Origin of the sequence: Streptomyces sp. NPDC056296 (genome assembly GCF_042268605.1) — a bacterium.
Classification (GTDB): Bacteria; Actinomycetota; Actinomycetes; order Streptomycetales; family Streptomycetaceae; genus Streptomyces.
Window position 1 is genome coordinate 29,836 of the sequence record NZ_JBHJRX010000051.1, and the last position, 41,380, is coordinate 71,215.

Annotated in this window: 38 protein-coding genes and 2 pseudogenes; 19 read left to right on the forward strand and 21 right to left on the reverse strand. The window is 70.7% G+C overall.

From position 1 onward, the window contains the following. Positions 1–371: 371 nt before the first annotated feature. From fabG to ACFCZF_RS31045, 10 genes are all read right to left on the reverse strand, one after another. The gene (gene fabG / locus ACFCZF_RS31000) at positions 372–1,076 is read right to left on the reverse strand and encodes a 3-oxoacyl-ACP reductase FabG (protein WP_376674438.1); all 705 of its coding nucleotides are present in this window, start codon (positions 1,074–1,076) and stop codon (positions 372–374) included. A 100-nt stretch (positions 1,077–1,176) separates the two neighbouring features. Continuing rightward, positions 1,177–1,731 (reverse strand): flavin reductase family protein, encoded by a 555-nt coding sequence (locus ACFCZF_RS31005; RefSeq protein WP_376674439.1) that lies wholly within the window; start codon positions 1,729–1,731, stop codon positions 1,177–1,179. Next, positions 1,728–2,240 (reverse strand): PaaI family thioesterase, encoded by a 513-nt coding sequence (locus tag ACFCZF_RS31010; protein ID WP_376674440.1) that lies wholly within the window; start codon positions 2,238–2,240, stop codon positions 1,728–1,730. The genes ACFCZF_RS31005 and ACFCZF_RS31010 overlap by 4 nt, the downstream gene beginning before the upstream one ends. 49 nt (positions 2,241–2,289) lie before the next feature. Further along, a complete protein-coding gene (locus tag ACFCZF_RS31015; protein WP_376674441.1) occupies positions 2,290–3,027 on the reverse strand; it encodes a ketosynthase in 738 nt (245 codons plus the stop codon). Further along, positions 3,024–4,220 carry a beta-ketoacyl-[acyl-carrier-protein] synthase family protein gene (locus ACFCZF_RS31020; protein WP_376674442.1) on the reverse strand — a complete coding sequence of 399 codons (1,197 nt, stop codon included), beginning with the start codon at positions 4,218–4,220 and terminating at the stop codon, positions 3,024–3,026. The genes ACFCZF_RS31015 and ACFCZF_RS31020 overlap by 4 nt, the downstream gene beginning before the upstream one ends. Next, positions 4,217–4,822 (reverse strand): acyl carrier protein, encoded by a 606-nt coding sequence (locus ACFCZF_RS31025; RefSeq protein ID WP_376674443.1) that lies wholly within the window; start codon positions 4,820–4,822, stop codon positions 4,217–4,219. The genes ACFCZF_RS31020 and ACFCZF_RS31025 overlap by 4 nt, the downstream gene beginning before the upstream one ends. 1 nt (position 4,823) lies before the next feature. After that, positions 4,824–6,035 (reverse strand): enoyl-ACP reductase FabV, encoded by a 1,212-nt coding sequence (gene fabV / locus ACFCZF_RS31030; RefSeq protein WP_376674444.1) that lies wholly within the window; start codon positions 6,033–6,035, stop codon positions 4,824–4,826. Beyond that, positions 6,032–7,465 carry a class I adenylate-forming enzyme family protein gene (locus tag ACFCZF_RS31035; RefSeq protein WP_376674445.1) on the reverse strand — a complete coding sequence of 478 codons (1,434 nt, stop codon included), beginning with the start codon at positions 7,463–7,465 and terminating at the stop codon, positions 6,032–6,034. Before ACFCZF_RS31035 ends, fabV begins: the two co-directional genes overlap by 4 nt. A 168-nt stretch (positions 7,466–7,633) precedes the next feature. Beyond that, positions 7,634–8,770, reverse strand: coding sequence for a 3-dehydroquinate synthase II family protein (locus ACFCZF_RS31040; RefSeq protein WP_376674446.1), 1,137 nt, complete (start codon positions 8,768–8,770; stop codon positions 7,634–7,636). Beyond that, positions 8,767–9,609 (reverse strand): 2-amino-3,7-dideoxy-D-threo-hept-6-ulosonate synthase, encoded by an 843-nt coding sequence (locus tag ACFCZF_RS31045; RefSeq protein ID WP_376674447.1) that lies wholly within the window; start codon positions 9,607–9,609, stop codon positions 8,767–8,769. Before ACFCZF_RS31045 ends, ACFCZF_RS31040 begins: the two co-directional genes overlap by 4 nt. Before the next feature lie 264 nt (positions 9,610–9,873). Here ACFCZF_RS31045 and ACFCZF_RS31050 point away from each other — a divergent pair, with 264 nt between their 5' ends. The 6 genes and pseudogenes from ACFCZF_RS31050 to leuA form a co-directional block, all read left to right on the forward strand. Next, entirely contained in the window at positions 9,874–11,085 is a 1,212-nt protein-coding gene (locus ACFCZF_RS31050; protein WP_376674448.1) for an FAD-dependent monooxygenase, read from the forward strand. After that, positions 11,082–11,969: an arylamine N-acetyltransferase gene (locus tag ACFCZF_RS31055; RefSeq protein ID WP_376674449.1), complete on the forward strand. Its 888-nt coding sequence runs from the start codon at positions 11,082–11,084 to the stop codon at positions 11,967–11,969. Before ACFCZF_RS31050 ends, ACFCZF_RS31055 begins: the two co-directional genes overlap by 4 nt. Positions 11,970–12,070: 101 nt before the next feature. Continuing rightward, on the forward strand, positions 12,071–13,117 hold the full coding sequence (locus tag ACFCZF_RS31060) for a 3-oxoacyl-ACP synthase III family protein (RefSeq protein ID WP_376674450.1): 1,047 nt from the start codon (positions 12,071–12,073) through the stop codon (positions 13,115–13,117). Next, positions 13,114–14,151 (forward strand): annotated as a pseudogene (locus ACFCZF_RS31065) (beta-ketoacyl-ACP synthase III); the annotation flags it as partial. The gene ACFCZF_RS31060 and the pseudogene ACFCZF_RS31065, both read left to right, overlap by 4 nt. Before the next feature lie 95 nt (positions 14,152–14,246). Beyond that, positions 14,247–14,498 carry a phosphopantetheine-binding protein gene (locus ACFCZF_RS31070; RefSeq protein WP_361925905.1) on the forward strand — a complete coding sequence of 84 codons (252 nt, stop codon included), beginning with the start codon at positions 14,247–14,249 and terminating at the stop codon, positions 14,496–14,498. Between the two features lie 112 nt (positions 14,499–14,610). Next, positions 14,611–16,329, forward strand: a pseudogene (leuA, locus tag ACFCZF_RS31075) (2-isopropylmalate synthase); the annotation flags it as partial. A gap of 14 nt (positions 16,330–16,343) precedes the next feature. Here the strand turns inward: leuA and ACFCZF_RS31080 are convergent. The 4 genes from ACFCZF_RS31080 to pdhA form a co-directional block, all read right to left on the reverse strand. Beyond that, positions 16,344–16,937 (reverse strand): TetR/AcrR family transcriptional regulator, encoded by a 594-nt coding sequence (locus ACFCZF_RS31080; RefSeq protein ID WP_376674451.1) that lies wholly within the window; start codon positions 16,935–16,937, stop codon positions 16,344–16,346. 83 nt (positions 16,938–17,020) lie between these two features. Beyond that, positions 17,021–18,271, reverse strand: coding sequence for a dihydrolipoamide acetyltransferase family protein (locus ACFCZF_RS31085; RefSeq protein WP_376674474.1), 1,251 nt, complete (start codon positions 18,269–18,271; stop codon positions 17,021–17,023). 30 nt (positions 18,272–18,301) lie between these two features. Continuing rightward, positions 18,302–19,282, reverse strand: a complete 981-nt coding sequence (locus ACFCZF_RS31090; protein ID WP_376674452.1) for an alpha-ketoacid dehydrogenase subunit beta — start codon at positions 19,280–19,282, stop codon at positions 18,302–18,304. Position 19,283: 1 nt separating this feature from the next. Next, positions 19,284–20,390 carry a pyruvate dehydrogenase (acetyl-transferring) E1 component subunit alpha gene (pdhA, locus tag ACFCZF_RS31095; RefSeq protein WP_376674453.1) on the reverse strand — a complete coding sequence of 369 codons (1,107 nt, stop codon included), beginning with the start codon at positions 20,388–20,390 and terminating at the stop codon, positions 19,284–19,286. Positions 20,391–20,785: 395 nt separating this feature from the next. On the opposite strand from pdhA, the gene ACFCZF_RS31100 reads away from it, so the two are divergent. Genes ACFCZF_RS31100 through ACFCZF_RS31115 form a run of 4 tightly spaced genes read left to right on the forward strand, consistent with a single transcriptional unit; the run spans position 20,786 to position 23,343 of the window. Beyond that, positions 20,786–21,250: a MaoC family dehydratase N-terminal domain-containing protein gene (locus ACFCZF_RS31100; RefSeq protein WP_376674454.1), complete on the forward strand. Its 465-nt coding sequence runs from the start codon at positions 20,786–20,788 to the stop codon at positions 21,248–21,250. Next, positions 21,247–21,705, forward strand: coding sequence for a MaoC/PaaZ C-terminal domain-containing protein (locus ACFCZF_RS31105; protein ID WP_376674455.1), 459 nt, complete (start codon positions 21,247–21,249; stop codon positions 21,703–21,705). Before ACFCZF_RS31100 ends, ACFCZF_RS31105 begins: the two co-directional genes overlap by 4 nt. Further along, positions 21,692–22,570: an arylamine N-acetyltransferase gene (locus ACFCZF_RS31110; protein ID WP_376674456.1), complete on the forward strand. Its 879-nt coding sequence runs from the start codon at positions 21,692–21,694 to the stop codon at positions 22,568–22,570. Before ACFCZF_RS31105 ends, ACFCZF_RS31110 begins: the two co-directional genes overlap by 14 nt. Next, the gene (locus tag ACFCZF_RS31115) at positions 22,567–23,343 is read left to right on the forward strand and encodes a 4'-phosphopantetheinyl transferase family protein (protein ID WP_376674457.1); all 777 of its coding nucleotides are present in this window, start codon (positions 22,567–22,569) and stop codon (positions 23,341–23,343) included. Before ACFCZF_RS31110 ends, ACFCZF_RS31115 begins: the two co-directional genes overlap by 4 nt. Before the next feature lie 46 nt (positions 23,344–23,389). Here ACFCZF_RS31115 and ACFCZF_RS31120 read toward each other — a convergent pair whose 3' ends face one another. Continuing rightward, positions 23,390–24,058 (reverse strand): response regulator transcription factor, encoded by a 669-nt coding sequence (locus ACFCZF_RS31120; protein ID WP_376674458.1) that lies wholly within the window; start codon positions 24,056–24,058, stop codon positions 23,390–23,392. Between the two features lie 220 nt (positions 24,059–24,278). Then, complete coding sequence (locus ACFCZF_RS31125) at positions 24,279–25,493, reverse strand: MFS transporter (RefSeq protein ID WP_376674459.1); 1,215 nt, start codon at positions 25,491–25,493, stop codon at positions 24,279–24,281. 392 nt (positions 25,494–25,885) lie between these two features. On the opposite strand from ACFCZF_RS31125, the gene asnB reads away from it, so the two are divergent. After that, complete coding sequence (gene asnB / locus ACFCZF_RS31130) at positions 25,886–27,733, forward strand: asparagine synthase (glutamine-hydrolyzing) (protein WP_376674460.1); 1,848 nt, start codon at positions 25,886–25,888, stop codon at positions 27,731–27,733. 182 nt (positions 27,734–27,915) lie between these two features. Here asnB and ACFCZF_RS31135 read toward each other — a convergent pair whose 3' ends face one another. Together ACFCZF_RS31135 and ACFCZF_RS31140 are read right to left on the reverse strand one after the other, a co-directional pair. Continuing rightward, complete coding sequence (locus ACFCZF_RS31135) at positions 27,916–29,199, reverse strand: acyltransferase family protein (protein ID WP_376674461.1); 1,284 nt, start codon at positions 29,197–29,199, stop codon at positions 27,916–27,918. Between the two features lie 2 nt (positions 29,200–29,201). Continuing rightward, positions 29,202–30,359, reverse strand: coding sequence for an LLM class flavin-dependent oxidoreductase (locus tag ACFCZF_RS31140; RefSeq protein WP_376674462.1), 1,158 nt, complete (start codon positions 30,357–30,359; stop codon positions 29,202–29,204). A gap of 377 nt (positions 30,360–30,736) precedes the next feature. On the opposite strand from ACFCZF_RS31140, the gene ACFCZF_RS31145 reads away from it, so the two are divergent. Then, positions 30,737–31,693, forward strand: a complete 957-nt coding sequence (locus ACFCZF_RS31145) for a DsbA family protein (RefSeq protein ID WP_376674463.1) — start codon at positions 30,737–30,739, stop codon at positions 31,691–31,693. Between the two features lie 60 nt (positions 31,694–31,753). Continuing rightward, a complete protein-coding gene (locus ACFCZF_RS31150; protein WP_376674464.1) occupies positions 31,754–32,359 on the forward strand; it encodes a TetR family transcriptional regulator in 606 nt (201 codons plus the stop codon). 1,102 nt (positions 32,360–33,461) lie between these two features. Here ACFCZF_RS31150 and ACFCZF_RS31155 read toward each other — a convergent pair. Then, positions 33,462–34,055, reverse strand: a complete 594-nt coding sequence (locus tag ACFCZF_RS31155; protein WP_376674465.1) for a TetR/AcrR family transcriptional regulator — start codon at positions 34,053–34,055, stop codon at positions 33,462–33,464. Positions 34,056–34,260: 205 nt separating this feature from the next. Here ACFCZF_RS31155 and ACFCZF_RS31160 point away from each other — a divergent pair, with 205 nt between their 5' ends. After that, the gene (locus ACFCZF_RS31160) at positions 34,261–35,055 is read left to right on the forward strand and encodes an ABC transporter ATP-binding protein (protein WP_376674466.1); all 795 of its coding nucleotides are present in this window, start codon (positions 34,261–34,263) and stop codon (positions 35,053–35,055) included. 5 nt (positions 35,056–35,060) lie between these two features. Next, a complete protein-coding gene (locus ACFCZF_RS31165; protein ID WP_376674467.1) occupies positions 35,061–36,410 on the forward strand; it encodes an FtsX-like permease family protein in 1,350 nt (449 codons plus the stop codon). Positions 36,411–37,629: 1,219 nt separating this feature from the next. On the opposite strand, the gene ACFCZF_RS31170 is transcribed toward ACFCZF_RS31165, so the two are convergent. Then, the gene (locus tag ACFCZF_RS31170) at positions 37,630–37,995 is read right to left on the reverse strand and encodes a hypothetical protein (RefSeq protein ID WP_376674468.1); all 366 of its coding nucleotides are present in this window, start codon (positions 37,993–37,995) and stop codon (positions 37,630–37,632) included. A gap of 14 nt (positions 37,996–38,009) precedes the next feature. Continuing rightward, positions 38,010–39,266 carry a helix-turn-helix domain-containing protein gene (locus tag ACFCZF_RS31175; RefSeq protein ID WP_376674469.1) on the reverse strand — a complete coding sequence of 419 codons (1,257 nt, stop codon included), beginning with the start codon at positions 39,264–39,266 and terminating at the stop codon, positions 38,010–38,012. Between the two features lie 166 nt (positions 39,267–39,432). On the opposite strand from ACFCZF_RS31175, the gene ACFCZF_RS31180 reads away from it, so the two are divergent. The 4 genes from ACFCZF_RS31180 (at position 39,433) to ACFCZF_RS31195 (ending at position 41,238) form a co-directional block, all read left to right on the forward strand. Next, positions 39,433–39,804 (forward strand): hypothetical protein, encoded by a 372-nt coding sequence (locus ACFCZF_RS31180; protein WP_376674470.1) that lies wholly within the window; start codon positions 39,433–39,435, stop codon positions 39,802–39,804. Beyond that, the gene (locus ACFCZF_RS31185) at positions 39,797–39,946 is read left to right on the forward strand and encodes a hypothetical protein (RefSeq protein ID WP_376674471.1); all 150 of its coding nucleotides are present in this window, start codon (positions 39,797–39,799) and stop codon (positions 39,944–39,946) included. Before ACFCZF_RS31180 ends, ACFCZF_RS31185 begins: the two co-directional genes overlap by 8 nt. An 82-nt stretch (positions 39,947–40,028) precedes the next feature. Beyond that, positions 40,029–40,154, forward strand: a complete 126-nt coding sequence (locus ACFCZF_RS31190) for a hypothetical protein (RefSeq protein ID WP_376674472.1) — start codon at positions 40,029–40,031, stop codon at positions 40,152–40,154. 418 nt (positions 40,155–40,572) lie between these two features. Continuing rightward, entirely contained in the window at positions 40,573–41,238 is a 666-nt protein-coding gene (locus ACFCZF_RS31195) for a hypothetical protein (RefSeq protein WP_376674473.1), read from the forward strand. The last annotated feature ends 142 nt before the right edge of the window (positions 41,239–41,380 follow it).

The following is a 41,380-nucleotide window of genomic DNA, read 5'->3' on the forward strand; positions in this document are numbered from 1 at the left end:
CCCTACGGCCGTCCGCCCGGGCGGGGGGCCGGCCAATGGGGCCCCCCTTCGTGCCCACCCCGCTGCCCCCGCCCGTGGCAGCCCCACCACCAGCCCCACGCACCCCCCCTCCCCCCCCCCCCCCGGTACCGGCCGCGGCCGGCAGGGCGGTCGACCTGGGAGGTCGGTCGACGCTGCGGACGATGTGGCGCTCCGCCGGGTCGTCCTCACAGCCCGCGAGGCCCGGGAGGACATCGAGGGGGAGCGAGGTCAGCGCCGCCCACCAGCAGAGTCTCCCGTCCGAGACGGGTGAGTCGGGGCCGGGCCGGTGCCACGATGTCTGTTCTGCCATGTGCGCACGCTCCTTCGACGATGAGGTTTCCAGCAGAGGCCTAGTGGCCCATGCCGAGGCCCCCGTCGACCGGCAGCACCGCGCCGGTGACGTAACCCGCCTGCTCCGAGGCGAGCCACAGCACTGCGGAGGCCACCTCCGACGGTCGGGCACTGCGGCCCAGCGGGACGTCCTGCAGGATGCGGTCGCGTTGCCGCGCGGACAGCGCCTCCGTCATGTCGGTGTCGACGAGTCCGGGGGCCACCACGTTCGCGGTGATGCCGCGCGGCCCCAGTTCCCGGGCGAGCGACCGGGCGAGCCCCACCAGGCCCGACTTGCTGGCCGCGTAGTTCGCCTGCCCGGCCGAGCCGCGCAGACCGGCGACGGACGAGACGAACACCAGGCGGCCGCGCCGGCGCCCGACCATGGTTTCGGCGGCCCGCCGGGCGACGCGGAAAGCACCGCCGAGGTTGGTGTCCAGCACCCGGCCGAAGTCGTCGTCGGACATGCGCAGGATCAGCCGGTCGTCCGTGACGCCCGCGTTGGCGACCACGGCGTCCAGCGGGCCATGGGCTTCCTCCGCGGCGGTGACGGCCTTGTCGATCTGGTCCGGGTCCCGCACATCACAGGTGAGGCCGAGCAGGCCGTCGGGCACACCGCTGCCCCGGTGCGTGACGGCGACCCGGTCGCCCTGCTCGGCGAACGCCCGCGCGACGGCGAGTCCTATGCCACGGTTGCCGCCGGTGACGAGGATCGAACGGGTCATGTGGTACCACCGTCTTTCGCGCGGTTCGGTATGCCGCGGCGACAGGCCGGCCGCGGGAACAGGACAGGGACGGCTCCGGCGCCCGGGATCGCCTCGCGCATCAGACGGCCACCTCCTGGGCGAGGGTCGCGTAGCCGCCGCGGTGGTACACCAGCGGAGCCGCGGGATCGCCCCGGGTGTGCAGCGCCTCCACGCGGCCGAGGACGATGACGTGGTCGCCGCCCGGATACCGGTGCTCGACCCGGCAGTCGACCGAGAGCAGAGCTCCGGACACCAGGACGTTGCCCGTGCGGCCGACGCGGGTGCCGAGGATCTGCTGCGCGGCCGGACCACCGGGGCGGTCGTGTGCGGCGAAGACGGCCGAGAGGTCCTCCTGGCCGCTCGCCAGCACGTTGACGGTGAAGGCCCCGTGCTCGTCGATCCGCTGCCGCATCCGGCCGTGTGCGCCGATGCTGATGAGCAGCAGGAGTGGATCGAGGGACACCGATGTCACCGAGCTGGCGGTGAGCGCCTCGGTGCGGTCACCGCTGCCGCACGTGATGACCGTGACGCCGGTCGGCATCAGGCCCATCGCCCGGCGGTAGGTGGCGCCGTCGGGACGCAACTGCGCGGGGGGTGCGCCGCCACCGGCGGCCATGGCTGCGCTGATGGTCATGTACGGCTCCCTGCGCGGCCGGCGCCGCCCCGCTTGTGCACGAGGCAGCTGACCCGCGCGGTGCAGGTCAGGCGTCCTTTGTCGTCGGTGACGGACACGGCGTACGTCGCGACGCGGTCTCCTTGGTGCAGGGGCGTGCAGACTCCGGTGACCGGACCGCCCCGGGCGGGGCGGTGATGGGTGCAGGACACCTCAAGACCGACCACCGCACCGTGCGGCGCCACATGGAGGGCAGCCGCGATCGATCCGAGGGTCTCGGCCAGGACCGCGTTGGCTCCACCGTGGAGCCAGCCGAAGGGCTGCTGGTTGCCCTTGACCGGCATGGTCGCCACGAGGCGTTCCGGGTCCCAGGAGACGACCTCGATACCCATGCGGACGATCAGCTGGTCGTCGTGGAGGTCGGGCGGGATGGACAGGATGGTGCGGGGCGGCTCGGCGGCACTGTCCGGCGGTCCGGGCGGTGACATGACCGCCGATGTGCCGGCCGCCGGTGCGGAGTGGTTCTCCATACGTGTCTCCGTTGGGTGGAGGGGGAAGAGGTGCTGGTCCGGGCCCGTTTCAGGGCGCCTGTGTGAACGCGCCGCGTGCAGCCTGCGCGGTAGCCCACAGCGAACCGAGTCCGTGCAGCCGCCCGATGCCGGCCGATGCCGGTGCGCCCGCGTCCGCCGCCGCGCGCAGATCGACGGTCACCGCTGTGTCCGGTGCCGGACCCGGCTCGGCCCGGCGCAGCAGCAGGGCCACCGCCGCGTCGTGCTCGGGAGGGTTCCGGTCGGCCGACGGCAGGTGACGCCGGACGGCGGCTGTGCGCTGCGTGGCCACCAGCTCGACACCGACGAGCAGCAGTTGGTCCACCTCTTCGTCGGCGAGCATCAGTTCGGCCGTCTCGAAGGCCTCGGGCATCGAGGCGGCGTCGACCGACAGACAGGTGAGAGCGCCGCGCAGGCCGTGTTCACGGCTGACGTAGCCGAGGATGGACGTCGGCACCGACTGGTAGAAGAGCAGCGGGTTGTGTGCCCGGCCCTCCTGGAGCCGTTGACCCGCCAGATCAGTGGTGGTGGCGTCGCCGAACAGGGTCACGAGCAGGACGGCGGTACGGTCGGCGAACCGCGCCGGCCCGGCGGGTGCCGCATCGGCCAGGCAGCGATCCACCGCCGCACGGACCAGCGGGTTGAAACGGGACTCGATGAAGCCGGGAACGGCCGGTGGGCCGTCCTCACCCACGGGCCGCGGAACGGCCGCGGCCCCCACCACGAGGGCCGGTGCGCGCAGGTTCTCGGATGCGGTCGGGGTGGTCATGGGCGCTCCAGCACGATCGCGGTGTTGACGCCGCCGAAGGCCGCGTTGGCGGTGAGCACGCGGCGTACGTCGGCCGTCCGCGGTTCGTCGGGTATCCAGTCCAGGTCGCACGCGGGGTCCGCGGCGGTGTGTCCGGCCGTGGGCGGGAGGATCCCGTGACGCAGGGCGTACAGGCTGATCGCGGCCTCGACGGCGCCCGAACCCTCCAGCATGTGACCCGTGGTGCTCTTGGTGGAGCTGACCGGCACGGTGCGGGCCGCCGTCCCGAAGGTCCGGTGCAGGGCGGCCGTCTCGGCACTGTCGTTGATCTTGGTTCCGGTGCCGTGGGCGTTGACGTAGCCGATCTCCTCGGGTGCCGCGCCCGCGTGCCGGATCGCGGTCGTCATGGCCGTGGACAGGCCCCGCCCCTCCGGGTGCGGCTGGCAGACGTGGTGCGCGTCGGAGGCGATGCCCCATCCGCCGATCCGGGCGAGCGGTTCCCCACCACGGGTACGGACCCGGGATGCCGACTCCAGGACCAGTGCGGCGACACCGTCGCCCAGCAGCAGGCCTGTGCGGTCGGCGGAGAACGGACGGACCTGGCCGTCGGTGGCGAAGGCCCGGCCCGAGTCGAACTTGGCGAAGAACTCGCGCTCCACCAGATACGCCCCCGCGCACAGCACGGTGTCGGCACGGCCCGAGCGGATCAGCCGCGCGCCGTGGATCAGCGCGTTGGCCGAGGCGACGCAGGCGTTGACGAACGCCAGGCGTCGGCCGGTGACACCGAGGTCGGACGCGACGAGCCCGGGCAGCGCCGCGGGCAGGCTCTCCACCACACGCTGGTCGACGCCGTCGTCGGCGCCGTGCTGCCGCCCGGACCAGAACGTGGTCACCTCGCGATGGTCCCCCTGGGTGCCGACGAGCACGTCGACGTTCGGGTGCCCGGCCAGCCCGGCCATGTCGAGCGCGGCTCGCCCGCAGGCGACGAGGGCTTCGCGCTGACTCGGGGTCTGTTCGGGGCCGACGCCGGGCAGCGGGGCGGTTGCGGGGACGGCGGCATACCGTCCCCGGAACGGGCCGGTGTCGAAGCGCTCGACTCGGCGGAACGCCGGGCGGCCCGCGAAGACGCCTGTGCGCAGCGCCTCCTCGCCGAAACCGTGCGCGGTCAGGACGCCGTACCCGGTGACGAGGGCGTCGTCGGGTGCGGTGGTCACGATCCGACGACCTCCCCCCGCGGTTCTCCCGCTCCCGCGAGAAGGCCGACTTGGGCACGCAGGAAGTCGTGGAGCGCGCCGACCGAGGTGATGTCGGCGGCCTGGGCGTGGTCGATCTCCAGCTCGATGCCGTGCTGTTCTTTCAGCTGGTAGAGGAACCACACCACGGTGAGCGAGTCGAGGACGACGTCTGCGTCGTCGGCGATGTCGTCAGGGTCCGCGGCGGGGATGATCTGGCTGAGCGCCAGCAGCCGCTTCACATCGAGCAGGCCGGGCGACTCCGGCCCGAACGACTCCGGCTCGGGCGAGGCCGCGGACGGGCCGCCGGCCGGGGCCTCGTCCGCGATGCGGGCCCGGATGCCGGCGACCAGTTCCCCGAGGGTCGTGTGGGCGAACCCGTCGACCGTCTCGTCATCGACCTGAATGCCGTACTCGCGCTCGACGTGGACCGTGAGCTCGACGAACGACAGCGACTCCAGTTCGAGGCCGTCGGCGCCCAGGGGGGTGGCCGGTGAGATCGTCGGCGGCAGGGGCATGTTGAGCATGTCCCGGATCACGCCGAGCACGAAGTCGGTGATGCGGTGGGTGTCTACGGTCGTCACGTCAGTTCCTCGGGTCAGGGATCATCAGGGCATCGGGTAGGGCATGGACCGGGTCCGTCGCCGCCGCGTAGTCCACGCCGTCGACGCCGAAGCCGTGCAGCTGCCGGGTGGTGGTGAGGTACGCCTCCAGGTCGCCCAGCTCCGCCAGGGTCGCCGCGTCGTGGACCTTGTCCCAGCGGCGCCGGATCTCCTCCTGCACGTCGCCGCGCATCTCGATGTCGTCCAGCCGGATACGGCCCTCGGCATCGACGATGGCGCGCGCCCCCGGGTAAAGGTGCTCCAGCAATCTGCGTGCCTGGTCGTCGGTGGTCTCCAGCAGGCCGGCTTCGCGGGTGACGCGGTGCAGCAGCAGGGTGTAGAGCGCCTGCACCGGCATGGCCTGGCTGGCGGGGGTCACCAGGGCGCGCATGACGGCCGCGTGTGCGGCGCCGCCGTGGGCCGCCATGCGCTGGTGCAGGGCGCGGGCCGTGGACTCCAGGTGCTGTTTCGCCCGGCCCAGGGTGCCGTCACGGTAGGTGGGAGCGAGCCAGGAGTTACCGACGTAGCTGAAGGCCACGGTGCGGGCGCCGGCGCGGAGCGCGCCGTGCTGTTCGAGGACGTCGATCCAGCGTTCCCAGTCCGCGCCGCCCATGACACGGACCGTGTCGTCGATCTCCTGCGGGGTGGCCGCCGGCGTGGTGTGGTGGCGGACGGACCCGGACGAGGCGTCGAACGCCTTCTCCGTGAAGGGCTCGCCGGTGGTCTTGATGACCGAACGGTGCACCCGGCCGGTGACCGGGTCGGTCCTGCGCGGCGCCGCGACGCTGTGCACGACCAGGTCGACGCCACCGAGTTCCCCGGCGACGAGCCGGGCGGTGCGCTCCTTCACCTCGTCGGCGAACGCGTCGCCGACGACCAGCCGGCCGTACAGCCCGGCCGCGGCCAGTTCACGCTGCGTGGCCGCGGCGTTGTACCAGCCGGCGGTGCCGGGCCGATTGGGGGCGCCCGGCCGTTCCAGACAGACGCCGACGGTGGCGGCCCCATGTCCGAAGGCCGCGGCGAGACGGGTCGCCAGGCCGAGTCCGGACGAGGCGCCGATGACGAGGACGGCGCGGGGTCCGGGTCGGCTGCCGCGGGCGCGGACGGCGTCGATGGTGCGGCGGACGAGGAGGCTGCGGCCGTCGGGGTGCGCGGTGGCCCACGTGGCGCCGCGCCGCACCGGCTCGATGATCACGGGGAACCTCCCGTCGAACCTGCCGCGGCCGGGCTGCTCGCCGCCGTGCCCTGCGCGGAGCGCAGCAGTTTCGCGGAACGCAGCAGCTTGCCGTTGGCGGTGCGCGGGAGGGCCGGCACGACGTGGATGCGCCGCGGGATCTTGAAGTTGCTGAGCCGTTCGCGGGCGAAGGCCATCAGGTCGGAGACCGTGGGGCCCTCGGGGGCCCCGACGTGCGCCTCGATGCCGCCCTCCGCGTGAACGACCACGACCTCACGGACGCAGGGGTGCAGCGCCAGTTCGTGCTCGATCTCCATCAGGTCGACCTTGAGCCCGCCGACTGCCACGAGCGAGTCCGAGCGGCCCATGATCCGCAGGGTGCCGTCGGCCTCGCAGTAGTGGGCGAGGTCCTTGGAGTTGAGCCAGCCGTCCACGTAGCGTTCGGTGCCCTCGTCCTGGAGGTACGGCGACCGGTCGAGCCGCACCCACAGCTCACCGCGCCGGACCCGGGTGTGCACCCCGGGCGCCACCCTGCCGACGACGGGCGGTGCGAACTCCCCGGTGAGGTCGGTGGCGACGATGCCGGTCTCGGTCATCCCGTAGGCCTGGCCGATGCGCAGGCCGTAGCGCTCCTCGAACCTTCGGTGCACGTCCTCACGGAGCCGTTCGCCGCCGCTGACGGCGAGACGGAGCCGGGGCGCCGCCGGCGGGTCGGGCACCCGGCCGAGCAGGTCGTAGTGGAAGGGGACGCCGAAGACCGCGTCGATGTCCTCCTCCGCGAGCGTCGCCGCGAGGGACGGCGGCTGGAGATGGGAGGTGAAGACGAGGGTGGCGCCGACGCTCATGGCGTGGAGCACACCGCCGATGAGACCCAGCGAATGCACGGTGGAGCTGAGCAGCAGCACACGCTCGCCCCGGCGCGGCATCCCGGGGATGCGCGAGAACGCGTCGAGCTCGCCGCGCAGGGCCGCGGCGGAACGCCCGATGACCTTCGGCCGGCCCGTCGAGCCGGAGCTGAACTGCACCAGGCAGTGGTCAGTGCGGGCCGGGGTTCCGTCGCGCCGCCACTCGACGTACACCTCGCACTCGTCCTGGAACTGTGTGGCGGTCTCGTCGGTGGTGTGGGCGTAGTACCGCGGCCGGCACAGGTCGAGAACGCGCCGCACCTCGGCGGGCTTGAGCCGGTGGTCGAGGAGCTGGACCTGGGCGCCCAGCGACCACAGGGCCAGGAGCGACCAGATGCCGGTGAGGCTGGGCGGCAGACGCAGGGCCACGGAGCTGCCCGGGCCTATACCGTGCGCGGCGAAGATGTCGATGCTCCGCGTCACCTGGCTTCTCAGCTCGGCCCAGGTCACGTCACGGCAGGTGCGGGCCCAGATGTCGTGGTCCGGCCGACTGCCCAGCAACTCGGCTCCCCACCAGGGGATCGACACGGGCTGGGAAACAGTCACGGGGATACCTCCAACGGCGAGTCGGGGGGACGGACCGGCCGTGCCCACGCCTGGGCCTCTTGGGCCCGGGCGGCGCGGCGTTCCCCGGGTGGGGGAGCCGCTTCGGGGCACGGCCGGTCTCGGTGACCGGGCTCCGCGGGGGATCGGAACCCGGTGGTTGACGGTGCGTCACTTCTCGACGCAGTACTCCTTGACCGGCCATCCGACGTGCCGCTTCTCGGTGGACACGTAGCCGAGGAGTTTGTCGCCCTGCTTCAGCTCGGTGACGTTGAGCACCGCGGCGCCGGGGCCCAGCACCCGGACGTGCCAGTCGTCCTGGACGGTGAGGCTGACCTCGGTGCCGTCCTCGGCGACCGCCTTGATGGTCAGCAGGGGGCGGGACTCCAGCTTGATCCGGCCCACCACGACACGGCGAGTACGGCCGTCGGCGCCCACGGCCAGGATCGGCGAGCCGGCCTTCAGCTCGCTGAGGTAGTTGGTCCGGTTGTCCAGGCCCAGGGTGTACGAGTGCAGGGCACCGGCGTTGACGCGGAACGGGCGGGTCGGCATGTAGGGCAGCGGGTGCGTCTCGCTGACGCACAGGACGAAGCCGTGGGCGTACGAGCCGACCAGGATGCCCTCGTCCTCCGCGAAGTGGGTCGAGGTGTCGACGCAGACCCGGTCGCCGAGACCGTTGTGCTCGATGGACTCCACCGTGAGCGTGGTGAGGTCCAGGTCCGGGGTCTGCACGCGCAGCAGCTCGGCGAAGCCGAAGACCTCGTTGGCGTCCTGGGGCGCGAACATGACGCCCTCGGAGCCCTTCTCCAGCACATCGAGGATGATGCCGGCCTCTTCGAGGTCGTTCGCCTGGCAGATGAGCTGGCCGGGCGTCTTGTCCGCGGCGGCGATCACGATCTCCAGCGGGATCTTGGTCGGGTCCTGGAACTGCACCACCGTGTACGGCAGTTCCCGCGCCGCGGAGCAGGCGAGCTTGAGCGTGGGGTCGTCGACGACGTCCACGAACGCGGCCGGCTCATGGCCGGTACCGGCGACGTCGAGCCGCAGCCGGTCGAGGTCGTCCGAGTGCGTGAGCCGGGTGAGGAGTACGTCCGGCGTGGCCGGGGCGTCCTCGGCGGGAGCCGCCACGGCCGACGGGGAGAGCTGCTGCGACGGCAGCAGTACGCGCTTGACGGTGGGGGGCAGCGCGGCCAGGCGGCCGGGCTCGTCGGCGACGATGCCCTCGATCTTCGCGTGGATCGCGGCCTCGACGACCGCGTCGTAGTGCTCGGCGGGGACGCCGCGGAGGTCAATCCATCCAAACTTCACCGGGAACCTGCCAATGCGTGAGAGGGAGAGGAGGCGGGAAAAGAAGAGATTTCGGTCAGGACCCGGTTCGGGTCGCCGGGCGGGCAGTGCACGACGGCCGCCAGTTCCTGGACCGCCCTGCGGGGGTCGGTGTGCTGGAAGACGCGGCGTCCGACGGCGAGGCCGCTGCAACCGGCCTCCAGCGCGGCACGGGCGTAGTCCGTCAGTTCGCCGCTGCCCGGAGGGCCGCCGGCGACGAGGACCGGGATCGGGCTGCTGGCCACCACGTCGGCCATCGCGCCGAAGGGGGCCGACCAGGTCGTCTTCACCAGGTCCGCGCCCAGGTCGGCGGCGATGTTGACGACATGGGCCAGGGTCGTGGGGTCATGCGGATCCGAGATCCGCGGACCCCGCGGGTACACCATGGCCAACAGGGGCATGCCCCAGCGCTCGCAGGCGCTCGCCACGGTGCCGAGATCGGCCAGTTGCTCGGCCTCGGTGTCCGATCCCACGTTCACATGGACGCTGACGGCATCGGCACCGAGCCGGATCGCGTCCTCCACGGAGCCGACGAGCACCTTCGCATCGGCGTCCCGGGCGTGTGGCGTGCTGCCGCTGAGATGGACCACGAGAGCGCTGCCCCGCAGCGACCGCGGGTCGATACCCCGTGCCCGTCCCTTGTGTACGACGACGGCGTCCGCGCCGCCGGCCACCACTTCGTGGACCAGTTGCTGGAAGCGCTGTTCGTCGGCGATCGGACCGTCCGCCAGCGAATGGTCCAGCGGAACGAAGAGATAACGCCCGTCCTGCGGTCCGAGCCTGCTCAATCTCAGATGTTTTCCGGGGGGCCAGCGTGACATTCAGGACCTCATTTCCTCGACGACGCCCCAACGATCACCCGTCGCGTCGGCGGCGCCAAGGCCCGAATACCCTGCCCGACCCGGGCGCCGGAATTCCGTTGGGCGGGTGCACCGTTCGAGGGGGCCAGGGTGCGCCATTCGGTCAGGGCGGCCGGGTCTGTCGGCCCGTGCCGGTCGCCCGGAAGGATCCGATGCGCGATTCCATGCGCACCCTCCGCCGATTCAGCGGGAATTCTCGTTCCTGTCAGCCCAAGGAGAAGACGAATGTCGGACCATCCACCGAGCTCGACGGCATGTGTGGTGGGGGCGGGCCCCGCCGGACTGCTGCTCGCCCTGCTCCTCGGCCGTGCCGGCCATCGCGTCACCGTGCTGGAGCGCAGCCCTCGGATCGACCTGACCCGGCAGGCGGGCGCGCCGGTGCTGCAGCCCGTCACCCTGCGCGTCCTGGAGCGCGCCGGTCTCCTGGACGAGGTCCGGGCAGGCGCCGGCGAGATCAGCAGCGGCGAGGTCAGCGTGCGGGGGCGGCAGGTCGCCCGGTACGCCTACAGCGACCTGCCCGATGTGCCCCTGCCCTACGCGCTCACCGTGCCGGTCACCGCTCTGCGGGGTGCGCTGCTGGCGGCCATCGGCGAACTGCCCGGCGTGGAGCTACGGCTGGGCGCCGAAGTGACGGAGCTGATGGGCGGTGAAGGCGCGCGGCGCGAGCTGGTCTTCCGGGACGCCGACGGCACGCATCTGCTGCGGCCGGACTTCGTCGTCGGCTCCGACGGCAAGTTCTCCACCGTGCGCGGCCTCGCCGAGATCCCCACCCACGTCTTCCCGTACGACAAGGGATACCTGGACTTCCTGGTGCCCGCCCCGCCCGGCTGGGGCGCCCGCATCACCATGCACTTCACGGACGATGCCTACGTGCTGTCCATGCCGTACCCCGGGGACCGGCTCATCGTCGTGTGGATCACCCGGGAGCAGCAGGTCGACGCCGCCCTCGCGGCCCCGTTCGCCGAGCTGGCCGGGAGGCTCGTCGAGGCGGCTCCCGAGCTGGCGGCCGTCTTCGCGCCGCAGGTGGCCGCACGCGGCTGGGACGAGGTGCCGCACCGCCAGGTCCAGCACCACATGGTGCGCCCCGACCGCTGGCTGGACGGCAACGTCCTGCTCATCGGAGACAGCGCACACGCGATGCACGCGTTCGGCGGGCAGGGGCTCAACACCTCTCTGCAGGACGCGGCATGGGCGGCCGAAGGCATCCTTCGGGCCGCGGCCGACAGCGGTTCGACACGATTCCTTCAGGAGGTGCTGAGCCTGCGCGTGCCCTTCGTCGAGGACTTCCAGGAGATGCAGCGCACCACGCTCGCCCCGCTCCCCGGTGAACAGGCCACGGAGCACGGTGACGCGCTGCCGGACTTCCTGCCCATGGTGCTGGGACAGCCCGAGCTGCGTCCGCTGTGGGCCGGCGTCCTGGAAGGGGTGCTGGGGTGACCTCGCCGCTCACGGCTCCGTCGGGGACGTCCCGCCGCACGTTCGGCGCGGGGCTGCCGACTGACGCGTATCTGCGGCGGCTCGGCCACGACCAGCCGCTGGAACCGTCCGTCGACTGCCTGAGATCCCTGGTGCGGGCCCATCTGAGGGTCGTGCCGTACGAGATGCTCGACGCCCTGGACGGACGGCGGCCCGCGCTGGATCTTCCCGGTGTCTTCGACAAGGTGGTGCTCCGCCAGGAGGGCGGGACGTGCCTGGAGAGCACCCCGCTGCTGGGCCGCTTTCTGCGCGACGCCGGGTTCGGGGTGCGGCTGGTGGCGGCTCAGGCCTGGCGCGTCAACGGCCAGTGGGCTCCACGCTGGGACCACCTGCTGCTCCTGGTGGAGGCGGAGGGGGCCGAGTGGGTCGTCGACGTCAGCTTCCTGATGCTGACGATCCTGGAACCCCTGCGCGCCGACGGCGGCGAGCACACCCAGTCCGGCTGGACGTACCGGGTGGACACCGCCGACGGGCACCGCGTCGTGGTGCGCCGCACGCCGGACGGCGGCTGGGTGCCGGTCTACCGCTTCACCTCTCGGCCACTGGAGCTCGCCGACTACGAGTGGATCGTCGACTACCACATGGATGCCGCCGATTCCCCCCTCACGGGCAGCCTGCTGTGCTCCAGGGTGGTGCCGAACGGCAAGCTGATTTTGATGCGGGAGAACTTCGTCCGCGCCGAACACGGCCGGGAACACGTCGAATATCTCGCCACCGCAGCGGAGGCCGAAAAGGCCATTTCCGCGGTGTTCTACGGCCATGAAGAGCAGCTTGTGGAAAGAGCTGTGCGGTTGTGGGAAAGCACCCGCAAGAACCGCCGTGCGCCTCTTCCCGGAATCGGCTGATCAATTCCCGCTGTGGGGTTCCGCATGAACGGGCTCGCTGGAAAACAGACAGGAACTGCATGATGCGAACTGCCGACCAACGGCAAGAGAAATTCCACGGCGTGGGAATCCGCGCCGTGGGCGCCTACCTTCCCGAGAAAGTCCTCAGCAACGTCGACCTGGAAGAGATTCTCATCACCCGGGACGACTGGATACGGGAGAACATCGGCGTCGAGACCCGTCGCGTGGCGGCCGACGACGAGTGGACCTCCGATCTCGGCGCCCGGGCCCTGCGGGACGTCTGTGACCGTGCCGGGATCACGCCCGCCGACGTGGACCTGGTGATCTGCGGCACGTACACCCCCGACAACATGGCGCCGCCCACGGCGATGCTCGTCATCGACAAGGCCGGCGCGACCGGCGCGACCGGCTTCGACGTCAACAGCGGTGCCTGCCCCGGCAGTGTGTTCGCGCTGGACGTGGGCGCCAAATACGTCGCCTCGGGCGCCTACCGCCGGGTCGCGGTGGTGATGGCCGACGTCAGCACCAAGACACTGGACTGGAAGGACGTCGGCCCCGCCGTCATCTTCGGCGACGGCGCGGCGTGCTACCTGCTGGAGCCGTGCGCCCCGGGCACCGGGATCGGTCCCACGTTGCTGCGCAGCGACCCGACGCGGTACCGGGCGGTGTGGGTGGCGCGGGAGGAACGCCGCGCCCGGGACGGCCGGACCCGGCAGAGCGCGTTCGGTGACAACTTCGCCCAGCTGTCCGGCCCTGCGGTGCGGGAGTTCGCCGTGGGCGAGGTGCCCGGCTTCATCGAGGAGTTGCTGGCCGGCAACGGGCTCACTCCGTCCGACGTGGACCTCTTCGCCCTGCACCAGGCCAATCTGTACATCGTCCACGGCATCGTGGACGCGTTGGGCGTGCCCCAGGACCGGACGGTGACGAACGTCCAGAAGTACGGCAACACCTCGGGCGCCAGCGTCCCTCTGGTGCTGCGCGACGCGCTCGACAACGGCAGGATCTCCCCCGGGGATCTCGTCGTGCTGGCCGCCTTCGGGTCCGGGGTGAGCATGGGGGCCACCCTGGTGCGCTGGTGCGGCGAGGGGGACTTCGGCACACCGGACCCGTCCTCCGCGGAGTTCGCCGGGGCGGTGGGGGCGGCATGACGGGCCCCGGCACCCCCCTGGCGCCCGAGGGGAGCGGCGTCGGCATCGCCCGGCGGTCACACGGAACGCCCGCGGCCATCCTCGGAGTCGGCACCTATGTACCGTCGCGGCTGGTCAGCAACGCCATGCTGTGCGAGCGGATCGACAGCTCCGACGAGTGGATCCGCAGCCGCTCCGGCATCCGGACCCGCTACTGGGCCACGGAGGAGGAGACCGTCGAGGAGATGGCGGTCTCCGCGGCGGCCCAGGCCGTGGCGAACTCGGGGCTGACGCCCGAGCAGATCGACTGCGTGATCGTGTCCACCGTCTCCCACCTGCGGCAGTTTCCTTCGCTCGCCGTCGCCGTGGCGCACCGCCTCGGCACCCTGGCGCCCGGGGCGTTCGACATCACCGCGGGATGTGCCGGTTTCTGCTACGGGCTTTCGCTCGCCGCCGACCTCGTCGGCGCGGGCAGTGCCCGGCACGTTCTCGTGATCGGTGTCGAACGGCTCTCGGAGCAGCTCGATCCGGAGGACCGGACGACTGCCTTCCTCTTCAGCGACGGGGCGGGCGCGTTCGTGGTGGGCCCGTCCGACGAACCGGGCATCGGGCCCGTCGTATGGGGATCCGACGGTTTCCACAAGGACACGATCCGGCAGAGCACCTCATGGGCGTCACTGCGCGACGCGAGGGACGCACCCTGGCCGGTGATCGCCATGGAAGGACGCGAAGTCTTCAAGTGGGCCGCGTACGAGATGGGCTCGGTGGCCCAGCGGGCGCTGGAGCAGGCGGGCGTGGGCGTCCAGGACCTCGCTGCCTTCGTCCCTCATCAGGCCAACCTCCGCATCACCGAGGAATTGGTGAAGGGCCTGGCGCTACCGGAACACGTCGCGGTAGCCCGCACCATCGTCGACTACGGAAACTCCTCGGCGGCGTCCATCCCCACCGCCGTGCACCGCATGCTCGCCGACGGTGACGCGGAGCCGGGCGGCCTCGCCCTGCTGCTCGCCTTCGGCACCGGTCTCGTCTACGCCGGGCAGGTCGTCCGGCTTCCTCCGGCCCCACCCGAGCCACCCCGGCCGGCCGTTCCCGCGTCGCGGTCGGCCGAACCGGCATCACACACACCGTTCGACAACCAAGGAGCAGCAGTATGAACAGGGACGACGTCTTCCGCACCCTTACGGAGATCCTCGACGAGGTCGCCGAGGTGCCGGCCGAAAGGGTCACCCCCGACGCCTCGTTCACCGACGACCTGGAGCTGGACTCGCTGGCCGTGGTCTCGGTGTTCGTCCTGGTCCAGCGCAGGTTCGGGCTGGACGTGCCCAACGAGGACGCCGACGCCCTGACGACGGTGCGCGCGGCGGTCGACTACCTGGAGAGCCGCGTCACCGCGGCCGTGTGACCAAGGACCCCCACGGGCCGGCCCACCGCACAGCGTCGTGCGCGGGTCGGCCCGTCCGTTCCCCGGTTCATCCGCCGGCCTGTACCGGAACTCTTGAGGAGCCCGAAGCATCATGGCCAACCGCCAGCAGCCCAGTTCCCTGCCGATCCACAAGTACGGCCGTTACGAGCAGGTCGACATCCCCGACCGCACCTGGCCGAACCGGCGCGTCACCACCGCCCCCCGCTGGCTCTCCACCGACCTGCGCGACGGCAACCAGGCGCTGATCGACCCCATGTCGCCCGCCCGCAAGCGCGCGATGTTCGACCTGCTGGTCAAGATGGGCTACAAGGAGATCGAGGTCGGTTTCCCCGCGTCCGGGCAGACCGACTTCGACTTCGTACGGTCGATCATCGAGGAGCCGGGCGCCATCCCGGACGACGTGACGATCTCCGTGCTGACCCAGGCCCGCGAGGATCTGATCGAGCGCACGGTGGAGTCCCTGCAGGGCGCCAAGCGGGCCACCGTCCACCTGTACAACGCCACCGCCCCCGTCTTCCGCCGGGTCGTCTTCCGCGGCTCGCGGGACGACATCAAGCAGATCGCGGTCGACGGCACCCGTCTGGTGATGGAGTACGCGGAGAAGCTGCTGGGGCCGGAGACGGAGTTCGGCTACCAGTACAGCCCCGAGATCTTCACCGACACCGAGCTGGACTTCGCCCTGGAGGTCTGCGAGGCGGTGATGGACACCTACCAGCCCGGCCCCGGCCGCGAGATCATCCTCAACCTGCCGGCCACCGTGGAGCGTTCCACGCCGTCCACCCACGCGGACCGCTTCGAGTGGATGGGCCGCAACCTGTCCCGCCGCGAGTACGTCTGCCTGTCGGTCCACCCGCACAACGACCGCGGTACGGCGGTGGCGGCGGCCGAGCTGGCGGTCATGGCCGGCGCCGACCGCGTCGAGGGCTGCCTGTTCGGACAGGGCGAGCGCACCGGCAACGTCGACCTGGTCACCCTGGGCATGAACCTGTTCTCCCAGGGCGTCGACCCGCAGATCGACTTCTCCGACATCGACGAGATCCGTCGTACGTGGGAGTACTGCAACCAGATGGGCGTCCACCCGCGTCACCCGTACGTGGGCGACCTGGTCTACACGTCCTTCTCCGGCTCCCACCAGGACGCCATCAAGAAGGGCTTCGACGCCATGGAGGCCGACGCGAAGGCCAAGGGCGTCACCGTCGACGACATCGAGTGGGCGGTCCCCTACCTGCCGATCGACCCCAAGGACGTCGGCCGCTCCTACGAGGCGGTCATCCGCGTCAACTCGCAGTCCGGCAAGGGCGGCATCGCCTACGTCCTGAAGAACGACCACAAGCTGGACCTGCCGCGCCGGATGCAGATCGAGTTCTCCAAGCTGATCCAGGCCAAGACGGACGCCGAGGGCGGCGAGATCACGCCGACGGCCATCTGGGACGTCTTCCAGGACGAGTACCTGCCCAACCCCGAGAACCCGTGGGGCCGTATCCGGCTCAAGAACGGCCGGACCACGTCCGGGACCGACGGTGTGGACACTCTCATCGTGCAGGCCACCGTCGACGGCACGGAGACGACCTTGACCGGCTCGGGCAACGGTCCGATCTCGGCCTTCTTCGACGCCCTGCAGTCCATCGGCGTCAACGCCCACCTACTGGACTACCAGGAGCACACGATGAGCGAGGGCGCCTCAGCGCAGGCCGCCTCCTACATCGAGTGCGCGATCGACGGCAAGGTCCTGTGGGGCATCGGAATCGATGAGGACGCCGTCCGGGCGTCCTTCGGGGCGGTCGTGTCGGCCGTCAACCGGGCCTGCCGTCGTGACGCTGTCGGCTATGTGCGGGAGGCCCCGCGCAACAGTGCCCAGACTTCCCTGGCCGCCTGAGCTGCCGACGGCCTGTCGGGCATCGACACCCAGTGGGTGAACACGCCGACGAAGGCCCCTGCCAGGTAGTGCGCACGCAGTTCGAGTGACGGGTCGGCCGCCGGGAGACCGGCGTCCGACCCGCTCAACTGCACGGCCACCTCGTGCGCCAGCAGTTCACGGAGCCGGTTGATGAAGCGGGCGGCACCGCTCGGGCCCAGCATCCGCTGGTAGAGCGTGTCGTTCGCTTCCACGTGGCGGAAGAGGGCCACCAGTTCTTTCGGGGCACGCCCCGCTGCCCTGGTCAGTGGGCACTGCGCCGCCGCACGCGCCAGACGGCCCACTTCCTCCTCCATCGCGTCGAGGAGGAGGGCGTCACGATCGCGGTAGTGCAGGTAGACCGTCGCGCGGTTCACCGTCGCCCGCTCGGCGATGTCGGCGATGGTCAGCGCTTCCACGTCGCGTTCCGCGGCGAGTTCCAGCGCCGCGGAACGCAGAAGGGCGCGGGTACGCCGGACGCGGGGGTCCATGCGCTCGGCGGTCGCGGTCGGCTTGTTCGGCATGGAACCAGCATAGGTGATGCACGACAGATGCTGAATAAGCAACGTGAGTCGTGTATCGCTGGATGGTCAGGGCGGCCGACACGTCACGCCCAGGTGATGAGCCGTTTGGGCTGTTCCAGGATCGCGGCTACGTCGGCCAGGACCTTGGAGCCCAGCTCGCCGTCCACCAGGCGGTGGTCGAAGCTGAGGGCCAGTGTGGTGACCTGTCGTGGTCTCACCTTGCCCTTGTGGACCCATGGCTGCGGTTTGATCGCGCCGATGGCGAGGATCGCGGACTCGCCGGGGTTGAGGAGGGGGGTGCCGGTGTCGACGCCGAAGACGCCGACGTTGGTGATGGTGACCGTGCCGCCCTGCATGGCGGCGGGGGTGGTTCTGCCGTCGCGTGCCGTCGACACCAGCTCGCCGAGTGCCTGCGCGAGCTGTGGGAGTGTCTTGGCGTGGGCGTCCTCGATGTTCGGGACGATCAGACCGCGCGGGGTCGCCGCGGCGATGCCCAGGTTCACATAGTGCTTCTGGACGATCTCCTGGTTGGCCTCGTCCCAGGACGCGTTGACGTCCGGGTTCCGCTTGATCGCCACCAGCAGGGCCTTGGAGATCAGCAGCAGGGGGTTCACGCGCAGGCCCGCGAACTCCGTGTCCTGCTTGAGCTCCTCGACCAGCTTCATCGTGCGTGTCACGTCGACCGTCACGAACTCGGTCACGTGCGGCGCTGTGAACGCCGAGCCGACCATCGCCGCGGCCGTCGCCTTGCGGACGCCCTTGACGGGGATACGGGTCTCCCGGGCCGTGTCGTACGCGAGCACCGGCGCAGGAGCGGCGACCGGGCCGGCCGGGGCCGCGGGGGCCACCGCGGCGTGCACGTCCTCGCGGGTGATGATGCCGTCGGGGCCGGTGGGCGTCACCGTGGCCAGGTCGACGCCCAGGTCCTTCGCCAGCTTGCGCACCGGCGGCTTGGCCAGCGGCCGGGGCTCGCTTGTGAGCACCGTGTCGGACCATGAAGCCGGTGCAGTGCTGCCCTTGCGCGGGCGGCGCTCGGTGGTGGACGCGGCCACGCCGTAGCCGACCAGCACCGGCTGGCGGCCGGGCGCTTCCGCGATCACGGGGGTGTCCGCCGCCGTTGTGCGTACCGTGATGATCGGCACGCCCACAGCGACGACATCCCCTTCACCGCAGCGGAGCTCGTCGACCACTCCGTCGTACGGGCTGGGCAGTTCGACGGCCGCCTTGGCGGTCTCGACCTCGCACACCACCTGGCCGTCGGTGACCGTGTCGCCCGGCTGTACGTACCACTTGAGGATCTCGGCCTCGGTCAGCCCCTCGCCGGGATCGGGCATCTTGAACTCGCGTATCACAGGTCTTCTCCCTCAGTACGCCAGAGCACGGTCGACGGCGTCCAGCACCCGGTCCAGGTCCGGCAGGTACTCCTCCTCAAGACGCGCCGGCGGATACGGCGCGTGGTAGCCGCCGACCCTCAGGACCGGGGCCTCCAGGTGGTAGAAGCAGCGCTCCGTGATCCGGGCGGCGATCTCCGCACCCGAACCGAAGAACACCGGCGCCTCGTGGACCACGACCAGGCGGCGGGTCTTCTCCACCGACGCCTGGATGGAGTCGAAGTCGATCGGGGACACCGAACGCAGGTCCACAACCTCCAGGGACTTGCCCTCCTCGGCCGCCGCACCGGCGACCTCCTGGCACAGCTTCACCATCGGCCCGTACGCGGCCAGGGTGAGGTCGGAGCCCTCACGGACGACCCGAGCCTTGTGCAGCGATCCCGGGATCGTCTCGGTGTTGACCTCGCCCTTGTCCCAGTAACGCCGCTTCGGCTCGAAGAAGATCACCGGGTCGTCGCTCTGGATGGCCTGCTGCATCATCCAGTAGGCGTCCGCCGCGTTCGACGGCGAGACGACCTTCAGACCGGCCACATGCGCGAACAGGGCTTCTGGCGACTCCGAGTGGTGCTCGACGGCGCCGATGCCGCCACCGTAGGGGATGCGGATGACCACCGGCATCTTGACCTTGCCCAGCGAGCGGGCGTGCATCTTCGCCAGCTGCGTGACGATCTGGTCGTACGCCGGAAAGACGAACCCGTCGAACTGGATCTCCACCACCGGCCGGTAACCACGCAGGGCCAGACCGATGGCCGTCCCCACGATGCCCGACTCCGCCAGCGGGGTGTCGATGACCCGGCTCTCGCCGAAGTCCTTCTGCAAACCGTCCGTCACCCGGAAGACACCGCCGAGCTTGCCGACGTCCTCGCCCATGATCAGGACCTTGGGGTCCGACTCCAGCGCGCGGCGCAGCGATTCGTTGATCGCCTTGGCCAGCGCCATCTTTTCGGCTGCCATGTCAGACCCCCTCGGCCTTTGCGAACGACGCCTGGTAGGCGGCGAACTGGGCCCGCTCCTCGTCGACGAGCGCGTGCCCGTCCGCGTACACGTTCTCGAAGATGGCGAACCGGTCCGGGTCCGGCATGGCACGGACCGCCTCGCGGACTCGTTTGCCCAACGCCTCGCTCTCCGCCTCCAGTTCCGCGAAGAATCCGTCGTCCGCGTGGTTTGAAGCCTCCAGATAGGCGCGAAGGCGCAGGATCGGGTCCTTCGCCTCCCAGGCCTGACGTTCCTCGTCGCCGCGGTAGCGGGTGGGGTCGTCGGAGGTGGTGTGGGCGCCCATGCGGTACGTGTACGCCTCGACCAGTGTCGGTCCCTCGCCGGCGCGGGCGCGCTCCAGCGCCCACTTCGTCACGGCCAGGCAGGCCAGGACGTCGTTGCCGTCGACCCGGACACCCGGGAAGCCATAGCCCTGCGCACGCTGGTAAAGCGGCACCCGGGTCTGCTTCTCCGTCGGCTCCGAGATCGCCCACTGGTTGTTCTGACAGAAGAACACCACCGGCGCGTTGTGAACGGCTGCAAACGTAAACGCCTCGGCGACATCGCCCTGGCTGGTCGCGCCGTCACCGAAGTAGGCGGCGACCGCCGAGTCCGCTCCGTCCTTGGCCACTCCCATCGCGTAGCCGGTGGCGTGCAGCGTCTGGGAGCCGATGACGATCGTGTAGAGGTGAAAGTTGTTGCTGCTCGGGTCCCACCCGCCGTGGTCCACGCCCCGGAACTGGGCCATCAGCGCAGCCGGTTCGACGCCGCGGCACCAGGCGACGCCGTGCTCGCGGTACGTGGTGAAGACGTAGTCGTCGTCTCGCAGGGCGCGGCCGGAGCCGATCTGGGCGGCCTCCTGGCCGAGCAGCGATGGCCACAGGCCCAGCTCGCCCTGGCGCTGCAGGGAGGTGGCCTCGGCGTCGAAGCGCCGGGTGAGCACCATGTCGCGGTAGAGGCCGCGCAGGTCAGCGGCGGTCACATCGGCCGTGAACCCGTCGTACTCCGTGTTCCCGATCCGCTCACCCCACGGGGTGAGCAGTTGTACGGCCCGCGGTTCGCTCCCGGGGCACGCCGGCGCTGTCATCTCGTTGGCTCCTTCGGCTGTCGATCGCCACTCGTGCGCTGCGCGCTCCCGGTGGCCGGCGCGTCCGTCCGCGCAGTCGGTCGTGAAGGGCCCGGCCGGCCTGTCGCTCGTGGCGATCCGCAGGGGAGCCGGCCGGGCCTGTCGGGCACGGGATCGCCGCCCTGCCATGCCTACCAAGGCGGCCCGCCGGTGCGGGAGGCCTGGATGGCGCGCCCGAGCGGGCCGGTCACCCGGTCACCGCCCGGGGGCATCGGGGGCGTCGATGTGCCAGCCCGGACGGCGTTGTCCGGGGGCCCGAGCACCCGTGACAGTGGGCACTTCGAGCCGGTACGCCGATCAAGGGAGTGTCCTGGTGGACGTAGCGGACCGGCACCGACGACAGCGACGGAGAAGCGATGCTCATCGCCGAGAGACTGGCCGGTCCGCTGCCCGCCTACCGGGTCCGCGTCGAGCGGGACGCCGTCCGGCGTTTCGCCGACGCCATCGGCGCGGCGGACGACGTGCACCACGACAGTGCGGCGGCGAGGGCCGCCGGCCACCGCGACGTCTTGGCGCCGCCCACGTACCTGTTCGGCGTCGATCTCGAACGGGGCGACGTACTGCGCCGGCTGGCCGATGCGGGCGCCGATCCGGCGTCCTGCCTCCACGTCTCACAGGAGTTCGGTTACGACTCGTCCGTCTGTGCCGGTGACACGCTGCTGCTGTCGCCGTCCTTCGCCGTGCCCTCGCTGCCCGGCCGTGGCCCCAGGGAGTTCGTGGCCCGGGACACGGTGGTCCGTCGTCCCGACGGCGGTCGGGTGGCGTGGCTGCGCCAGGTCGTGGCGGTACAGGCGCGGGCGACGACCGGGAGCGCGGCATGACGGCGACGGACGCCTTCGCCACGTGTCCCGGTGCGGAACTGCCCGCGCTGCGGCTGCCCGCGGTCACCCCTGAGCTGGCGGCCGCGTTCGCCGGTGCGTCCGGAGACACCAACCCGATCCATCTGGACCCCGAAGCGGCGCGCGTCGCGGGGCTGCCCGGTGTGATCGCCCACGGCATGCTGACGATGGCGCTGCTGGGCCGACTGGTGACGTCATGGGCGTCCCAGGACCGGCTGCGTGCGCTGCGGACCTCTTTCGTGGCACCGGTGCCGGGCGGTGACGCGATCACCTGCACCGGGACGGTGACCGACGTGACGCGGACCGGGGACGGGGACTGCCGGGCGGTGGTCCGGCTCGTCGCCCGCCGTTCGGACGGCAGGACGGTGGCGCGCGGTGTGGCGGAAGTGGCCGTCGACCCCGTTCCCGGGGAGGAGTTGCCCGATGCGGTCGCCTGATGTCCGCCGCTACCTCGACCGCCTGCGGATCGATCACACCGGTCGCCCCAGTGTGGAGGGGTTCAGGGCGCTGCACGCCGCGCACGTGGAGCGCGTGCCGTACGAGACGCTCGACTTCCAGTTGGGCCGTCGTACGTCCATGGCTCCGGAGGACTCGGTGGAACGTGTCCTGACGGGCCGCGGCGGTTACTGCTTCCACCTCAACGGAGCCTTCGCGCAACTGCTGACGGCGCTCGGCTACGAGGTGACGTGGCACCGCGGCGGAATCCAGGTGGACCGGGACACGCCCGCACCGGGCGCGAACGGCAACCATCTGACCCTCACCGTGTCGGTGGGGGGTGAGACCTGGCTCGCCGACGTCGGTATGGGGGACGCCCTGCATGAGCCGTTGCCGTTGCGGGCGGGTGTGTACGAGCAGGGTCCGTTCCGGTACCGGCTCCGGCGGTCGGCGGCGGAACCGGGCGGGTGGCGCCTCGACCACCACGCGCACGGCAAGTTCGCGGGCATGGACTTCTCGACCGCGTCGGCCGCCGCGCCCGACTTCCAGGCCATGCACCGGGTGATGTCCATGTCGCCGGCCTCGGTGTTCGTGCGGATCGCCTCGGTGTACCGGCGGGACGCGGACGGTGTCGACGGCCTGTGCGGGTGTGTGCTGAGCCGCGTCGACCGCTCCGGCAGCCGAACGGTGCACGAACTGACCTCGGCCGACGAGTGGTGGGACACCGTGGCGGGGGTGTTCGGGCTGACCCTGGACGATCTGAACGCGGAGGACCGCGCGCGCCTGTGGGACTGGCTGGTCCGCTCTCACGCGATCAGGCTTCGCATCAGGGCGGAGCGGGAACAGCCCCCGGCCGGTGCCACGTGACGGCCGGGGGGACCGCCGGGGGCAAGACGGATCCGTACGGCCCTGACTCCGGGCGGGTCGCCGCCGACTGGGCCGAGGCCGGACGGGTCTACGACGTGCTCGGAACACCGGTCCCGGTCTGGCGGGGCCGGCTGGCTGACGAGCCGGGCGATGAGGACCTGCGCCTGTTGTCCGCACAGGAGTCCGCCCGCTACCGGTCGTTCCACGCCCCCGTCCTGGCCGCACGCTACGCGGGGGCGCATGCCGCGCTGCGCCGTGCTCTGGCGTCCGTGCTGCACACGGATCCCGCCGCGATCGAGTTCGGCCGTGACCCGTGCCCGGTCTGCGGTGAGCGGAAGCACGGCCGCCCGACGATCACGTTCCCGGTCACCGGCGTGCAGTTCAGCCTGTCCCATTCGGGCCCCGACTGGCTGTGTGCGGTGGCCGACGGCACCGCGGTCGGAGCAGACGTCGAGCGCCTGCGTCGCCAGGTGCCGTCGGGACTGCACGAGGCGGTGCTCAGCCCCGCCGAGCGGTCCTATCTGACGAGCCGTCCCCCTGAGACGTGGCCGGCCGAGTTCGCCCGGTGCTGGACCCGCAAGGAGGCGGTCGTGAAGGGCAGCGGCGTCGGGGTGGCGACCGATCTGCGCCGCGTGGAGGTACGCCCGGACCGCGCGACAGCACTGGTCGGCCACCGGGGTGCCGAGGGCGGGCCGGACACCTGGGCGGTGCGGGACCTGCCCGCGGGACCCGGCCACCGTGCGGCGGTCGCCGTGGCCGTCGTACGGCGTTGAGACGCCGTGGCCGGAGCGCGCTGCCCCGGCCGGGGGCGGGCACCGGTCAAGCGGGCTCCGGTGCGAGTAAGCCCTCCTGCATCGCCCTGACCACCGCCATCGTGCGGTTGGGGCAGTTCAGCTTGGCCAGGATGTTGCTCACCAGCCGCTTCACACCGTGCTCGGAGATCACCAGACGGCGCGCCACCTGCTTGTTGCTCAGCCCTTCGGCCAGCAGCTGAAGGACCTCGAGCTCCCGGGGCGTAAGAGTGGTGCCGCGGAAGTCCTGGTCCATGGAGCGCCTCTGTCCCGCCCTGCCGAGCAGTGTCCGGGCCAGGGTGGAGGAGACGAACAGCCTGCCTTCCAGTACGTCGGTCACCGCGGCGGACAGGGTCTGTGTGTTGAGGTCCTGCTGGTCCACGAAACCCTGCCCGTGGATCTTCGCGGCGCGCTCGATGTCCTGGTCGTCGCCGCCGTCGACGAGGACCAGCAGGCGCGTCCCGAGGCTCCGCAGCTTCTCGGCGTACTCCGGCCACTGCTCGCCGGCCTCCTTCGCGGCGAGGAGGACGAGATCCGGAGCGTCGGGAAGCCGGGCGACGACGTCCTCGCCGGTGGCGAAACAGCGGACCGAATCTCCGTCGGCCACGGTTCGGACCATGGCCTCGATGCCATAGCGCTGGACGACGTCCTGCAGCACCACGGTGATATGGCGAGCGGTCGGGTACTCGGCGTTCATGTCTCTCCCCCTGGTACCTGGATGCGTGGGCCCAGATGTGTCTCGACCTGGTGGGACGGCGTTTCGAGTCGGAAGGGGACACGGACATCCAGTTTCCGTGTCCCCCTCAGGATAAAAAACGAACGATTGGTTTTCAATGGCCGGTCGCACAGTGAGGCGACCGCCATACATGCGGTGGCCGCCGGACCCGGATCCGGCGGCCACCGAGGCGACAGTGTGATCAGTGCGCCTGAGGAGCGGCTTCGCGTTCGGCCGGCGCGGTGCCGGCAGTGGCGCCCTGCTCCCCGGCCGCCCCCCGGCCCGCCGTGGCGATCAGAAGGACGACCAGCGCCGTCTCCACCACCGCCAGTACGGGGAGCGCCCCGGGGCTGGACAGGGCGAGCAGCAGGCCACCCAGCACACCGCCCATGGACGTACCGAGGTACATGACGCTGGCGTTGAGCGCCATCACCTCATTGCCGGACGCGCCGGCGCGGCTCAGCAGCCAGACGGCGAGCGGCGGGTTGAGCATGCCGATCCCGAAGGCCATGACCATGACCAGCAGAACCAGCAGCCAGAAGGGGGTCTCGCCCCACAGGACCGATCCGGACAGGCCGGTCATCGCGGCCACCAGCGTCCCGGCGCCGATGAGGACGGTGCGCAGCGGGCCCAGCTTGTCGCTTGCCGTGCCGCCGATCTGGGTCGCGACGAGACCGGCGAAGCCGGCCGCGACGAACAGCCCCGCGATGCCGTTGGTGCCGACGTCGCCCGCCGCCGAGGTGATGGGGGCGATGTACGTCATCATCATCATGCTGCCCGCGGACAGCAGCATCATCGCGCTGAGCCCCCTCAGGACGGGGCCGTGGGTGACCGGGGCGAGCCGCTCGCGCAGCGCCATGGCCGGCGGCGGCTCCAGCGGCGGAAGCAGCGCGAGCATGCTGACGAGGACGACCGCGCCGAGCGCCACGCACATCCAGAAGGCCGCCTGCCAGCCCCAGGTGCCGCCGAGCCAGGTGCCGATCGGCACGCCGAGGAGCTGGGCCAGCATGATGCCGCCGCTGAGCAGGCCGAGCGCCTTGCCGCGCTGTCCCTCCGGCGGGACGGTGCCCGCGGCGGCGAAGCACATCGGAGTCACCGCGGCGGCGGCCATCGCGCTCGCCACACGGGAGGCGAGCAGCACTTCGTAGGAACCCGCGGTCGCGGCGACGACATTGCCGAGGATGAAGAGCGTGACAGCCCAGGCGGCTAGCGTGCGGCGGGGCACGCGGGCGGTGACCACGGCCGCCAGCGGCGCGCAGATCGCGTACACGATCGAGTAGACGGTCACCAGTTGGCCCGCGGCCGACTCGCTCGTTCCGAGACCGTCGGCCAGTTCGCGCAGGATGCCCGCGACGACGAAGTCGGCGGTGCCGAAGGTGAAAAGTGCCAGCACCATTGGTGCGAGCCAGAGTCCCATGAGGTCCAACCTCTCGGTACGCAGGGGGATGCAGTGGGGGTGGCCGCTGCCGAGCCGTCAGAATAGCCAACAGGCGACGCCTAAACAACACGTGTTGCTTAGATGCGGGCGTCGGTCAGCGCCTCCTGTCGCGGCCGATCGGTGCCGCAGGCAGGCCCCTTGCAGCGTTCCACGTGCGAAGCCGTGCCCGGAGGCCCGAAGGGGCGGACGAACGAAGGGCTCGCAGCGCGCCGTCCGGAGTGCTCGTTCGTGCAGGGCGTCAGGGCTCGGACGGACCGCCGTCCGGTTCGTACGATCCGGCGGATCCCCCTTTCCTTCCGCACCCGCTCGACCCGCGCGCTGCTGCGCGCCCGGGCGGGCGTGCGGCGACTTCCCCTGGAGGCAGAGAACCGATGTGCGGCATCACCGGCTGGGTGTCCTTCACCCAGGATCTGGCCCATCACGTCGACACCGTGGAAGCGATGAACGCCACCATGTCCTGCCGTGGTCCGGACGCCCACGGCGTCTGGACCGGCCGTCACGCGGCCCTTGCGCACAGCCGGCTCGCGATCATCGACCTGGAGGGCGGGCGGCAGCCCATGTCCGCCGCGGTGCCCGGTGGCGAGGTCGTCATCACGTACAGCGGCGAGGTCTACAACTACCGGGAACTGCGTGAACTCCTCACCGGCCGCGGGCACACCTGGACGACGCGGAGCGACACCGAGGTGGTGCTGCGCGCCTACCTGGAGTGGGGCGACGCCTGCGTCGAGAAGCTCAACGGGATGTTCGCCTTCGCGATCTGGGACTCCCGGTCGGAGCGGCTGCTCCTGGTCCGTGACCGTGCCGGGGTCAAGCCGCTCTTCTACCGTCCGACCGCAGACGGCGTCCTGTTCGGCTCGGAGCTCAAAGCGGTGCTCGCCCACCCCGACAGCGACCGGACCGTCGACGCCGACGGTCTGCGCGAGATGTTCCTGTTCACCCGGACCCCGGGGCAGGCCATCTGGCGGGGCATGCGCGAGATGCGCCCCGGCACCATGGTGACCGTCGACCGGACCGGCGTGCGCGAGCGCGTGTACTGGAAGCTGGAGGCGCACGAACACACGGACGACCTGGCGACCACGACATCGTACATCCGGGAGCTGCTGGAGGACATCGCCGCCCGGCAGATGGTCTCCGACGTGAGCCGGTGCGTTCTGCTGTCCGGAGGTCTCGACTCCAGCGCGCTCACCGCGCTGACCGCCGCGGGGCTGCGCCGCGACCACGGCGACGAACGCGTTCGCACGTTCGCGGTGGAGTTCGCCGACGGCGCCGAGACGTTCCAGGCGACGGAGTTGCGCGAGACCCAGGACGCGCCGTACATCCGCGAGGTCGTCGCCCATGTGGGCACCGATCACCACGACGTCGTCCTCGACTCCCGCGCCATGACGGACCAGCAGGTGCGCCGGGCCACGGTCCGTGCCCGCGACCTGCCGGGTGTGCACGGTGACATGGACCTCTCGCTGTATCTGCTGTTCCGCGCCGTGCGGGAGCGCTCGACCGTCGCCCTGTCCGGCGAGGCCGCGGACGAACTCTTCGGCGGGTACCTGTGGTTCCACCATCCCGCCGCGCAACAGGCGGACACCTTCCCGTGGATGGCCCTCTTCGGTGACGCCGAACAGGAGGCGCTGAAGCTGCTGCGCCCCGAGGTCAGGGAGCGGCTGCGGCTGGTCGAGTACGCGCGGGACCGCTATGCCGACGCTGTCGCGGAGGTGCCACGGCTGCCCGGTGAGGACGGCCTGGAGGCGCGGATGCGGCGCATCAGCTATCTCAACCTCACCCGGTGGATGCCGTCGCTGCTCGAACGCAAGGACCGGATGAGCATGGCCAGCGGGCTGGAGGTCCGGGTGCCCTTCTGCGATCACCGGCTGACCGAGTACGTGTTCAACACGCCGTGGAGCCTGAAGACCTTCGACGGCCGGGAGAAGAGCCTGCTCAGGGCCGCCGTCCGCGACGTCCTGCCGGCGTCCGTGGCAGACCGCAGGAAGAGCCCCTACCCGTCCACTCAGGACCCGTTCTACCAGCAGTCACTTCAGCAGCAGGCCAAGCAGGTCGCCGCGGAACCGAACAGCACCCTCTTCTCGCTGGTCAGTGATGAGTGGCTGGCCCGCGCCGTCGCCACGGACCCTGCCCGGATGGACATCTCCGTGCGGCACGGCCTGGAGCGGGTGCTGGAACTGGCCACCTGGATCGACCTCTACGGCCCCGACATCGTGATCGACTGATTCCCACCGTCCCACCCCTGCCCCGGGCCCGGTGCGCAAGAAGCGCCCCGGGCCCGTGCGTGTTAGGGAGAGGGCGCCTCCCTGACCGGGGGTCGCCCCAACCGCCCCAACGGCCCGCCGTCTCGTGGTGAGTCGGCGGGGCGTTGGGGAACCAGGATGTACGCGTACGGCGGCCGGCGGGCTCAGCTCGGAGCAGCGGGGCCCGCGCTACGCGGGCGCAGGACCCGCATCATGGGACGCTCGACGCCCCGGTACAGCGCCCAGGCGAGGACGGAGCACACCGCGAGATAGAGCAGGAAGACCACCACTCCCAGCCACATGGGTGCCGCCGCCTCAGGTGAGGTCAGCAGCCCCAACTCGTGCAGCCAGCCGCGCAGATGGACGCCGGTCCACATCAGGAACACCAGCTGCACCATGTACAGCGCGAACGAGATCTCCCCGAGGAACACCATCGCGCGGCTGCGCAGGGGCGTCCACCGGCTTGTGACGTCCGCCTGGGCCAGCGCCGCGATCAGCAGCGCGAAAGGTACGAACGTCACCGCCACGCGCTGCAGCGGTTCGGGTGCGTACGTGCCCAGCCAGATGGAGCCGACGGCCAGCACGAGCGCCACCGGAACGCCCGGCCCCCGCCACAGTCCGCGGCGCACCAGGCAGGCGAGCGCGATGCCGCAGACGAACTCGGCGAGCCGCATGAGCGGGAATACGTAGACGAACCAGTACATGAACGGTCCGCCGATGGACTCCGTCGGAATGCTCTCGGAACCGCCGGGGTGCTTGAGCGCGAAGGCGCTGGACGCCAGGTACGGCACCACGAACGCGGCCACCGCGCACAGTCCGGCCACCCAGCGCAGGGTGAGCGCCCGGGCTGATGCCATGGCGGCGTACAGGGCCGGGAACGCGAAGTAGAAGAACGCCTCGCAACTCAGCGACCAGGCAACCGGGTTGAGGCCGTAGGACACGGACTGGTCCGGCACCCAGGACTGGACCAGGAACAGGTGGGTCAGAACCAGTTGCCAGCCGGGGAGCGCGTCCGTGGTGGTCGCGATCCACACGATCGCCAGCACGGTGGTGACGAAGAAGACGGGATAGATCTTGGCGAAGCGTCGCTGCCAGAACCTCCGGGCGGTGTCGTTCGGCTTGCGGGACCACGCGAGGACGAATCCGCTGAGGATGAAGAAGCAGCTCACACCCACGAATCCGGTTCCGAACACCGCATGCAGGGCGGTGTCCAGCGGGGAGAGGTCGGTGGAGCCCGCGGGGGTGCTCAGCATGAGCTTCCCGGCGTGCTCCCCGAACACCAGCAGTGCCGCCCACCACCGCAGCCCCGTCAGCGAGTCGAGTCTGGAGGCGCCGCCCGCGCCGGTCGTGGTGCCCGTCGGCGCCTCGGCCCCCGTGGTGGTGGCGGCCGGTGCCGGGCCGCGCGCCGGACGGGACGGGACCGGGGATGCCGTACTTGTCGCACTCATGGTCAGGCCCCGGATCCGGACGTCGCCTGCTGGAAAGCGGCGACGGCCTTGCCCATGAAGGCGGAACGGTTCTCCTGAACCCATCGGCAGGACTGCCGCGGACCGTCCAGTCGCCCGTCGAAGTGCGGTGCCACGTAGCGCGCGAGGAGTTCGAAGCTGTGCCGGGTCTGCTCGCGCGGTGCCCAGTCGTTCACCGCGACGAGCAGCCTGCCGAAGCCGCCGGTCCGCTCCACCAGCCGCTCCACGGCCTCGATGCAGTCGTCGACCGATCCGACGATGGCGGCGCCGGACTCGGCCATCGCCGCGACCTCCTCGCCGGCGGGGACTCCGGGGAATTCGACCGGCAGCCCGAGGGTGTCCCGGAAGTATCCGTGGGCGAAGCGCCGGAAGCCCTCGCGGACATCGGCGTACGCCTGCTTGGTCGTCTCGGCCACGTGCACCGGAAGCACGATCCGCCAGTCGCCGCGGCGCATGGCGCTGCCAGCCTCCGCCGCGGCCGTCTCAGCGTGCGCCCACTGGGCCGCGAGGTCGATCGGGGGCGCACCCGGGACCGGTGCGCCGAACGACAGGGGGCTGAGCCCGTAACGTCCGGCGAGGCGCATGCTGACCGGCGACGAGGCGCTGGATATGGCCACCTCCAGATCCGGCGAGTACGGCGTCAGGTGCAGCCGCGCGTCACGCAGGGTGAACCAGTTGGTGGAGCGGGTCACCGTCTCCCCGGCCAGCAGGGGGCGAATGACCTCCAGCGCCTCCCCGGTCATACGGCGGGTGTCGACCGCCTCGACGCCGAGCATGTGGGCGTCCGCGGGTGACGACCCCGAACCGACGCCGAACATGACCCGGCCACGGGTCATGTGGTCGAGCTGCACGATGCGGGACGCGGCGTGGAACGGGTGGTGGTACGGCAGGCTCACCACGCCGGTCCCCAGGCGTATGCGACGGGTGCGTTCGGCCGCCGCGGCGAGGAAGACCTCCGGCGAACTGATGGTGCCCCACCCTCCGGAGTGGTGCTCCCCGACCCAGACCTCGTCGAGGCCGAGGTTGTCGAGCCAGGAGATCAGGTCGAGATTGCGCCACATCTGCAGGTCGGGGGCCTCACCAGGCGGATGCAGCGGCGAGATGAACGCGCCGAAGCCTACGGCGGCGGGGGCGGTGGTCATACGGGTCTCCCTGAAGCGTGACGGAAGGGTTCGGGCGGGCCGGCCGGGCGGCCGGCCGAGTGGGCCGGACGGGGCACGGGCCGTCGGCAGGAGCAGGGCAGGGGGCCGCGGCGACCCGGTGGCCGATCGGGATGGCGGTGCGGCCGATCCCTCGCTCCGACCGGGCGCACCATCACTTTCCCGGCCGGGCACGCGAGCGGGCAATGCCCATCGCAGGTAGCCGAAACGCGGCCCCGGCCCTGCTCGATCGGCCAGCCCGTACGGGTCTTGGGCGGACCGCGGCGCTCCACGAGGGTGAGCGCCGGGCGTGGCCTCTCCACCAGAGTGACTAATAGACACGTGTTGCATAAACCACTGTCGTTGCTTACTCTGGGATTATGCGAATCGAGATCTGGGCAGACGTCGTCTGCGCGTGGGCGTACATCGGTAAGCGCCGCCTGGAGCGGGCGATCGCGGACCGCGACGATGTCGAGGTGGTCTGGCGGCCGTTCCGTATCGACCCGAGCGCCCCCGTCACGGCCCTTCCCATGGACGAGGCCATGCGTGACCCGCTCATGGACGAGGCACTGCGCGCCTGCGCGCCCGGCCTCACGCCGGCCGAGAACCGGGTGCGGATCTCGGAGATCGCGGCGGCGGAAGGGCTTGGCCCCTGGCGGGGTGCGAGCTGGCGCGTCAGCAGCCACGACGCCCACCGGCTCCTCGCGCTGGCTCACGAACGCGCCGGCTCCGCAGTGCAGGACGCACTGGCCGAAGGCCTGATGCACGCGTACTTCATCGAGGGGCGGGACATCGGCGACCGGGCAGTGCTGCGTGACGTCGCCCTTCGGGCGGGATTCGCTGAGGGGCCGGGGCTGCTGGAGACCGAGGCCGGTGAACTGCTCACCCGCGAGCTGCTGTTGCAGGGCAAGGCGCGCAAGGTGCGCACATCACCCTCCTTCGTCGTGGGCAACCAGGCGCTGGCGGGCGCGCAGACGTCCGAGGCGATCGGAGACTTCTTGGCCGGGATCCGGCGACAGCCCGACGTACCGGCCGAGGTGAACCGTATGCGCTGGGCGGAGTCACTGATGGAGGAGCGAGACCCGCTCGGCGCGCTCACCCTGCTGCGTCCACTGCTGGCGGACTTCGCCGACGATCCCGCCGTGCGGATCCTCGCGGCCCGCGCCTACTTCGGGTCCGCCCAGCTCAATCGAGCGCGGACCGTACTGGAACCGCTCGTGGAGCAGCGCCCGGACGACTTCTACGTCCGCATGCTGTACGGGCGCACGCTCCAGCGGCTGGGGCTGGATGCCCAGGCACAGCCGCACCTCCGGCTCGCCGTGGCGGCGAGCGACTGAAGTCGCCTGGGCGACCTGGATCCCCGCAGGTCGAGAGGAAGAACGAGAGAGAACCGATACGTGACCAAGCAGGACCGGGCGACGGTGACTCGTGCCGCCCTCGTCGAGGCGGCTGCCGCAGAGTTCGCGCGCGACGGTTACGCAGGCGTCTCGCTGGGGCGGGTCTCGCACGCTGCCGGGCTGTCGAACGGAGCGCTGACCTTTCACTTCCGCTCCAAGGCCGATCTCGCCGATGCAGTGGTGGACAGCGCACTGGCGGCGGTCCGGGCGTCGGTCAGCGACGCGCTGTCGGCCGCACCCACGCCGCTGGCCCGCCTCTCGGAGGTGGTCACCGGTATGACGCGCACCCTCCACGCAAACACGGCGGTGCGCGCGGCCGCCCGCCTGGAACTGGACCACTCGGCCGGCCTGAGGCGCTGGTCCAGCGCCTGGCATCCGCAGGTGCGGCAACTCGCCGAGGAGGCCTCCCGGGCCGGTGAACTGCCGGCAGGCACCCGCCCGGAGGATGTCTCCGCACTGGCCGTCCTGTTCATCCGAGCCGTCGCTCTCCACACCCGAGCCCACCCGGCTCCCCCCGACGACCTCCGTGATCAGCAGGGTGCCCACGTTTCCCTGGCTCAGTACCTGCGCCTGTGGGCCATGGCCTGCCGCGGCTTGACGCCATGACGGTCCAGGCCGGCCGCGATGACCGCGGCGAGGCTCACGCCGGCGGGCAGCGCCAGGTGCTTACGCTTCGGGGGTGTCGGCATAGCCCCGCAGGTCTCGATCAGTGCGGGAGCCGTAGCGGCCGTCCGACGCCGGGGCTGACCTGAGAAGTGCGCCGTCGCACCGCTGCTGGCCGTTGTTGTCCGCCGAATCCGTGCTCTCTCGCGGGCTCGGCGCCCGGGACGCTCCTCAGCCATCATGGTCCAGTGACGGAGACACCCGTGCTCGCAGCGGCCTGGGACGAAGCCGAGCGGTTCCGTCTCCGGAGCACTGGCCTGGGCAACTGGGCGTATGTGACGGGCGCCCAGGGCCGAGAGGCGGGCTACCGCACGCACGCCTGGGCAGCCTCGACGGCGTCGTCCTCGACATCACCGGCAGCCAGTTTCCCGGTCGGCCGGACATCCGGCTGGGCGAGCCGGGCGCCTGGTTCGCCGAATGGGAGAGTGGGCCGCCCCGGCGGGCCACTGGGATGAAGACCCCGGCACGGACGAGGGAAGGGGGTTTCAGCTGGTGTTGAAGTACCTGTGACCGGCTTCCAGAGTCCCCGTGGGATCGATCTCTGGAGAAGCGACGGAAGCCCCCGAAATTCGTTAGACAACAAACAAACCCCAGGCCGCTGACCTGGGGTTCAATCATGGAGCGGGTGACGAGAATCGAACTCGCGCTGTCAGCTTGGGAAGCGACGGCGCTTGCGATGCTGGGGCGCGGCTGACCTGCGTGGTTCTGTCAGGAAGCCTGCCATGGAGGAGCGGATCGGCGCTCCTTCTGACCGTGGCTGACCGGTCTTATGGGCACGCCAAGGGCATGCCGCTCGACGAGGTCGTCGAAAGTCTCTTCCCGTGGCGGACCGACTGCTGACTCCTGGGCAGCGAGAGCCGACGTAGAGGTTGTCGTTGCGATGGCACACGGGACTGGTCGCGACGCCTGATCGGCGCTGAGGAATCGTAGGAGTTGATCTCGACCGGGCCGGGAACAGGCAGGCGTGACGTCCCGGACCCGCCTGTCCATCGGTGCGTCGTCACGTCGTCGACGAGTACATGTTGTCGGCCTGTCGGGGCAGGGCTCACTGTTCCTTCTGCGGCCTGGGGCTCATCCCGGCGAAGACCGCTCGCAGGATGCGGTCGATGTAGGCGTCCGTCAGGGGCTGCTGGGTGACCAGGAGACGGAAGTAGAAGGGGCCCGACAGGATCTCCATGGCCAGGTCCAGGTCGAAGTCGGGATCGATCTCCCCCTGGTCCCTGGCGGCTCGCATGCGGGCGAGGGTGTCGGCGGTCTGCGGCTCGATGAAGCGCTCGTTCAGCGCGGCCGCGACCGCCGGGTCGTGCTGGGCCTCGCCGATGAGGTCCTGGTACAGCGGGCCCCACGGCGGACGGCCGAGCAGGTCGACGGCCTTGGTCATCACCTCACGCAGGTCGGCGACGACGTCACCGGTGTCGGGGTGGGCCAGGCCGGACTCGTTGAGGCTGAGAACCGCGTCGAGGAACAGCAGCCCCCGGGAGGGCCAGCGGCGGTAGATGGTGTGCTTGCCGACACCGGCGCGGGCCGCGACCGCCTCGATGCTGAGCTTGGCGTAACCCGTCTCCTGGGCCAGCTCCAGCGTGCAGCGCATGATCGCTTCGGTGAGGTCGGCGGCGCGGGCGGCACGGCGGTCAGTCATGTGCGCCACCGTATCAGCACGGCACGTGCCGTGTTGACATGAGCGCCGTTCGCACCCATGCTGACGGCGTAACGGCACGGCCCGTGCCGTGCCAGTAGTTGAGCGGTTTCAGCCCACTGCCGGAACGCCGGCGGGACAGCACGAGCTCGCGGGTGCGCCCAGTAGGACACCGACGCCCCCTCTCCACGACACGAAGGACCTCCTCATGTCTCAACCCCCACCTGCCGTCGACCCACTCGGCTCCGGCCACGCACTGCGTCTGGACGCGGTCACCAAGCACTACGCATCACCGGGCAGCCTGGTGCGAGCACTCGACGGCGTCTCCCTTGCCCTGGACCACGGTTCGTTCACCGCCGTCATGGGCCCCTCCGGATCGGGCAAGAGCACGTTGCTGCAGTGCGCCGCCGGGCTCGACAGCCCCAGCTCGGGCCGTGTGTTCGTGGACGGTGTGGAGATGAGCGACGGCACCGAGACTCAGCTCACCACGTTCCGCCGGGGCCGGATCGGCTTCGTGTTCCAGCACTTCAACTTGCTGCCCACGCTGACCGTCCTGCAGAACACCACGCTGCCGCTGCGGTTGGCGGGCAAGCGCGTCAACCGCGCCCAGGCCGTCGAAACGCTGGAACGCGTCGGACTCGGGGGACGCCTCGACCATCTGCCCTCGCAACTGTCGGGCGGTCAGCAGCAACGGGTGGCGATCGCCCGAGCACTGGTCGCCGGGCCGCGGGTGGTGTTCGCCGACGAACCCACCGGCGCGCTGGACACCCGCAGCGCGCGCGAGGTCCTGGCGCTCCTCCAGGAAGCGGTACGCATCGACGGCCGGACACTGGTGATGGTGACCCATGACCCGGTCGCCGCCGCCCACGCCGATCAGGTTCTCTTCCTGGCCGACGGCCGGCTCGTCGGCCGGCTGGACCGGCCCACCGCCGCCACGGTCGCCGACACGATGACCCGGCTCACCGACGAGGTCGGCGACCGCCGCGTCACCGAAGGGGTGTGAGGACGTTGTTCTGGTTGGCTTGGGCCTCGCTGCGACGCCGGGCCGGATCCTTCGCGGGCAGTTTCCTGGTGCTGTTGTTCGGCGCGACGATGGTGATGTCGTTCGCCTCGATGCTGGACACCAGCCGTGGCACCGGTGTGGACGCGACCAGTGTCGAGACGCTGACGACCATGGGCGGTGTGGTCGGCGGCTGGGGCATGTGCCTGGTCGTGTTCGCGGTGATCTCCACCCTGGGGCTGTCGGTGCGGCAACGCGCGGCCGAGACGGCCCTGCTCAAGAGCGCCGGCGCCACACCGGCACAGATCATGCGAATGGTCGTGGGCGAGGCGGCACTGGTCTCGGTCGCCGCCGCGGTACTCGCGGTGGGCCCGTCCTACCTGCTGGGCCGCGCCCTGCTCGCCCTGCTGACGGACACCGGTCAGGTCGCCGACGACACCGCCTTCGCCTTCGGCACGTTCGCGCTGCTCATCGGCTTCGGAATCACCGTATTGTCCGCGGTGATCGGCGCACTGTGGACGGCCCGGCACGCGACCCGGGCGAGCGTGGCAGCGTCCCTGGCGGACGCCGAACCCGGCCGTATGACCTGGAAACGGATCGTCCCGGGGGGCGTTCTGCTGGCCGGCGGCCTCTACCTCGGCGTGCTGACCGTCACGGCGTTCCGGGACAAGGGGCCGGACGCCATGCCGATCGCCGCGCAGGCTTCCATCCTGACCTCCATGGGACTGGCCGTCCTCGCTCCCGGTCTGGTCCGTGCCGCCACCGCCCTGACCGGCCGCGCACTACGCGGTCGCGGCGTGTCCGGACACCTGACGGTGCAGCACCTGCGGCAGCGCACCGGCCAGGCCGCCGGCGCGCTCATGCCGATCATCGTGTTCACCGGCATAGGCACCGGTGTCCTTTACCTCCAGCTCATCGAGGACCGTGCCGTCGCCGCGTCCGGCCAACTGCGCAGCACCGAGCAGCAGAGCATCCAGACGCTCAACCTCGTCGTCATCGGCATGATCGTCGTGTTCGCCTGCATCATGCTGATCAACACCCTGGTGGCCTCGACCACCTACCGTCGCGGTGAGTTCGGCCGACTGCGGCTCGCCGGCGCGACACCTCGCCAGGTGCTCAGGATGGTCCGCACCGAGGCCCTGCTGATCGTGGCGACCGGCACTGTCCTGGGCACGGTGGCCGGCTCGGTCACCGTGCTTCCGTACAGCGTGGTCCGCGACGACCGGTGGATACCCGACCTGCCGGTCTGGATCCTGCTGGGCATCGTCGCCATCGCGGTCACAGCGACCCTGGGCACCGCACTGGGTACCACACGCCGGATGCTGCGTACCCCGGCTGTCGACGCGGTGGCACCCTGATCGCCCCGCGCGAACGAAGCCGATCCACGCGGTTCGATGACGTGTGACCACCGCTTCGCACGAGGTGACGGTCACCTCACCCGTGTCGCGATGCCGGAGGCGCCCTCGCCGTCTCGCGGGCTTCCGGTGTCGCGACACGATTCCTTGACCCGTCCAGCGAGGTCGAGGGAAGTCTCACCCCACTGGTACTGGACAACAAAGAACCCGCAGGTCTCCGACCTGGGGGTTTCACATGAGTGAGGTTGCCCTCTCGGGGGGAGACATGCGGCCGATTGTCTATATCGGCAACGAGGAGTGCGCGGATGCTGTCTCCGTCCGTGCGAAGACCGCCGAGCTGTGAAACCTGCTGGATGAGGTTGACGAGATGGCCGACCGGGTCTTCGCTGATCACGAGGGCCGCTCGTGACGACGGGCCTCCGGCGGTGAGGAACAGCTGCAAGCGGCGCGGCACCGACATGGTGACTTGCGGTTGCACACTTCTACGCCCGACCTGGAACGTCAAGATCACAAAGAGCGGCTTATAACGTGCAGACTTCGATCTTCGCCGCAGGCAGCCTGGGGCCCTAGGCGAGGAGGCGGCTGATGTGGTGGATTGCGGTGGGGTTTGGGAGCGTCGCGGGTGTTGTGATCCTGCGCATTCTGCTCTGGCAGGTCCGGGGGCTGTTGCTGGACGTCGGTGACGTGGTGCGCGCGTGTACCGAGGTTTTGCCGAATTTCTGCGGCGGGGAAGGCCGGGGGGTTGGATGCTGCGCCGCTCAACACCGGTGCCCCGGCGCTGCCGAGGCTCCGAGGTGTTGGTGCAGGCTCAAGTAGGCGATCAGTCTGACGACATGGTCGGTCTGAGCGCGAGCTTCGAGCTGCGTGAACGACGCTGCGGCGGAAGCGGTACGTTGCTGCTGCCCGGGCGGTTGTGCCTACCCAAAGCGGCTTCTCCCCTACCGTCACACCGACGGCGCGAAAGACTGCCCGTTTCTCTGACCACACGGGGCCCGGGCTCCCGGCCGTGCTGCCCTCGGCGTCGACCGGGTGTAGCCGCCGTACCGCGCGAGTCAGAACCGTCATGCGGCGCAAGGGCCGGCCCTCTACGAGGTCGGCCCCTGCATGCGCCGCTCAGCCGAGGTGGTCGGCCAGTTCACACTCCAGCGCGGCCTTCGGTTTGGCACCGACGACGTCGCAGCTGGCTTGCGCGGGCCGACTTGAACGGAACCTGCCGTGGCGGCTACTTCGAGGCGTCCTCAATGGCCTCGAAGATGTCGGCGTCGGTTTCCTTCTGCCAGTCCGGTAGGTCGGGCCAGTCGGCGACGTAGCCGGGCTTCGGGTTCTCGAAGTGCTTGTACATTTGCGCGGTCCAGCAGGTGGCGACGAAGCGGCTCTTCTGCTCGCGGGTGAGGCGGGAGGCGTGGCGGTCGCTGAGGTCGAGGAACTGGCGCACCTGGTCGTGGACGGCGCCGGCGGCCTGGCGCTCCCACTCGGGCGTCTCTTCCCAGGGGGTGACGTAGCCGGGCTTGGGATCGTCGGGGAAGTGCTTGCGCACTCCGTTGATCCAAGCCTCGCGGAACAGTCGGGCGCCCTCGGACTGCGACATGCCTTCCCCTCTCGTCACGTCGTGCACAGTGCGTCGATCTCGGCGCCCAGCTCCGCCACACGAGCGTCGCGAGTGAGCGGGCCGAGGTCGGTTCGTAACCCCTGAAGTTTATGGGCGACGTAACCGGAGGAGGTCGTGCAGGCGAGTCGCAACGCCTCCCCGCCGTAGGCGAGTACTTGGTCGGGGTCCTGGCGCCGGGCGCCGATGGCCGCTAGGTCGGTCAGGACCGCACCGCGTCGCCGGAAGGACTGGCCGGAAGCGAGGACGTCCTGGCCGAGTGCGGTACTGAGTGCCTTCTCGGCGAGGTCGAGGCGACCGAGCTGGAGGTAACGCGCTCCGCGTTCCTCTGCGAGTCGGGAGCCGTCGAAACGCAGCCAGCCACCGTTGTGGGCCGGCCCGCTCAGGCCGGTCACCTTCTCCGCCTCGTCCAGGGCGCGCTCGCAGGCGGAGAGGTCGCCGAGGCCGGCGTACGCCTCAGCCTGGACGGCAGCGACCCAGTAGCGTGTGGACAGGGAACGGTCCCCGCGCCTTGCCACCTTCTCGGCGGCCGACAGCGTGCCGACCGCGTGGGCGTAGCGGCGTTCGTACAGATCGACGTAGGCGTGGCGGACGAGGGCACACGCCCACAGGTCGTAGGACTTTGCCTCCTGGCTGGCAGAGGCGGCGAGTGTGTAGGAGGCGGCGGCGTCGGTGTAGCGGTTGCCGTCGAAGGCCAGTTCTCCGGCGAGCTGGAAGAGGCCGCCGGCCGCGCCGCACAGAGCCTGCGCTTCGACCTCGGGCCGCCCGTCGAGGGTCTCGTTCAGGGCGGTGAGCTGGTCGCGGACGACCGGGTAGACGGAACGCTTGGCGCGGGCGAGTTGGTAGACCTGCCACAGGTGTCCGTTCATGCGCAGGAAGCCGTCGGACATCCCGCGCAGCGCGCCCTCCGCGAGGGCTGCACCCTCGTCGGGAGGTAGGGCCACCAGGGCACTGGTGACGGTGATGGCGCGCAGGAACTGGCGTCGGATCATGTCGTCGAGGCCCCCTGAACCGTGGTGGTCGCGAGGCGGCGGCCCTGCCGACTCCGGTCGGGCTGCTCGTGGCTGTCCCACCAAGGCGTCGAGTTCGTCAAGGTCGAGGTGGAGCAGCTCGGCCAGCCGTGGTCTCAGCGGCGGCTGCGGCGTGGTGGTGCGGCCTTCCCAGCGGCCGACGGTTCGTCGGTCCACGCCGAGGGCGTGCGCGAGCTCTTCCTGACTGTAGCCCAGCGCCCTGCGCCTCTCCGCAAGCCCCATGCCGCCCCCTTTCCACGCACCAACCCGCGTCTAACCCGACGGCACCGGGCTGTCCCAGAAGTGTCCCAGGACTGCCCCGTGGATGCCGTGGTCCGCGCCAACGCGAGCCGCTTTTCTGGACGTTGTCAGACATGACATCGGTGGAGGCCGGAGAAGGGGTGCGGACATGGCAGCAGGAAGCGTCACGTCGTCCGAGGTGGCTGGAGTATCGGTAGTCCTGGAGGCGGTCGACGAGACCGTGGAGACAGCGCTGGCCATCCGGCTGTCGATGCCCGAGCGCCCGGTGATCGACGCCACGACCCGAGACCTGGTCGGTCACCTGAGAGTGCTGATGGCCGAGGAACTCGGCTTTGACGAGGACCCGGCCGTCCAGGCGCTGTTCCGGGAGGGCTACCGGGTCCTCGACCTGACGCGCCGGCCGACGGAGCAGTCCCCCCACTTCATCGCCTACCAGTACATGCGCGACGTCGGCGCGCTGACCAGACGCTTCGCCGACGTCTACCGCGCGACCCGGAAGAAGGACCAGGACGATGGCTGACCAAGCCCCGACCGAGCTGCCAGTGCGCTCGTCTGGCGCCACCCTGCCCGACCAGGAACGAGCACGACGCGTCTTCATCGGCCGCCCCGGCCTCGCGCCGACCGTGGGGCAACAGCGTGGCAAGGGTCAGGGCGCGCAGTGAAAGGCCAGGTCACGGCCCAGGTCATGTACATCGCGTGCGTCCTGGCGCTCGGGGGATCGATCGTGGTGGCGGTGTCCCGGGGATGGTGAGCCGGCGACGCAGCAGGCGAGGTCACCCCTATGGCTGGCGGCAGTGGCTGCTGTCGGCCCTGATCATCGTCTCCACTACTCCGGTCGCCTGGGCTCTGTGGCACTTCGCCCCCGACTGAGAGACCACCGGTCCGCTCCGGACCTACCGACTCCGGCTCTGGCCGAGCGAGCCCTCGGGAAGACCCGGTGCCCACCGGGGAAGGGCTCAGCCGCTCTCCCCCCTCGGTCAGAGCGGCCCCCACCCAACGAGCTCCCGTCCAGTTCGCCGTGAAACGCCGGCGGCAGGGACGGGTCCGGGCTCCGCAGCTCGAGGGGCCCGTCCACCCACTCCGCAGGAGGAAAGGAACAGCCATGATCATCGACGAACTCTTCACGGGAGACCTGGTCACCGGCGTCCCCAGCATGGACGCGGCGCTGCTCGACAAGATGCCCGGTGGTGGCGACAACAACGGCGACCACTGCAGCTGACCGGCCGGTGAACGCGGCGGAGCAGGGCCTGGCGTCCTGCTCCGCCGCTCCGTAGAGGAGGGGAGCGGAGTGCTCTCGTTTCGTGTGCGACTGGCAGACACCCGGGACGCCGGCTGGCGATGGGACACAGACCGCTGGGCCAAGGGGGAGAGCTGGATCCGGCCCGCTCACGCAACCGTCCTGGTCGCGGACCTCATACCGGGCGACGGATCGAGCGTCTGTGCGCTGGTGCGGGAAGATAGAGACGGTGAAGCCGACTACACGTCGCTGCTCGTCCGGCCCGACGAGATCCAGGTCTCGGCGGGAGTGCTGGGTACCGTCCCGCTGTACCTCACGGCTGTCGGCGACGAGGTCTTCGGGTCGTGGGACATCGTCGACCTCCGGCCGCACCTGCGGCCTGACCGGCTCAATCCACGAGCGGTCGCCCGCACCTTGAGTCGCCAACACCGCTACAGCACCGACACCCTCTTCGACGGCGTGTACCGACTCACCGAACGCGCTACCGCGGTCTTCACGCCAGCAGGGCTCTCCATCCTCTACCCCGAGCCCGCCCAGCACGTCCTGGAACCCCGCAGCCTCCGTAGCGGAGTGGACCCCGTGACCGCGTTCGACGCACTGCTCACCGAGGCCGTGGCCGAGTGGCGATCGACGGCCGACCGCATCGGCGTCGAGGTGTCCGGCGGAGCGGACTCGGCCAACGTGGCACTGTCCGCCGGCGCGTGTGAGCGATCATGAAATTCCTCAGGCAGGGCGGGTTCTGCGTCACGTAATTCCCCACCCCTGCGGTCACGTAATTCCCCATGGGGACGACGGACGCGGCGGGTAGTAGGTCCTGGCCATCGCGAAGGCGCACGCTTCCTCGATCAGTGGTTCGAGG

Excerpts from the sequence above, each read along its gene's own strand:
- ACFCZF_RS31005 (WP_376674439.1), bottom strand. The coding sequence starts at position 1,731 with ATGACCATCAGCGCAGCCATGGCCGCCGGTGGCGGCGCACCCCCCGCG.
- ACFCZF_RS31155 (WP_376674465.1), bottom strand. The coding sequence starts at position 34,055 with ATGACTGACCGCCGTGCCGCCCGCGCCGCCGACCTCACCGAAGCGATC.
- ACFCZF_RS31180 (WP_376674470.1), top strand. The coding sequence starts at position 39,433 with ATGGCAGCAGGAAGCGTCACGTCGTCCGAGGTGGCTGGAGTATCGGTA.
- ACFCZF_RS31070 (WP_361925905.1), top strand. The coding sequence starts at position 14,247 with ATGAACAGGGACGACGTCTTCCGCACCCTTACGGAGATCCTCGACGAG.
- ACFCZF_RS31120 (WP_376674458.1), bottom strand. The coding sequence starts at position 24,058 with ATGAACGCCGAGTACCCGACCGCTCGCCATATCACCGTGGTGCTGCAG.
- ACFCZF_RS31050 (WP_376674448.1), top strand. The coding sequence starts at position 9,874 with ATGTCGGACCATCCACCGAGCTCGACGGCATGTGTGGTGGGGGCGGGC.
- ACFCZF_RS31100 (WP_376674454.1), top strand. The coding sequence starts at position 20,786 with ATGCTCATCGCCGAGAGACTGGCCGGTCCGCTGCCCGCCTACCGGGTC.
- ACFCZF_RS31085 (WP_376674474.1), bottom strand. The coding sequence starts at position 18,271 with ATGCCCGATCCCGGCGAGGGGCTGACCGAGGCCGAGATCCTCAAGTGG.
- ACFCZF_RS31105 (WP_376674455.1), top strand. The coding sequence starts at position 21,247 with ATGACGGCGACGGACGCCTTCGCCACGTGTCCCGGTGCGGAACTGCCC.
- ACFCZF_RS31170 (WP_376674468.1), bottom strand. The coding sequence starts at position 37,995 with ATGTCGCAGTCCGAGGGCGCCCGACTGTTCCGCGAGGCTTGGATCAAC.
- ACFCZF_RS31110 (WP_376674456.1), top strand. The coding sequence starts at position 21,692 with ATGCGGTCGCCTGATGTCCGCCGCTACCTCGACCGCCTGCGGATCGAT.
- fabG (WP_376674438.1), bottom strand. The coding sequence starts at position 1,076 with ATGACCCGTTCGATCCTCGTCACCGGCGGCAACCGTGGCATAGGACTC.
- ACFCZF_RS31125 (WP_376674459.1), bottom strand. The coding sequence starts at position 25,493 with ATGGGACTCTGGCTCGCACCAATGGTGCTGGCACTTTTCACCTTCGGC.
- ACFCZF_RS31160 (WP_376674466.1), top strand. The coding sequence starts at position 34,261 with ATGTCTCAACCCCCACCTGCCGTCGACCCACTCGGCTCCGGCCACGCA.
- ACFCZF_RS31090 (WP_376674452.1), bottom strand. The coding sequence starts at position 19,282 with ATGGCAGCCGAAAAGATGGCGCTGGCCAAGGCGATCAACGAATCGCTG.
- ACFCZF_RS31045 (WP_376674447.1), bottom strand. The coding sequence starts at position 9,609 with ATGTCACGCTGGCCCCCCGGAAAACATCTGAGATTGAGCAGGCTCGGA.
- ACFCZF_RS31015 (WP_376674441.1), bottom strand. The coding sequence starts at position 3,027 with ATGACCACCCCGACCGCATCCGAGAACCTGCGCGCACCGGCCCTCGTG.
- ACFCZF_RS31135 (WP_376674461.1), bottom strand. The coding sequence starts at position 29,199 with ATGAGTGCGACAAGTACGGCATCCCCGGTCCCGTCCCGTCCGGCGCGC.
- ACFCZF_RS31185 (WP_376674471.1), top strand. The coding sequence starts at position 39,797 with ATGGCTGACCAAGCCCCGACCGAGCTGCCAGTGCGCTCGTCTGGCGCC.
- ACFCZF_RS31190 (WP_376674472.1), top strand. The coding sequence starts at position 40,029 with ATGGTGAGCCGGCGACGCAGCAGGCGAGGTCACCCCTATGGCTGGCGG.
- ACFCZF_RS31145 (WP_376674463.1), top strand. The coding sequence starts at position 30,737 with ATGCGAATCGAGATCTGGGCAGACGTCGTCTGCGCGTGGGCGTACATC.
- pdhA (WP_376674453.1), bottom strand. The coding sequence starts at position 20,390 with ATGACAGCGCCGGCGTGCCCCGGGAGCGAACCGCGGGCCGTACAACTG.
- ACFCZF_RS31080 (WP_376674451.1), bottom strand. The coding sequence starts at position 16,937 with ATGCCGAACAAGCCGACCGCGACCGCCGAGCGCATGGACCCCCGCGTC.
- ACFCZF_RS31140 (WP_376674462.1), bottom strand. The coding sequence starts at position 30,359 with ATGACCACCGCCCCCGCCGCCGTAGGCTTCGGCGCGTTCATCTCGCCG.
- ACFCZF_RS31175 (WP_376674469.1), bottom strand. The coding sequence starts at position 39,266 with ATGGGGCTTGCGGAGAGGCGCAGGGCGCTGGGCTACAGTCAGGAAGAG.
- ACFCZF_RS31010 (WP_376674440.1), bottom strand. The coding sequence starts at position 2,240 with ATGGAGAACCACTCCGCACCGGCGGCCGGCACATCGGCGGTCATGTCA.
- asnB (WP_376674460.1), top strand. The coding sequence starts at position 25,886 with ATGTGCGGCATCACCGGCTGGGTGTCCTTCACCCAGGATCTGGCCCAT.